Origin of the sequence: Paenibacillus sp. GM1FR (assembly GCF_002803315.1) — a bacterium.
In the GTDB taxonomy this organism is placed as follows: Bacteria; Bacillota; Bacilli; order Paenibacillales; family Paenibacillaceae; genus Paenibacillus; species Paenibacillus amylolyticus.
Genome location: NZ_MKZL01000006.1, coordinates 57,672 through 115,342 on the forward strand (window position 1 = coordinate 57,672; position 57,671 = coordinate 115,342).

General features: G+C 45.9%; 53 protein-coding genes and 1 pseudogene (2 of these 54 cut by a window edge). 38 read left to right on the forward strand and 16 right to left on the reverse strand.

The annotated features are described in order from the left end of the window. Window positions 1-823, reverse strand: the 5' portion of a protein-coding gene (locus PAEAM_RS03790) for a bifunctional transcriptional activator/DNA repair enzyme AdaA (RefSeq protein WP_100526718.1). Its footprint begins 230 nt before the window's first position; only the first 823 of its 1,053 coding nucleotides appear in the window; the start codon lies at window positions 821-823; its stop codon lies beyond the left edge, outside the window. A gap of 304 nt (window positions 824-1,127) precedes the next feature. Here PAEAM_RS03790 and PAEAM_RS03795 point away from each other — a divergent pair, with 304 nt between their 5' ends. Continuing rightward, window positions 1,128-1,505, forward strand: a complete 378-nt coding sequence (locus tag PAEAM_RS03795) for a LysM peptidoglycan-binding domain-containing protein (RefSeq protein WP_076252012.1) — start codon at window positions 1,128-1,130, stop codon at window positions 1,503-1,505. 367 nt (window positions 1,506-1,872) lie between these two features. Then, window positions 1,873-2,445, forward strand: a complete 573-nt coding sequence (locus tag PAEAM_RS03800; protein WP_243391262.1) for a hypothetical protein — start codon at window positions 1,873-1,875, stop codon at window positions 2,443-2,445. Between the two features lie 107 nt (window positions 2,446-2,552). Here the strand turns inward: PAEAM_RS03800 and PAEAM_RS03805 are convergent, their stop codons facing one another. After that, the gene (locus PAEAM_RS03805; protein ID WP_076213755.1) at window positions 2,553-3,470 is read right to left on the reverse strand and encodes a phosphatidate cytidylyltransferase; all 918 of its coding nucleotides are present in this window, start codon (window positions 3,468-3,470) and stop codon (window positions 2,553-2,555) included. 96 nt (window positions 3,471-3,566) lie between these two features. On the opposite strand from PAEAM_RS03805, the gene PAEAM_RS03810 reads away from it, so the two are divergent. Further along, the gene (locus PAEAM_RS03810) at window positions 3,567-4,121 is read left to right on the forward strand and encodes a hypothetical protein (protein WP_076252008.1); all 555 of its coding nucleotides are present in this window, start codon (window positions 3,567-3,569) and stop codon (window positions 4,119-4,121) included. A gap of 91 nt (window positions 4,122-4,212) precedes the next feature. Here the strand turns inward: PAEAM_RS03810 and PAEAM_RS03815 are convergent, their stop codons facing one another. Next, complete coding sequence (locus PAEAM_RS03815) at window positions 4,213-4,680, reverse strand: VOC family protein (RefSeq protein ID WP_100526719.1); 468 nt, start codon at window positions 4,678-4,680, stop codon at window positions 4,213-4,215. A gap of 161 nt (window positions 4,681-4,841) precedes the next feature. Here PAEAM_RS03815 and PAEAM_RS03820 point away from each other — a divergent pair, with 161 nt between their 5' ends. From PAEAM_RS03820 to PAEAM_RS03840, 5 genes and pseudogenes are all read left to right on the forward strand, one after another. Next, the gene (locus PAEAM_RS03820) at window positions 4,842-5,276 is read left to right on the forward strand and encodes an Lrp/AsnC family transcriptional regulator (protein ID WP_036611653.1); all 435 of its coding nucleotides are present in this window, start codon (window positions 4,842-4,844) and stop codon (window positions 5,274-5,276) included. A 3-nt stretch (window positions 5,277-5,279) separates the two neighbouring features. Beyond that, window positions 5,280-6,444 (forward strand): annotated as a pseudogene (locus PAEAM_RS03825) (glycerate kinase family protein). Window positions 6,445-6,556: 112 nt separating this feature from the next. Next, window positions 6,557-6,721, forward strand: coding sequence for a hypothetical protein (locus tag PAEAM_RS32675; RefSeq protein ID WP_430209980.1), 165 nt, complete (start codon window positions 6,557-6,559; stop codon window positions 6,719-6,721). A gap of 228 nt (window positions 6,722-6,949) precedes the next feature. Then, window positions 6,950-10,972 carry an S-layer homology domain-containing protein gene (locus tag PAEAM_RS03835; RefSeq protein ID WP_100526720.1) on the forward strand — a complete coding sequence of 1,341 codons (4,023 nt, stop codon included), beginning with the start codon at window positions 6,950-6,952 and terminating at the stop codon, window positions 10,970-10,972. A gap of 354 nt (window positions 10,973-11,326) precedes the next feature. Then, the gene (locus tag PAEAM_RS03840) at window positions 11,327-14,872 is read left to right on the forward strand and encodes a DUF4073 domain-containing protein (protein WP_100526721.1); all 3,546 of its coding nucleotides are present in this window, start codon (window positions 11,327-11,329) and stop codon (window positions 14,870-14,872) included. Between the two features lie 226 nt (window positions 14,873-15,098). Here PAEAM_RS03840 and PAEAM_RS03845 read toward each other — a convergent pair whose 3' ends face one another. Next, entirely contained in the window at window positions 15,099-15,671 is a 573-nt protein-coding gene (locus tag PAEAM_RS03845; RefSeq protein ID WP_076252000.1) for a GbsR/MarR family transcriptional regulator, read from the reverse strand. A 198-nt stretch (window positions 15,672-15,869) separates the two neighbouring features. Here PAEAM_RS03845 and PAEAM_RS03850 point away from each other — a divergent pair, with 198 nt between their 5' ends. The 7 genes from PAEAM_RS03850 to PAEAM_RS03880 all read left to right on the forward strand — a co-directional run bounded on the left by PAEAM_RS03850 (window position 15,870) and on the right by PAEAM_RS03880 (window position 23,094). Continuing rightward, on the forward strand, window positions 15,870-16,745 hold the full coding sequence (locus PAEAM_RS03850; RefSeq protein WP_036612319.1) for a carbohydrate ABC transporter permease: 876 nt from the start codon (window positions 15,870-15,872) through the stop codon (window positions 16,743-16,745). Window positions 16,746-16,804: 59 nt separating this feature from the next. Further along, complete coding sequence (locus PAEAM_RS03855) at window positions 16,805-17,650, forward strand: carbohydrate ABC transporter permease (RefSeq protein WP_243391263.1); 846 nt, start codon at window positions 16,805-16,807, stop codon at window positions 17,648-17,650. Window positions 17,651-17,687: 37 nt separating this feature from the next. Beyond that, window positions 17,688-19,061, forward strand: coding sequence for an ABC transporter substrate-binding protein (locus tag PAEAM_RS03860; protein WP_074092779.1), 1,374 nt, complete (start codon window positions 17,688-17,690; stop codon window positions 19,059-19,061). Between the two features lie 95 nt (window positions 19,062-19,156). After that, a complete protein-coding gene (locus tag PAEAM_RS03865) occupies window positions 19,157-19,927 on the forward strand; it encodes an HAD family hydrolase (protein WP_243391264.1) in 771 nt (256 codons plus the stop codon). Next, complete coding sequence (locus tag PAEAM_RS03870) at window positions 19,924-20,262, forward strand: DMT family transporter (protein ID WP_051447260.1); 339 nt, start codon at window positions 19,924-19,926, stop codon at window positions 20,260-20,262. The genes PAEAM_RS03865 and PAEAM_RS03870 overlap by 4 nt, the downstream gene beginning before the upstream one ends. Then, on the forward strand, window positions 20,262-21,356 hold the full coding sequence (locus PAEAM_RS03875; protein ID WP_100526722.1) for a metallophosphoesterase family protein: 1,095 nt from the start codon (window positions 20,262-20,264) through the stop codon (window positions 21,354-21,356). Before PAEAM_RS03870 ends, PAEAM_RS03875 begins: the two co-directional genes overlap by 1 nt. Window positions 21,357-21,636: 280 nt before the next feature. Then, window positions 21,637-23,094 (forward strand): carboxylesterase/lipase family protein, encoded by a 1,458-nt coding sequence (locus PAEAM_RS03880; RefSeq protein WP_076320386.1) that lies wholly within the window; start codon window positions 21,637-21,639, stop codon window positions 23,092-23,094. Between the two features lie 160 nt (window positions 23,095-23,254). On the opposite strand, the gene PAEAM_RS03885 is transcribed toward PAEAM_RS03880, so the two are convergent. Continuing rightward, window positions 23,255-24,406 carry a VanZ family protein gene (locus PAEAM_RS03885; protein WP_100526723.1) on the reverse strand — a complete coding sequence of 384 codons (1,152 nt, stop codon included), beginning with the start codon at window positions 24,404-24,406 and terminating at the stop codon, window positions 23,255-23,257. 235 nt (window positions 24,407-24,641) lie between these two features. On the opposite strand from PAEAM_RS03885, the gene PAEAM_RS03890 reads away from it, so the two are divergent. From PAEAM_RS03890 to PAEAM_RS03910, 5 genes are all read left to right on the forward strand, one after another. Beyond that, window positions 24,642-24,983 carry a zinc ribbon domain-containing protein YjdM gene (locus PAEAM_RS03890; protein WP_017691576.1) on the forward strand — a complete coding sequence of 114 codons (342 nt, stop codon included), beginning with the start codon at window positions 24,642-24,644 and terminating at the stop codon, window positions 24,981-24,983. 149 nt (window positions 24,984-25,132) lie between these two features. Further along, on the forward strand, window positions 25,133-25,945 hold the full coding sequence (locus PAEAM_RS03895) for a class I SAM-dependent methyltransferase (protein ID WP_100526724.1): 813 nt from the start codon (window positions 25,133-25,135) through the stop codon (window positions 25,943-25,945). A 109-nt stretch (window positions 25,946-26,054) separates the two neighbouring features. Beyond that, entirely contained in the window at window positions 26,055-26,312 is a 258-nt protein-coding gene (locus tag PAEAM_RS03900) for a hypothetical protein (RefSeq protein WP_047840923.1), read from the forward strand. Beyond that, entirely contained in the window at window positions 26,309-26,695 is a 387-nt protein-coding gene (locus tag PAEAM_RS03905) for a retropepsin-like aspartic protease (protein ID WP_100526725.1), read from the forward strand. Before PAEAM_RS03900 ends, PAEAM_RS03905 begins: the two co-directional genes overlap by 4 nt. A 155-nt stretch (window positions 26,696-26,850) precedes the next feature. Beyond that, the gene (locus PAEAM_RS03910) at window positions 26,851-27,912 is read left to right on the forward strand and encodes an LLM class flavin-dependent oxidoreductase (RefSeq protein WP_100526726.1); all 1,062 of its coding nucleotides are present in this window, start codon (window positions 26,851-26,853) and stop codon (window positions 27,910-27,912) included. A gap of 132 nt (window positions 27,913-28,044) precedes the next feature. Here the strand turns inward: PAEAM_RS03910 and PAEAM_RS03915 are convergent, their stop codons facing one another. Continuing rightward, window positions 28,045-28,704, reverse strand: coding sequence for a TetR/AcrR family transcriptional regulator (locus tag PAEAM_RS03915; RefSeq protein WP_100526727.1), 660 nt, complete (start codon window positions 28,702-28,704; stop codon window positions 28,045-28,047). Between the two features lie 248 nt (window positions 28,705-28,952). On the opposite strand from PAEAM_RS03915, the gene PAEAM_RS03920 reads away from it, so the two are divergent. After that, a complete protein-coding gene (locus PAEAM_RS03920) occupies window positions 28,953-29,768 on the forward strand; it encodes an SDR family NAD(P)-dependent oxidoreductase (protein WP_100526728.1) in 816 nt (271 codons plus the stop codon). Between the two features lie 22 nt (window positions 29,769-29,790). Here PAEAM_RS03920 and PAEAM_RS03925 read toward each other — a convergent pair whose 3' ends face one another. Both PAEAM_RS03925 and PAEAM_RS03930 read right to left on the reverse strand, forming a co-directional pair. Continuing rightward, window positions 29,791-31,098 carry a VWA domain-containing protein gene (locus PAEAM_RS03925; RefSeq protein WP_100526729.1) on the reverse strand — a complete coding sequence of 436 codons (1,308 nt, stop codon included), beginning with the start codon at window positions 31,096-31,098 and terminating at the stop codon, window positions 29,791-29,793. Window positions 31,099-31,202: 104 nt separating this feature from the next. Further along, window positions 31,203-31,667 (reverse strand): DUF4385 domain-containing protein, encoded by a 465-nt coding sequence (locus tag PAEAM_RS03930; protein ID WP_100526730.1) that lies wholly within the window; start codon window positions 31,665-31,667, stop codon window positions 31,203-31,205. A 96-nt stretch (window positions 31,668-31,763) separates the two neighbouring features. Between PAEAM_RS03930 and PAEAM_RS03935 the strand changes: the two genes are divergently transcribed. The 5 genes from PAEAM_RS03935 to PAEAM_RS03950 all read left to right on the forward strand — a co-directional run bounded on the left by PAEAM_RS03935 (window position 31,764) and on the right by PAEAM_RS03950 (window position 36,850). Then, window positions 31,764-32,231: a DUF1877 family protein gene (locus PAEAM_RS03935; RefSeq protein WP_100526731.1), complete on the forward strand. Its 468-nt coding sequence runs from the start codon at window positions 31,764-31,766 to the stop codon at window positions 32,229-32,231. Between the two features lie 136 nt (window positions 32,232-32,367). Beyond that, complete coding sequence (locus PAEAM_RS32455) at window positions 32,368-32,496, forward strand: hypothetical protein (RefSeq protein WP_017691584.1); 129 nt, start codon at window positions 32,368-32,370, stop codon at window positions 32,494-32,496. A 208-nt stretch (window positions 32,497-32,704) separates the two neighbouring features. After that, window positions 32,705-34,213, forward strand: coding sequence for a copper amine oxidase N-terminal domain-containing protein (locus tag PAEAM_RS03940; RefSeq protein ID WP_100526732.1), 1,509 nt, complete (start codon window positions 32,705-32,707; stop codon window positions 34,211-34,213). Window positions 34,214-34,457: 244 nt separating this feature from the next. Continuing rightward, a complete protein-coding gene (locus PAEAM_RS03945) occupies window positions 34,458-35,921 on the forward strand; it encodes a GNAT family N-acetyltransferase (protein ID WP_100526733.1) in 1,464 nt (487 codons plus the stop codon). Window positions 35,922-36,064: 143 nt separating this feature from the next. Beyond that, window positions 36,065-36,850 carry a glucose 1-dehydrogenase gene (locus tag PAEAM_RS03950; RefSeq protein ID WP_100526734.1) on the forward strand — a complete coding sequence of 262 codons (786 nt, stop codon included), beginning with the start codon at window positions 36,065-36,067 and terminating at the stop codon, window positions 36,848-36,850. A 133-nt stretch (window positions 36,851-36,983) separates the two neighbouring features. On the opposite strand, the gene PAEAM_RS03955 is transcribed toward PAEAM_RS03950, so the two are convergent. The 3 genes from PAEAM_RS03955 to pdxR are packed head-to-tail and all read right to left on the reverse strand — an operon-like array spanning window position 36,984 to window position 39,823. Then, window positions 36,984-37,442: a GNAT family N-acetyltransferase gene (locus PAEAM_RS03955; protein ID WP_243391265.1), complete on the reverse strand. Its 459-nt coding sequence runs from the start codon at window positions 37,440-37,442 to the stop codon at window positions 36,984-36,986. Beyond that, window positions 37,439-38,359, reverse strand: coding sequence for a D-alanine--D-alanine ligase (locus tag PAEAM_RS03960; protein WP_100526735.1), 921 nt, complete (start codon window positions 38,357-38,359; stop codon window positions 37,439-37,441). Before PAEAM_RS03960 ends, PAEAM_RS03955 begins: the two co-directional genes overlap by 4 nt. A gap of 12 nt (window positions 38,360-38,371) precedes the next feature. Further along, window positions 38,372-39,823 carry a MocR-like pyridoxine biosynthesis transcription factor PdxR gene (gene pdxR, locus PAEAM_RS03965; protein ID WP_100526736.1) on the reverse strand — a complete coding sequence of 484 codons (1,452 nt, stop codon included), beginning with the start codon at window positions 39,821-39,823 and terminating at the stop codon, window positions 38,372-38,374. A 673-nt stretch (window positions 39,824-40,496) separates the two neighbouring features. On the opposite strand from pdxR, the gene PAEAM_RS03970 reads away from it, so the two are divergent. Both PAEAM_RS03970 and PAEAM_RS03975 read left to right on the forward strand, forming a co-directional pair. Next, a complete protein-coding gene (locus PAEAM_RS03970; protein WP_036612270.1) occupies window positions 40,497-40,853 on the forward strand; it encodes a nucleotide excision repair endonuclease in 357 nt (118 codons plus the stop codon). Window positions 40,854-41,060: 207 nt separating this feature from the next. Beyond that, window positions 41,061-41,807 (forward strand): Bax inhibitor-1/YccA family protein, encoded by a 747-nt coding sequence (locus tag PAEAM_RS03975; protein WP_100526758.1) that lies wholly within the window; start codon window positions 41,061-41,063, stop codon window positions 41,805-41,807. A gap of 168 nt (window positions 41,808-41,975) precedes the next feature. Here PAEAM_RS03975 and PAEAM_RS03980 read toward each other — a convergent pair whose 3' ends face one another. Continuing rightward, window positions 41,976-42,662 carry a 4'-phosphopantetheinyl transferase family protein gene (locus PAEAM_RS03980; protein ID WP_100526737.1) on the reverse strand — a complete coding sequence of 229 codons (687 nt, stop codon included), beginning with the start codon at window positions 42,660-42,662 and terminating at the stop codon, window positions 41,976-41,978. Window positions 42,663-42,722: 60 nt separating this feature from the next. Beyond that, the gene (locus PAEAM_RS03985) at window positions 42,723-43,595 is read right to left on the reverse strand and encodes an arylamine N-acetyltransferase family protein (protein ID WP_100526738.1); all 873 of its coding nucleotides are present in this window, start codon (window positions 43,593-43,595) and stop codon (window positions 42,723-42,725) included. 288 nt (window positions 43,596-43,883) lie between these two features. Here PAEAM_RS03985 and greA point away from each other — a divergent pair, with 288 nt between their 5' ends. From greA to rlmN, 3 genes are all read left to right on the forward strand, one after another. After that, window positions 43,884-44,360 (forward strand): transcription elongation factor GreA, encoded by a 477-nt coding sequence (gene greA, locus PAEAM_RS03990; RefSeq protein ID WP_036612258.1) that lies wholly within the window; start codon window positions 43,884-43,886, stop codon window positions 44,358-44,360. Window positions 44,361-44,643: 283 nt separating this feature from the next. Beyond that, window positions 44,644-45,999, forward strand: coding sequence for a sodium-dependent transporter (locus tag PAEAM_RS03995; RefSeq protein ID WP_076329216.1), 1,356 nt, complete (start codon window positions 44,644-44,646; stop codon window positions 45,997-45,999). Window positions 46,000-46,178: 179 nt separating this feature from the next. Continuing rightward, window positions 46,179-47,273 (forward strand): dual-specificity RNA methyltransferase RlmN, encoded by a 1,095-nt coding sequence (gene rlmN, locus PAEAM_RS04000; RefSeq protein ID WP_100526739.1) that lies wholly within the window; start codon window positions 46,179-46,181, stop codon window positions 47,271-47,273. 167 nt (window positions 47,274-47,440) lie between these two features. Here rlmN and PAEAM_RS04005 read toward each other — a convergent pair whose 3' ends face one another. Next, a complete protein-coding gene (locus tag PAEAM_RS04005; protein ID WP_100526740.1) occupies window positions 47,441-47,881 on the reverse strand; it encodes a GNAT family N-acetyltransferase in 441 nt (146 codons plus the stop codon). 118 nt (window positions 47,882-47,999) lie between these two features. Here PAEAM_RS04005 and PAEAM_RS04010 point away from each other — a divergent pair, with 118 nt between their 5' ends. The 5 genes from PAEAM_RS04010 (at window position 48,000) to PAEAM_RS04030 (ending at window position 53,249) form a co-directional block, all read left to right on the forward strand. Further along, window positions 48,000-48,506 (forward strand): MarR family winged helix-turn-helix transcriptional regulator, encoded by a 507-nt coding sequence (locus PAEAM_RS04010; protein WP_076252229.1) that lies wholly within the window; start codon window positions 48,000-48,002, stop codon window positions 48,504-48,506. A 101-nt stretch (window positions 48,507-48,607) separates the two neighbouring features. After that, a complete protein-coding gene (locus PAEAM_RS04015) occupies window positions 48,608-49,717 on the forward strand; it encodes a glycosyl hydrolase family 8 (protein WP_100526741.1) in 1,110 nt (369 codons plus the stop codon). Window positions 49,718-49,845: 128 nt separating this feature from the next. Then, window positions 49,846-50,721: a diguanylate cyclase domain-containing protein gene (locus PAEAM_RS04020; protein ID WP_047840908.1), complete on the forward strand. Its 876-nt coding sequence runs from the start codon at window positions 49,846-49,848 to the stop codon at window positions 50,719-50,721. Between the two features lie 350 nt (window positions 50,722-51,071). Continuing rightward, window positions 51,072-52,367, forward strand: a complete 1,296-nt coding sequence (locus tag PAEAM_RS04025) for a glycosyltransferase family 2 protein (protein ID WP_100526742.1) — start codon at window positions 51,072-51,074, stop codon at window positions 52,365-52,367. 153 nt (window positions 52,368-52,520) lie between these two features. Beyond that, on the forward strand, window positions 52,521-53,249 hold the full coding sequence (locus PAEAM_RS04030) for a class I SAM-dependent DNA methyltransferase (RefSeq protein ID WP_100526743.1): 729 nt from the start codon (window positions 52,521-52,523) through the stop codon (window positions 53,247-53,249). Between the two features lie 200 nt (window positions 53,250-53,449). Here the strand turns inward: PAEAM_RS04030 and PAEAM_RS04035 are convergent, their stop codons facing one another. Together PAEAM_RS04035 and PAEAM_RS04040 are read right to left on the reverse strand one after the other, a co-directional pair. Next, window positions 53,450-54,232, reverse strand: a complete 783-nt coding sequence (locus tag PAEAM_RS04035) for an ABC transporter ATP-binding protein (RefSeq protein WP_100526744.1) — start codon at window positions 54,230-54,232, stop codon at window positions 53,450-53,452. A gap of 78 nt (window positions 54,233-54,310) precedes the next feature. After that, complete coding sequence (locus PAEAM_RS04040; protein ID WP_100526745.1) at window positions 54,311-55,534, reverse strand: MFS transporter; 1,224 nt, start codon at window positions 55,532-55,534, stop codon at window positions 54,311-54,313. A 144-nt stretch (window positions 55,535-55,678) separates the two neighbouring features. Here PAEAM_RS04040 and PAEAM_RS04045 point away from each other — a divergent pair, with 144 nt between their 5' ends. Further along, on the forward strand, window positions 55,679-56,455 hold the full coding sequence (locus PAEAM_RS04045; protein ID WP_165789825.1) for an AraC family transcriptional regulator: 777 nt from the start codon (window positions 55,679-55,681) through the stop codon (window positions 56,453-56,455). A gap of 368 nt (window positions 56,456-56,823) precedes the next feature. Next, a protein-coding gene (locus PAEAM_RS04050) for an ABC transporter permease (protein WP_047841090.1) crosses the window boundary here: on the forward strand, window positions 56,824-57,671 show its 5' portion. Its footprint extends 58 nt past the window's final position; the window shows 848 of its 906 coding nt (coding positions 1-848); the start codon lies at window positions 56,824-56,826; the stop codon falls past the right edge of the window.

The following is a 57,671-nucleotide window of genomic DNA, read 5'->3' on the forward strand; positions in this document are numbered from 1 at the left end:
ACTCGTCCCACACACGCTTTTGGAATAGTGTTCCTAAACAGAACAACGGTGTGTCGAATGCTGTCCGAATACCTTGAAAGTACTCGTTTAGTTCACGCTCAATGGACTGGATGGGAGCTGTAGTGCCGGGTACAATCGCTGATTTGGTTCGTTTGCGCAGACGCTCAACTTCGCGTTCCAGACCTCTGCGGTCCACAAATTCCAGTAAATATAGCGACTCCTCATCTGCAATGGCCATCATCGGGCCGAGGCGGGTGTCAATCCAGGACGCTTTCAGGATATGTCCTTCATCGACTTGTGTAGGGGCAGCACCCATGATCCGTGAAAAGGCATCGCGGAAGCCGCTGCTTGATTCATATCCGGTAGATAATTGGCTATCAATCACGGTGCGGCCGGAGCGAATGTTTTTCAGGGCAAGTCCCATGCGACGAGCGCGAGCATATTCAACAAAGGTCATGCCGAACCGCTTCTTGAACTGACGGCGCGCCGTGGATTCGTCGATGGAGAGGGCCTTGAAATCCTGTTCTTTCCAGCGTTTCTCCGGATTTTTCTCCACAGCTTCCACTAATATGCGAACGACATCGGATACTTGGTTGGGGTGAGAGAGCGGGCGACAGCGCTGGCAAGGGCGATAAGAGGCCAGAAGTGCCTGCTGAGCCGTCTCATAGAATTCGCAGTTTTCAAATTTTGGCTTTCGCGCAGGACATGTGGGACGACAGAACACACCCGTGGTTCGGACTCCAACATAGAATAAACCCTCGTATTCCGAATCCTTGGCCACAAGCGCCTCGTAATATTGTTCCTTCAGATCAGCAGAAATCATGGGGGCACGTCCTTACTCATTAGAATCTTTGTCTATACCTATTATAGAAAAACGTTGCAGCAAGCATCGCCGAAAATCAGGCATGAATATTGGATAGATTAAATCGGATATAACATTGAAATTCGGTTGTTCAGAATTTGTTTAGAGTGAACTGGTAGTATAGACCTATCAGGGTAGGGTGACTTAGGAAAAGATACCTATATAGTGAAAAAGTGAGTTATTGATCGTTCATTGTTATAGGAAAAATATATAGGTAAACATGAAATTAAAGATTAGCGGAATGAAAGTCTGGAGGTCGACTAGAATGAGATATTCTACGTACAAAAGTATTTATGAATCCGTTTATACCAAAACGTCCGAGTCCCGCACCATGTATGTCAAAGATCAATTCATGCAGCGTGTGAAGACGCCAACCTGGCTAATGAAGATCGTCACTATAACTCTAATTATAATCATAGGGTGTAGTGCTGTATTCACTGCATTTGCCGGAGATGAGCAATTGTTGTCGGGGGACCAGATCGTTGTATCTCAGGGAGATACACTGTGGGGCATTTCATTGGCACATAAACCTCAGCAGATGGACACTCGTGTGTATGTAGAAGCAATCAAGAAAGTGAACAAAATTGAGCATAACGCCATTCAGATTGGACAAGTGTTGGTCTTACCTGGGTTCGATCGATAAATTAAACAGTGCATGACGTCATGAACAGAGTTCTTTTTTTACTCATCGAGGTGCAGTTACATACTGAATTTATTAATCATTTACATATAATGGAGCTTCATGTGGGACGATATGGTGTAGTGATTAATAAGTGGCGTGCTATATAAGTTGAACTAAAGAATATTTACACTGACACTACAATGACAGAATAACCTTCCAATCGCTGTTATCCCCAGATTTTTTGATTCCCTTTTCTTAAAGGGAAAATCCGGGGATAAAGGCGAACGCTTCGCTTTTTCAGGTTTTTTCTGTCCTCTCCGTTATCGTGTAAATGATTAGTTCAACTGATATAGATATATGTGCTGTAGATGGATGAAGGGAGAAGTAGATGATGAAAATAAATATAAAGAAATCTGCACTTTGCATGTCTGTGTTCTGTATTTCGCTATTCGTCAGTGCCTGTGGCACTAGTGGTGAATCGGTTCAGGAACATGCCTATCCGGAATCGAAGCAACCTGTAGAGGAAGCTGGAGAAAACTCTGTACCGAATGCGGATGCGAAGAATAACAATAGCCAAGGCAGTGCCAGTGGTGAAGAGGGCAAGCCTACGGCTCAATCGGAATCCACTGAACCGTCTGAGCAGATTGATATCGTCATTGACCAGACGGAGAAACCGAGCGAGGGTAACAGCTTTGATTTTGGAATTAAACAGGTTCCGAAGGGCTATACACTAACGGAGATGCGATGGACGTCTAACACGGTGACGATTGTGAATTCACTACAGGAAGCCATTGAACATGGTGGAAATGGTGAAGAGGGGTTTTACTTTAGCGGCAATGGACAATTCTCCGGCTTTATCTATTCGGACGAGATGAAGGGTGAGCGGGGCAAAGCCACATTTGTCTTCACAAATGATGAGGGGAACGAAATCATGTCCGAAAAAGAAATTACGTTGAAGTAACATACGCATCATTAACGCTCCGTCTGGAGCCTATTGAACAGGAAAAGCAGCCACGTGGGCTGCTTTTTTTGACATCCATGATTACAAGATCGCCGATCTATCTGTCGCTACATAAAGTCAAAGAAATAACGGACCACGTGGAACATAACCGGCGAGGTATAGGTCAGGCTATCGACCCGGCTTAGGTAACTTTTTTTGAGCGAATCGAACTTATTGTCATCTCCAATTAACAGATCGCGCTTCAGTACAGACACCGTCAGACTGCCGAAGAATCCAGCCAGACTGATCAACACCCCGATGAATAGCGAGAATTTCCAATCAAATGGCGTCAGGTAGGGATGGATAAAATAAGACGTTGCTGTCGTTACAATGAACGCACACGCGAACCCTTCCCAGGTGACAAATGGATTGGCGGTAGGCACCACTTTTCGTTTGCCCAGATAGAGAGAGACCAGATAGTGCACCACATCATTAAGCTGTGTTAACACGACCAGGAACAACACCAGCTTGGACCCGTACTCCGGTGTGGCAAATGGAAAATAGGCCAGGTGGCTCAGCCCGAATACCATCAGCATCAGCCCCCATTGTGTGGAGCTGACACTGCGCAGGAAACCGACCGTACCTTTGTTAATCAGGCGTGGCAAGGGCAGCACCAGGAACACATATAGTGGAATAAACACGATAAACATGCCATACCATCCAATGTAGATCCAGTAGAACTGAACCGGAATCGCCAGATACGCCCACAGGAACAGCCTGCGGTCGGCTTTGCGTGTACTGCGAATCATGGAGAAGTATTCTTTGAGTGAGAAGAATGCAAGCACCATGAGGGAGATGAGGGACACGATGGGGTTAAAAAGGGTGGCGAGGCAGAAGATCACAAACATCCCCCACCAGGTTTTGATTTTTTGGCCGATGCCTGAATAGTCTTTGCTTGGCTGAAGCTTTGCAATAATTTTGTACACGATATGTATCACAAGTAAAGCTGTGAAGATTAACGTTAGTGTAAAGAGTGAACTGCTCACGTACCGATCACCTGCTTATTCAAAGTAAGATTCCATTATAGGGTACCTATGTTATTATGAAGGAATAGTGCCAACTTGATAAGGGGAAATTTTGCTATGACAGATGAACGCTCCATCTATATCCTGCTTACGAATACAGGAACGTTGTTTACCAAGGTTATTCAGAGCTATACCCGAGCGCCATATAATCACGCATCGATCTCATTTGACCGGGAGTTAACCGAACTGTACAGCTTCGGCCGCAAGCATCCGAGTAATCCGCTGAACGGTGGGTTTGTGAAGGAAAATATTCAGACAGGTACATACAGCAAATATCCCAATACCACATGTGTCATATACAAGCTTCAGGTGACGGATCGGGAAGTGGAAAAGATGAAACGTGTGCTGCACATCTTCATCCGCAGCCGCCAGAAATATATGTACAATCTGCTCGGCGTGATTGGCATTACACTCAAGGAACCGGTGGAGTTCAGCAACTCCTACTTCTGCTCCCAATTTGTAGCTGAGATTCTACAGCGTTCGGGAATCAAACTGTGGAACAAGTTGCCTGCACTGGTGACACCGGATGATTTTCGCCAGAGTGAACGATTGCAACTGGTTTATGAAGGGAAGTTAAGCGAGTATACGCTGGGGAATGCAGAGCAAGAGTAGGGTAGGTGCGTGTGCTGATGCTTGCCAAGGAAATCGAACCATGCAACAGCCTGCTGCCACGAATGACGAGGCAACAGGCTGTTTGTGTACTTCATATGGATGATGGTGAGGATGAGGATCGGTCAAAATCAACCTCTTCAAGGAATTCGATCACTTCACCATTCGGACTGTGGACGAGCGCATTTCTAACCCGAAGTGCAGGTTCGCCAAGAGATATCCAATCCGGTTCAACGTAGGCCTTGGCTCCATGGGCGAGCGCTCGCTGATAGATAACTTCTACATCATGCACGTAAAAGGCGAAATGTAACAGTGCGCCGTGCCGGACCGCTTCAGGAGAGGTGGCAGGTTCACCCTCGGCGGGAATGACGGCTTTTGGATCAAATACCTCAATACAGGTGCGCTGATCCGGAGAGATCAGCATACATGCCTCGGTAATGTGGAAGGAAGGCAAACTCCAAGAGTGACCGACCTTGAATCCCAATACTTTTGTATAAAACGCCAGAGTATCTTCGTAATTACGAGCCTGAATGGCTACATGTGCAAGTCCAATAACACTCACATTACATCGCTCCTTCTTCAGATTGTATTCTAAAGTATAGGGTTAATATCGCATTGGAACCATACAATATCAAAGGATATAATGAGATAGAATCTAACTATTTTTAGCTAATTTATTAGAAAAACCTTATTAAATAAGCCGACGACGCGGAGGTTCTACAAATGGAACACATAATAGATGAAATCGATCAGCAGATTATGCGCTTGTTGCAACATCATGCACGTATCCCCGTTGCACAGATAAGCAAAGAAATTAACATGTCCCAACCTTCGGTTAAGGAAAGAATTCTGAAACTGGAGGAGAGAGGTGTAATAACGGGATATTCGACCATCTATAATCTGGCCCGGTTAAACCGTGGAACCACGACATTTATTTTGCTCAAAACAGAGCATTGCGACGAGTTGGTCCAGTTCTGTGAACAGGCTATCGAAGTCACGGATGTCTATCGGATTAGCGGTGAGTATAACTACCTGATCAAGGTACAGACGGCGTCCATTGAAGAACTTGCCGAATTTCAGGATTCACTGGTGAAGCTGGGACCCTCCAAATCCCATATCAGCATGAAAAATATTATGGAAAACCGTGTTCTTCTTTAAGATATGAGAGAGACTAGAGAGAAGACATTTGTTCTGGCACCGGATTTGTTCAAAGAAAGCATGACAGCGAAAGAAGTATGTATCGCGATGGAAAAAGGGTTGCGTAAAATATATCCGACGGCAGACTATATTCATGTACCTATGGCAGATGGTGGGGAAGGTACGGTGCAGTCCCTTGTGGACGCTTCCGGCGGTGTCCTTCACCAGCACGAAGCACGAGGTGAGCGGACCATTGGGTCAGACAGTCACTGCGCAGTATGGCATTCTGGGTGGGGGAACAACGGCGGCCATCGAGATGGCATCGGCCAGCGGCATCCACTTGGTTACCAAGGAGACCCGGGACCCGCTCCGGACGACAACCTATGGAACAGGCGAGTTGATTCGCGCATGTCTGGACCTTGGCATACGCAAGATCATCATTGGTATTGGTGGTAGCGCGACCAACGATGGTGGGGCTGGCATGGCTGAAGCGCTTGGTGCGAAGTTTCTGGATGCAGAGGGTCGTCCGCTTGCGCGTGGTGGCGGGGTTCTGGATCAACTGGCTCAGATTGATCTATCTGGTCTGGATGAGCGTTTGCAAGAAGTGGAGTTCATTGTGGCCTGTGATGTGACCAATCCCCTATGTGGGGAGCATGGCGCATCAAGGGTGTTTGGACCACAAAAAGGGGCTACTCCAGAGATGGTTGAACAGCTGGATGCGAATCTGTCCCATTATGCAGATGTGGTGAAACAGCAGCTTCATAAAGATATCCGAGATGTACAAGGAACCGGAGCAGCTGGGGGATTGGGCGCGGGACTCTTAATTTTTACACAGGCTGTGTTACGTAAAGGGATTGAAATTGTCATTGAATATACTGAGCTAAGTGAAAAGTTGATTGCTGCGGATGTGGTATTTACGGGTGAAGGCGGTATCGACTTCCAAACGAAATTTGGCAAGACCCCCTATGGTGTTGCTCGAGCAGCCAAGGAAGCGGGTAAACCCGTGATTGCTCTTGCAGGCTATGTGGGCGAAGGGATCGACACCCTCTACGCAGAAGGTATTGATGCCATATTTGGTATTGTGCCTGGGGCAGCAGATCTGGATCGACTATTGCGAGAAGGCCCGGAGAATGTGGAACGTACCGCCGAGAATATTGCAAGAGTACTGAAGCTGGGGTTACTTTCTTAGGTCAGAGACCATCGGGATCGTATAAGGTCGGGTCGGATTGGAATGTGATGTGACAAAGACGGGATACGGATATGCCTGATATCAGGTGATCTGTCTCTCGTTTTTTTTTGCTGTGAAGTTCCATTGTATAGTTGTCGTTCAGGTCGCTTCGTTCGCGTTAAATTTTACCCTTTGTGGCTACAATGAAGAAATTGCACATACAGTTACGTATCTGATGGCCAATACGTTCACGACGGGCAGCACATTGTATGTGGATGGCGGGTACACCTTGATCTAAGAGTCCGAGTTATATAGGTCCCAAAGGATACTTTTTTAAAAATAAAATGATGAAATATGGCGAAAAAAGTTGAGATCTATCCTGTTTTTATACTACAGGGTGGATCTTTTTCCTTTTATTTGCTCTTTTTGTTTAGATTCTGTTTATCGCAGTGCACTACAATAGGCCTTACGTATCAGATGGATTGAATTTATATGTAAAAAACATGAGATAGGGAGGATCAAGTACATGAATTACAAAAAGCTGATAAGCTGCCTTTTAATTGCGGTTTTGTTGTTACAGGTGGTTAGTGTGGGTGGGGTTGCAAGTGCTGACCCGTTTACTCCGTTGGATCAACTTAATATGGAGAGAGACATGTATGTTGAGTCGGATGAGGGTACGACGATGACCAATGTTCAAAATTTACTTGAACAACAAGATTTAATCACACTACCTGAAGATTATGAAGCATTGAACGATAATCAAAAATATGAAATTGCCAGAGGCATGGTCTTGCTGCTTCCACTGGAGTTCTCATATGAGAACAACAATCAGGCCAATTACGTATTTGATTTGGTGCACCATCTTATCACACTTCCTAAGCAGACTGAGTCGAGCGCATTGCAGTACAACATCACTCTGGTTTATAGCCTGCTGGCAGAATGGTCCACTTATTTCCCGAATGTTGGTAAACCTGATTGGACACAAGCTGGTAATCATTATATGAATTTGACGGGTGCAGACTTGCCAATGTTTGTGAGCTATCTTATGTTCTATAATATTATATTCATGAATTCTAGCGATCCTACGCAATTTAATAGTCAGTTGGAATTTATGGTTTCTAAGATATCAGAATATAAAGAACTGAATGGAGCACTTGACCTTTCCAGCATGGAAGCATCATTGGATAATCTTTATGGTAAGTATGACTTCATTCAAATGCATGTCATTTTTAATCCAAATCCTAACATCCAGCCTTTTGTTTTTGATATGGGGAAGATGTCGACCATCCAGAATGATGCAGCCACTAAATCCGAACTTGCACAATGGATGATTGATCATAAGCCGCAGAACGGTTATGAAACGGTATCTGAAGTTCAAACTACGTTTGATGCGTTCTTTAATAAGGATACACCGCTGACCAAGTATAACGAACTGAAGAAAGAAGCAGATCGGGGTAACAGCAATGATTTTATCCAAGATATGATTGCATTACTGCGCGATGAACAATTCATCACTGAGCCTGATTTCAAGATGCTTTCTGTCAAAGATCAGGAGGATATCGCAATATACTTACTGGATATAGATCCACCAACGAATGCTGGATATGAGAATAATAAACAGGTCCAATTCATGGTGCAAGTAGCCTTGAAGGCACTTGAAGTCATTCGCGAAATTGATGGACCAAACGCAATAACTGCACTTGATGAGTTTTATAAAAAGCAAGCAAAACGAGTAGATTATTTCAAGGAGCCCGATGCAGAAGGAGAATACTACCGACTTATTGATACTTACCTCACATCCTCCGAAATGGACAAATGGATGACTAAGTATCGATATGCAATTAGGCTAAAAGGGAAAGAGTCCATCTCCCGAGTAGTCAAATTCACGGACACTGCTGTTGAAAGAACACCTTATCTTAACCAGGCCTTAACGGAAGCAGAAGTGTTGGAGTCTTTGGAGCAACTCCGATCTATTCAGAAAGATGTTGAGAAATATAACTCCGATTACCCAGAAAGTCCGTTGGATGCTTTCCCTCTGAACTTTGCCGAAATCGATACCTTAACAGATGAGTATAAGCAACAATTAGCGGACCTTATACTTGAACTCCGACCAATCGGAGGGTATGTAAGCTATAATGCAATTCAGACTGCATTTAATAAATTTTTCCCGGATGATAACGAAAGCAATCCATTGAGTGTCTTAAATACTGCAAAGAGCAACAGTAATATAGCGGCTATGCGAATGGCTATGGAAGATCCGGATCTGGGTATTACTTTACCCAATGGATACGGTGCCTTGTCTTTGCAGGTTAGAGATTTCATTGCGGGATTCCTGATTGAATATGTAAATAAAGATTACAAAAACAAAGAACAGGTCCAATATATGATTGAACTTGGTGTATTGGCACAATCTGTTTGGGAGCAGAGGGAACTCAGTGTTCTTAGGAATAAACTGGATCTGCTCGCTCAGCAATTAGTAAATGGACCTAATCACTTTAATGACCAACAGACATATGTGTTACGCAGCCTTGGACAACAACATTTGGAACGTAGCAAAGTAGATAAAGGTGTACTGGCATTCAATTACTTGCATCTAGTTGCATTCGAAAGGTTGGAAGGAGTGTCTAAAGGGGATATTGTTGATCCTGATATTGTCCTGAATCTCCTCTCTATGCCTATCGATTCATTTGAGCAAGCTACCTCTATACCGCGAATGGATCAATGGCTTGATAAGGCAATGAAAGATCAGATTAAAGGTGAAGCGTTCTTCAGCAAGTACAAATTTAATCTTAGAGGCGCTCTTGATTTATCCAAAAGAGCAGAACTTAGTCCTGAAGGCCAGAAGGAATTGGCTGAATGGGTCCTAAATGAACAAGACAGTTACGAGGATGTTGGGAATCTACAAAATGTATTTAATCGATTCTTTACGGCTCCTAATGTGAAGGGGAATGACATCAATAACACCCTAACGGGCTTGGACAGCACGATGGAGATTTCTTTTGACAATAAGCTGCACTGGATTGATGTTGCCTTCATTCAAAAAATGGACCTTAGCGGCAACAAAACGGTATGGGTTCGTTACAAAGCAATCAGCGATGAACTGCCAGGCCGCGCCGTGAAGTTTGTCTTTACACAGAATGGTGATAGCAGCACAGATAATGGCAATACTCCAACGCCTAACCCGGGTGGTAGCACAGGTGGAGGTTCGTCCACAACTACACCAGTAACCTCTACACCTGCACCAACAACGAAACAAGAGCAGATCGTGGTTGACGTTAATGGAACAAACGGTACCAACCTGACCAAAACGCCAATTACCCGTACAACCGAAACCAACGGCACGATCAAAGACCTGGTGAAAATGACCGAAGCGATTGCCAAGGAATCTGTTGAAAAAGCGAAGCAATTGAACATGAACACCGCACGCATTGTCATCCCAGACACCAAAGATTCCGTGTCCGAGACACGTATTGAACTGCCTAAGGCAGCGGTGAAAGAACTGAATGATGGTTCACTGAAACTTGAAATCTCCACTGAAAATGTAGTGATCTCCGTTCCGACGAATTCCATCGCCGGATTCGATCAAGACTTGTACTTCCGTGTGGTTCCCCTGAAAAAGGAATCGGAGCGCAAAGAAGTCGAAGAACGTGCGAAGAAAGAGCAATTGATTCAACAAGTTGCTCCGAATACGAATGTTCGTGTATTGGCTCGTCCTGTAGAGATCGACACGAATATGCAGAGCCGCGCAGTGACACTCACGTTGCCACTGCGTGACAGTCTGCCAACCGATCCGGCTGCTCGTCAGCAAGCATTGGACAACCTGGTGATCTATATCGAACACAGTGACGGCACAAAAGAATTGATTCAAGGAAAATTGGTGAAACTCGCGGATAACAGCGAAGGCATCGAATTTACCGTAACAAAATTCAGTACGTTCACCCTCGTTGTTGTGGATGGACTGAAAGCTTCACAAGGTACACATATACCTTACATCCAAGGATTTGGTACAGATTTCCGCCCAGATGCATTCGTAACGCGTGCACAAATGGCAGCGATGCTGGCTCGTAATCTTCCAACTGAAGCAGCAAGTTCCGCGAATAGCGTGAGCTACAAGGATGTATCTGCGACACACTGGGCAACAAGTGAGATTCAAAAAGCGCAATCCGCTGGCATCATGAACGGCATGAGTAACACCCAATTTGCACCGGAAGGTTCGATCACCCGTGCACAGATGGCAACGATTGCGTATCGCTGGATGCAGGAACAAGCGAGTAATACAACCGTGAATGGTACAGCGGTGTCCTTCACAGACGTATCCGCAGACCTGTGGGCAGCAGAGGCGATTGCATACGTGCAATCCGCTGGTCTAATGGTGGGATACAACGATGGTACATTCAAACCGGACAGTAAGCTGACCCGTGCTGAAGCGGTGAAAGTGCTGAATGTATTGTTCAACCGCACACCACTAACTGGCGAAGTTACGCCAACGTTCAGTGATGTGCCAGATACACACTGGGCATATGCAGATATTGAAGCTGCAGCGCAGTAATAATATCTTTGCAAGATTAAGAGGCTTACAGCAGGCAGTTTAGTTATGAGCAAGCTAATAAAGTAGAACAAAGAAGGCCACCCCAAATAGGGTGGTCTTCTTTGTTCTACTGAAATTCAGGGAAGTATATTCTAAGATTTGATTAAACTCGCGGTATATATTTTTATAGGTCTTAGATAATATATCTCGAAATAAAAATGTTGAATAATGACGAAAAAAATGAGTATTTTTACTAATTATATCTAAATAAATGGTTTTAAACCCTTTTATTTGCTCTGTTGTTCAGAATCCGTTCAGAGTTGTGTACTACAATAGGCCTATCTTAGAGAAGCGAGATTAGGGAGGAAAGAAAAGATGCAATACAGAAAAATAATGAGCATGTTGCTCATTTTGGTGTTGGTAGCTCCATGGCTGGCACCAGCAGGAAAGGTAAGTGCAGGAGGATATACCAATCCAGGGAACAATGGCCTAATTACAGTGAAAGGTGTAGATGACAACTCGGTTGAAATTAGTTGGACATACGCCTATTCCGATTCTACTTCCCCGCCTGATTTATATTATCGGGTTTTCTTATCTGACGAACCGAATCTAATAGACGCTGCTACAATTAACGGTCACACAACCGATTATTCCTATAACCGTTGGATTCAGGGTTCGGAATCTACAGATGGTACTTTTCACCAACAAATTACGGGTTTAAGCGATGGTGAGACCTATTATTTCAATGTAATTGTTCAGGATAGATACAGTATGGAAACTGCTTATCAGATGCAATCCATTAAATTTACTACACCGCTGAATGGATTCAATAACTCTATTGGTCAAAACTTTGATGCAGCTAAAATAACTGAACTGTTCGAAAATGAAAATTTTATCACTACGACGCCGGATTTTGAATCTCTTCCCCTGGAAGAACAGAATGCACTGGTAACATTAGCGGGACATATGAATGAGCCTGTTAATGGGTATCAGAGTAACAGTGAGGTTCAATTTTTGGTAGATTATATTCAACAAGGCATTTCAGTATCGAAAGTAAATGAATTGTCCGATGTCCAAGAAAGACTGACTGCTTATTACGACAAATCTCTTATTTTTGCAGCGGCGGTTAGTCCTGAATATCTGAATATGATGAAACCGATGCTAGATCGATATCTTCTAGCTTCTGATCTGGAACAGAATGTATTGGCATTCAAAATTAAACTACAACGAATTGCTAATAATTCATCCCTTGAAGAATCAGTTATGAATCTTTCTATGGCATCGAGCCAAATTATCAATTTCACGAATGCCTCAACACAAAGTGAAATGATTAATGCGCTAATGGATTTATATCAGCTACAAGAACAAGCAGAGGCGTTTAAAGGCACAGATAAAGAGACCCTCGTTGGTACATTCCCGCTTGATTTTAGTAAAATGAAAAGCATTTCCTCCAACATGACTGAAATGGAAAAGCTTACTGACTGGATGCTGTTGAAAAAGCCGGGTAATGGCTATTTAACATATAAATCCGCGCAAGAAGCATTTGATGAGTTCTTTGGCACTCCTGAGAAGCAATCGCTGAAGCAGCTGAACGCAGCGATAGTTCTCAAGGATAAAGTTACAGTGTTATCCATATTAAAAAATACAGATCTGCTCAATCATCCTGGAGCGTTTAGTGAGCTAACAGATCAAGAACAAAAGACAGTTGCTGCTACGTTAGTGCAGTTGACTCCGAGATCGGGATCTTACAATGGAGATCAGGTTCAATTTATTGTAGATATAAGTATCAATATCCTTTTGGGGTATCGGTTAGATTACCGAGATATGGCTTCTGCATTAAATAACATTTACGATCAGGTCATTGCAAAGGGTGCTAATCTGTTTTCTGAAGAAGAGTTTGAACAGTTCAAGAGAGCAGCAGATTTTTATCTGAAAGCTAACCAGGCGGATCAGCAGTTAATTGCTTATATTGCGAAGTTCACTTCTGTTGCAATGGACACTGAATCGTCTGTAGGTCTAATGTTTACGCTATCTGAAGAGTTCCCTTCAATTAACCAAGCAGAGACAGCGAGTGAGATATTAAATAACTTGAATTTGTACCAAATGCTTCAAATGCAGTACCAAATACTTTTAGCCAACAATCCAGAATTAAGTCTTCAGGAATCCCCTCTGAAGTTTGACCAGATAGTAACATTATCAACGAATGCGGAACAGCAACAACTCGCAGAGTGGATGCTTAGTGAACGACCTGATGGAGGATATGAAAAAATTAAAGATATTCAAAGAGCATTTGACTTGTTCTTTGCTCCCCCAGCGCCTAAAGTGACTGCTGATGATACAGCCAATGTGGTTATCGGTGCAGATGAAACGATGGAATATTCCAAAGATAATGGGGAGACTTGGAATAAATTTACCAATACAGATCGATTTGAGGGCAACCAAATAATTGTGGTTCGTGTAAGAGCCAAAGGCAACACACCGGCATGGAAATGGACAACACTTACGTTTACATCCAATACTCCAACACCTAATCCTGGCGGAAACACTGGTGGTGGCGGCGGATCTACGGCGCCTGTAACAACTTCACCAGTAACGTCTACACCTGCACCAACAACGAAACAAGAGCAGATCGTGGTTGATGTTAATGGAACGAACGGAACCAACTTGACCAAAACGCCGATCACACGTACAACCGAAACCAACGGCACGATCAAAGATCTGGTGAAAATGACCGAAGCGATTGCCAAGGAATCGGTGGGAAAAGCGAAGCAATTGAACATGAACACCGCACGCATTGTTATTCCAGATAGCAAAGATTCCGTGTCCGAGACACGCATTGAACTGCCTAAAGCAGCGGTAAAAGAACTGAATGATGGTTCACTCAAGCTGGAGATTTCCACTGAAAATGTAGTGATTTCCGTTCCGACAAATTCCATCGCCGGATTCGATCAAGACTTGTACTTCCGTGTTGTACCTTTGAAAAAGGAATCGGAGCGCAAAGAAGTTGAAGAGCGTGCGAAGAAAGAACAGTTGATTCAACAAGTTGCTCCGAATACGAATGTGCGTGTACTGGCTCGTCCGGTAGAGATCGACACGAATATGCAGAGCCGCGAAGTGACACTCACATTGCCACTGCGTGACAGTCTGCCAACCGATCCGGCTGCTCGTCAGCAAGCATTGGACAACCTGGCGATCTATATCGAACACAGTGACGGCACAAAAGAATTGATTCAAGGCAAACTGGTGCAACTCGCGGATAATAGCGAAGGCATCGAATTTACCGTAACAAAATTCAGTACGTTCACCCTCGTTGTTGTGGATGGACTGAAAGCTTCACAAAGTACACATCAACCGTACATCCAAGGATTTGGTGCGGATTTCCGCCCGGATGCATTCGTAACACGTGCACAGATGGCAGCCATGCTAGCTCGCAATCTTCCAACTGAAGCGGCAGCAGGTTCCGTGAATAGCGTGAGCTACAAGGATGTATCTGCAACACATTGGGCAAAAAGTGAGATTCAAAAAGCGCAATCCGCTGGCATCATGAACGGCATGAGCAACACCCAATTTGCACCGGAAGGCTCGATCACCCGTGCACAGATGGCAACGATTGCGTATCGCTGGACGCAGCAACAAGCGAGTGCAACAACCGTGAATGGTCCAGCAGTTTCCTTCACAGACGTATCCGCAGACCTGTGGGCAGCAGATGCGATTGCATACGTGCAATCCGCCGGTCTAATGGTGGGATACAACGATGGTACATTCAAACCGGATAGCAAGCTGACACGTGCGGAAGCCGTGAAAGTGTTGAATGTATTGTTCAACCGCACACCACTAACTGGCGAAGTTACGCCAACGTTCAGTGATGTACCTTCATCCCACTGGGCATATGCAGATATCGAAGCTGCAGCGCAAAAGTAATATTTTAAAAAGAAAAAAGGGGTCATTAATGCAGTAGTATATGGAAAAGAGAACCCCTAAAAACGGATAGGATATGACAATACAATAGATAGAATAAAAAAAGAGCTGTTCCAAAAGCCATACATTGGCTAGGAACAGCTCCTTTTTGCGCTTTAGTGTGACTTAACATTGGTCTAGGTTGGTTAGCGCTTGATCACCCATTAGTTATTCTGTTTACGCAGTTGTACTACTCTTTATCGGGCGTGTGTGCAACATTCTCGTAAAACTTACCATCCCGCAACTGATCCACGAATCCTTGTAACCAGACGTAGTATTGCTCCGCATGTTGGAGTTTGTGTAGATCACGCAGTGCATCATCTCGATCTTCAGAAGAGGTATGTTCCGAAAGGATCATTGCCGACAGGTCAGGAATGACCTCACGAATGCCTTCTAACATGACATCTACTTCCCGTTGGAGCTTGGCCCCGAAGAAATTCTGGAACGTACGATAGAAGTCGGTCTCAGCCAGATATTGATCCTGGCGCTCCTTCTTTTCCTCCAGTTTATAGATCATCTGTGATTCTGTAAGCGAACGAACCGCATAGCTCATGTTGCTCTTGCTCATATTCATCGAGTTTTTCATCTCTTCAAGTGTCATCGGTCGATCCTCAAAATACATGATGCCGTATAATTTGCCAAACGTATGATTAACCCCATATAGATCCATCGTATTGGCGATGGCCTCAATAACTCTCTCCCTCAGCGCATGCCGATCAGGTAACGAAGAATGATTCGGGTTCCCGGCGGTTTCTTTTCCCACAATGTCACCTCTGGTTTATGATAGCGTTCCCACTAGCTGCCTCATATTTTACATGACTTGCTCCAATTTTAACATAAGCCGGAATTAGAATTTTCAATACGAGTGTACAATCAATTTTGTACAGAATAAATATAAAGCTGATTATACTCAAAAATTCCCAATCATTAAAGAAAAATTGGACAGTAAGGAGTGGGGGATTTGCGTTTAAAACTATGGAGGGAGTCTGAGGCGGTACTATTCACGCTGCCAGCTCTAATCCCATTGCTGATCTTCTGGCTGGGACCTCTGGGATATATCGTTTATCTCAGTTTCACCGATTGGGACTTTATGAGCCCGAATAAGCTGTTTGTTGGTTTGGACAATTACAGTTATCTGCTGACAAACTCTGAATTCTATCGGTCATTGAAAGTCACCTTGTTATTCGGACTGGGGAGTGTAATCCCAACTATTGTGGGCGGATTGGCGCTTGCGATGCTCATGAATAGCAAAATCAAATCATCCGGCATCTTCCGGACATTACTCTTCTCACCTTGGGTCACCCCGACAGTTGCGGTGTCCATTGCGTGGTCCTGGATCTTCGAGCCCGAAGTGGGACTCGCTAATCTGATGCTGGGCTGGGTTGGCGTATCACCCATTGGCTGGTTGCGTGACGCGGACTGGGCATTGGTTGCTGTTCTGATCGTCACGCTATGGAAGTCGATTGGGTGGGCGATGGTATTTTATCTCGTTGCGCTACGAAATCTACCTTCCGATCTGCTCGAAGCAGCTTCAATCGATGGTGCAAACGGTTGGGATAAGTTCAGAAGTATCACATTGCCGCTGATCTCACCAACGACGTTTTTTCTCTCAATTATTCTTACCATCCAGTCCTTGCAAGCCTATGACCAGATCAATGTCATGACACAGGGTGGACCGGCGGGATCTACGAGAACGTTGCTGTACATGTATTACCAGTCTGCATTCGAATCCTTTAATGTAGGTGAAGCTTCGTCCATCGCCGTTGTGATTATCCTGATCTGCGTGTTGCTCTCGGGAGTATCCTTCCTGCTTGGCAGACGTCTGGTGCACTACTAATGACAATGACATTGCCCAACAAAAAGTCTAAACGGATGAAGCGCAAGGAGTTGCAGAACGTGTCACAACCGAATTTTAAAATAAGTAAATTAATCCGCTACCTTCTGTTAGCCATTATCGCGCTGGGTACAGCCTTTCCCTTCTATTGGATGGTCATTAGCGGGTTCAAAACCAATGATGAGATCTGGCAGTTCCCGCCGACCTTCTGGCCGGAGACGTTCCTATGGAGCAACTATGTGGATGCCTGGAACGCGGCACCATTTGCCCGTTACATCCTGAACAGTACCGGGGTAGCCTTAGCCATCTGTTTATTTCAGATCGTCAACTCCAGTATGATGGCGTACGCCCTGACACATATGAAATTCCGTCTCAAAGGTGCACTGACATCCCTGATTCTGGTGGGTTATATGATACCGAGTACGGCCGTGTATCTGCCTAGTTACCTGGTACTTAGCGAACTTAACCTGCTGGATTCCTACACAGGCTTGATTGTATCCAACTGTGTCAGCGTGTTCTCGATCTTCCTGATCCGGCAGGCGTTCATGCAGGTATCTCATGAATTGGTGGAAGCCGGACAACTGGACGGTGCATCCCACTTCCGGATTCTCTGGACGATTATTACGCCGCTTGTTCGCTCAAGCTTCGCCGTGATGGTGCTGATTACGTTTATTGAACAGTACAACAACTATTTCTGGCCTATGCTCATCACCAAAGACCCTGATTTACAGCTGGTATCGGCGGGTCTGCGTAGCTTCTTTGTAGAAGGCGGGGCATATGGACTTGCTTGGCCACAGATTATGGCTGCGAGTGCCTTCACCATCGCACCTCTACTTATTCTCTTCCTGTTCACCCAGAAGACGATCATGCAGAGCGTGAATATTACGGCTGGTGTGAACAAGAACTGATATGCACTACCATTCATCTAAAACGGGAGGAACAACAATGAATTGGAGTCAGGCAAGCATGACATGGAAAAAGAGATTGAGGTTGAACTGGAAGGGTGGCATGTCGCTGGTACTTGCGACCAGCTTTGCACTGCTGACCGCTTGTGGAACACAAGCACCCGCAGAATCAGGCACGACGGCTGCTGCCAGTGGAACCGAAGCTCAGGCGAAAGATCCGGTGGAGATTGAGTTCTGGTATGGTCTGGGTGGTAATCTGGGCGATAACATGAAAAAGACGATTGATGCGTTCAACGCCTCCCAGAACGAAGTCGTTGTAAAAGGGATTGTACAAGCAGATTACACGGAAACGGAACAGAAGCTGCAAGCAGCAATTGCTTCCAAGAAGGTTCCAGCCGCTGTACTCAGCTCCAATATAGACTGGGCACGCAAAGGATATTATGCACCCATGGATGAGATGATTGCAGCTGATCCGAATTTTAAGAAAGATGATTTCATTCAGACATTCCTGAACCAGGGACAGGTGGATGGAAAGCAATACTTTTTGCCAATGTATGGTACAACTCAGATCATGTATTACCGTATGGATACGTTCAAGGAGAACGGAATCGACCCAGCAACTCTGACGACATGGGAGAAGCTGGCTGAGGCGGCTGCGAAGATGAGCAAACAAGAAAATGGTAAGACCACCTTCTACGGTTGGGAACCGATGTGGGGTAGAGACAATATGATTGATGCCGTACTGGGTAAGGGTGGACAGATTCTTAGCGACGATGGCAAAACCGTTATGATCGACTCTCCGGAATGGATCGAGACATGGGACTTGTTCCGTAAATGGATTAACGAAGACAAGATTATGGGCATTCATTATGGAGGTCAGGGCTGGGAGTACTGGTACAAAACGATTGATGATGTGATGAAAAATAAAGCAGCAGGTTATACCGGATCTAGTGGTGACCAAGGCGACTTGGACTTTAGCGTAGTCGCTGCGATGCAACAACCAGGCTGGGAAGGTATTGGTGAAGGAAAACCGGTAGCAAGTGCCATTTCGGCAGGTATTCCGTCAGCTGCAACGCCTGAACAACAACAGGCAGCATACAAATGGCTTACGTATTTCTCTGAAACTTCGAACACAGCTTCATGGTCCATGAACACCGGATATATCGCAGTACGTCAATCGGCCCAACAAGATCCAGAGTTCATGAAATTCAGTGAGGAAAATCCACAGATCACCGTACCACTGCAACAGGCAGCTCACGCTTCGGCTCCATTCCAGGATCCAACGGGTGGCAAGATCAATGATGCATTGAAAGATGCAGCTGATCAGGTACAGATCAATAATATGCCAGCGGAACAAGCGCTGAAGGAAGCGAAAGAGAAAGCACAGAAGGAACTGGATAGGGTAACGAAATAAGAAACGTATACGGGCAATTGACTCACGCGATAAGGGCGGTACATGCTGTACCGTCCTTTCCGTTCATACAAGATCGCAGACAAGGAGTTTAACCAATGCAAGATGAGATGTATGTGGACGGATTACCAAATCCGGTTGAAGCCGTTTTGTTTGACAAGGACGGGACATTACTTGATTTTACGGGCATGTGGGGGTTCTGGACCGATTGTGTGTTGAACGACTTCAGAGACCAGTTGGCGACCAGGGGACTCCGTATCGACACAGATGAATTCCCACAGATCTGGGGTACATTCCACGATGATCAAGGCCGAATGAATGGGTATGATGTGCGGGGCCCGCTTGCGATGGGCACGATGGATGAAGTGTATGCCGTGCTGACGTGGCATGGATATCGTGCGGGTCTCAGCTGGGCGGAATCCAAGATTATGGTCCGGGAGTGTTTGGCGCGAGCGGAGGAAGAGATGGAGCAGCATCGTCCGGCACGTCCGTTACCGGGAGTTCAAGAATTCCTTGAACAGTGCCGTAGCGAAGGTGTCGCTATGGGTGTCGTGACGGCAGATGATACACCCAGTGCAATTAAACATTTACAGTGGATGGGACTGGATTCCTTTTTTGACGTGGTGATTGGTACAGATCTGGTGGAGCGGGGCAAACCTTTTCCCGATATGCTACTGCTTGCCTGTGAACGGTTGGGTGTATCCGTGCAGTATACCGTGGTCATTGGAGATACGGACGGAGACATGGAGATGGCACGAACCGCTGGTGCGGGGTACAGGATGGGCATTGGAGAACCGGGAAAAATCCGCTTGGCGGATAGAACGATTCAATCCTTCCATGAATTGCTGAATGGTGGGCTGAATCGATGACAAACAGTCACGCCTACTTGGGCTGGGTACTGTTGGCACTGGCCATCGGGCTGGAGCTGAGCGCTACCATTTTGCTGAAAGTATCGGATGGATTCTCGCGGTTATGGCCTTCGGTGTTGATGTTTGTCTGTTATGGCGCAAGCTTTACATTTCTTAATTTTGCAGTGAAGTATATGCCGCTGGCTGTGGCCTATGCGATCTGGTCTGGCGTGGGCATTACGCTTATTGGCGTCGTAGGGCATTACTATTTTGGTGAACGTCTGCGGCTCACGTCGATGGTCTGGATCGGTTTTATTCTGATTGGCATTATTGGACTGAAATGGAGTGATTCTTGATGAGAAATGAACATACACCGGAGCAACCTATTGCCAGCTTCCAGGTCATTACAGACACACATGTGCGAGATGAGGCAGACCATATTCATAACCGGCATCTGGACCAAGCATTAGCCGACATAGCTACATTTAGTCAGGGGAGCAGCGGGATTATGCATGTGGGCGATGTGACAGATCGGGGGCTGCCGAGCGAATATCGTGAGTTGCAACGCATATGGAAGCAACATGCGGAGAGTTTGCCGGATATTCGTTACACGGTAGGTAACCATGATATTGGAGCCGTGGTATGGCAAGATCCGCCGATCGTTTTGCTTGAGATGAAAGAGGATGAAGTAGCCGAGTTGTTGGAGCAGGAAGCAGATATGGAACTGGTCACAAAACAAACCGCTGCTGAATCAGCTGCACTGATTGAGCAACTATCCGGCGGGACCTATACGTTGTCTGCTGTAACTTCTGAGCAGGAGGGCCAAGACGGGGGACCGACCTCTTCAGGAGTAGACCCAATTACAGTTGCAGGGTTATGGCAGCGTCGATTAAGTGATTTTGAAGGGACAACAGGCATGAAGGGCGCGTACCACGATCATTGGATTGATGGGTATCATTATATATTCCTGGGCACCGAGCAACCTCATCCGAAGGATTGTGATATGTCGGCTGAACAATTGGAGTGGCTGGATGCCAAATTGTCTGAGCGTGCAACGCCAGAACATCCCATCTTCATTTTCTTACACCAGCCGCTTATGGATACGGTGGCAGGATCGATGAAGGAACAAGGCTGGTATGGTGTGAATCAGGATGCAGAACTGAAGGCCGTTCTGGCCAAATATCCGCAAGCGATCCTCTTCTCGGGTCACACCCATTGGCAACTGGAGGCACAGCATACGATGTACGATGGTGCAGGCCACATGCCAACGATGTTCAATGCGTCGTCTGTAGGTTATCTATGGACGGATCAGGATGAACATCTGGAGGGCAGTGAAGGACTTCATGTGGAGGTTTATAAGGATCGAGTGGTTGTGAAGGGACGGGACTTTGTCGCGGGTGAATGGATTGAAGGTGTTGAGTTTACGGTGCGTTATCCTGTAAAAGGGTAGTTATTTGGATGGTAAAAAGGAAAGGGTTACTCTAAGGGTCAATGCCATTAAGACAAGTTAAACTTGATGACATTGCTTAATGGGCGGCCTTTTTGGTGTTCATCTTAAAGATATGTATCAGATCATCCACCCCATAAAGTTCCACGTGAAACGTAGCAGGGGAGGCTAGAGTTGGGTAAAGTTGTAAATGGGTATGACTACAAACTATACTCAATTAAGTACACATGATATGCGCGTACTCGTTAATTTAACCTATTTACGGAGAGGAAGTAGAAGCGGCATGAGAGAACTTCAGGTTCAAACGACATATGGTACCGTTCAAGGCGAACTTTTGCACGATGCAAGTGTATGGAAAGGCATTCCTTATGCGAAACCTCCAGTAGGTGAGCTGCGTTTTAAGGCTCCGGTACAGCCCGAGTCATGGGATGGAATCAGACAGGCCAATCAATTTGGACCTGAGAATATACAACCACGAAATCATCAACCAGAAGGCCAGACAGAAATTCCGAATGAGTCAGAAGATAGTTTATATCTGAACATCTGGGCACCTAAGGGAAAAAGAGCAACACCACTGCCGGTCATGGTATGGATTCACGGTGGATCCTTTGTAACAGGTTCAGGTAGCCAGCCGATGTATGATGGTACACAGTTAGCGGTTCGGGGGGACGTCATCGTTGTGACGATCAACTACCGATTAGGACCTTTGGGATTCCTGCATATGGCTCCATTAGGTGATTCATATGTATCCAATGCAGGTCTGCTGGATCAGGTTGCGGCATTACAGTGGGTGAAGGATAATATCTCTGCTTTTGGTGGTAACCCGGATCAAGTTACGGTGTTCGGCGAATCAGCAGGTAGCATGAGTATTGCAGCACTGATGGCGATGCCAGCGGCCAAAGGACTGTTCCAACGTGCCATTATGGAGAGCGGTGCATCCCAGTTCATGCCGGCAGAGCAAGCTTCAGCGTTGCGGGAAGGGATGTTAAAGATTCTTGGGGTGGACCGGGACAACCTGCAGAAGTTAAATACAATTCCTGTAGAGCAGATTATTGCAGCGGGTGAAACGGTCAAACAGCAGAGCGGTGCAGGCATGGCAATGTTGTTCCAACCTGTGTTGGATGGGAATACACTACCACAGATGCCACTTCAGGCAGTGAGTGAAGGCTCAGCGCAGGATATTCCGGTGCTGATTGGTACGACATTACACGAGGGTGCACTGTTTATCCAGCCACATGTGCCTTTTTCAAAAGAAATCGATATGGTTCAGGGCGTAGACTTTATGACGCCAGATCTGGAGAACCGGGTAGCCATCGCGGATAGTTATCCAAAAACGGCAGATGGACAAGCCCAAGTCATGACCGATATGTTCTTCTGGCGGTCAGCGCTGCAATATGCTGCGGCACAGCAGAAGTATGCCCCGGTGTGGATGTATCGATTTGATTGGGTGATGCCGGAACATCCCTTGTTAAAAAGAGCGATTCACAGCATCGAAATGTTCTTTGTGTTTAATACACTGCATGTCCTCAAATTCATGAATGCGGAGCCGGATGAAGCCGCGGCGGCACTTGCCCTCAAGGTACAGGATGCCTGGATTTCCTTTGCCAAGAATGGCCAACCTGAAGTTGCAGGTGTGAACTGGCCTGAATATGAGCAGGATCGTGCGACACTAATCTTCAACCATGAGATTGAGGTCGTACATGATCCGGATGCAGCCAAGCGAGAGCTGTTAGGATTATAACCCAGGCTGATTATTTGAATGGATACTCTGAATAACTGCTATGCGCCCGATCAAAAGAGGACGTTCATCTCATAATGAACGTCCTCTTTTTGTAATCCGGCTGAATAATAAGCAGAACGTAAGCACTGAAGAGGTACATTGTGCCGTTATACTCCAAACATTATTTACGAGAGGCACGTGTGCGGGACACCTCATCGAAGTAGAAGGAACGTTTTCCACGGGAGAAGAGCACGATCAAGACATGAACAAAGAGCACGGCGTAGACTAACATATAGATGCCGAATGTCCCCAGTGAGATCCACATTTGATAAGGCTGAAGCATAACATCCTGATGACCTGAAAAAGCATAAACGTTGACCAAGCGAATGATCGTAACGAGCAGCCATGGAACATAGAGTGCGGCAAATCTTTTGAATAACGATTCACTGGTGGGTGTGCCGGTCTGACGATTCACATAGCGGAATCGCAAGATGGCCGAGCCTGGAGTTACCCCATTTCGCACCCAAGGTATGAAGAACAGTACAATGACCATAGCAATGGATGTACTTAGCGCATCACTGATCACATCAGATGCTGTGAAGATTGATATCAGATTCGAAAGGAAGACAACAACGACTCCATCAATAATTAACGCGAGCAATTGAGGCATAGTATACACTCGGTTTTGCTCCACGATCTGTTCACTCTTCGCCTGAATGCTTGCACGTGATGGGAATAAAGCAAGCAGGATGGGCGCTGTGAAGAATCCAATGACTGCTCCCGAAGTATTCAATAACAGATCATCTACATCGAAGAGGCGGTAAGGACAATTATAATACCCGTAGAATCCGGTGATTTGAGTGATCTCGAAGAATAAGGAAAGCCCTAATCCACCAAGCAGGGCGTACTTCCAGAATGATCTCTTTTGAAAAAAATAACGGATATATACACCCATCGGCATGAGAAGCAGGACGTTAAACAATACTTGCAGAAAGGCTCTGCCTTGAATCATGCTGAGATAGCTGGAAGGCTGGGTCCATACAATGGGTGTTTCCTTCATGATGTCTTTGACAAAAGTGAATGGAACCAGATTGTAGTAGATCGTGTCAGCGGCTTGCTGCGCACAGGTATCTCGCGTAGTCGGAAACGGCAGAATGACGAGGCAATAGGCGGCCAGAATATAAAAGATAAACGAAAAGCTGATGCCAAACCGTGACCAGCTGAAGAAACCGTCTTTACGATAACCATAGATCAACCACGGCACCAGCAAGAACATGGCCGCAACAACAAAGATCAAAAAAGCTGTTTGCACAGGGAAAACATATGAGGACATGAGTAGGAACTCCTTTGGTATTAAATATAATAACATTCATAGAGACATTAAAATTCATGTATGTGTAGTGCGTATCTATTAGTTACATCATAAGTAGTTACCCTTAAAGTGAGGGATGCATGAACCTTAAATTTGGTTTAAATCCATCCATGCAGTGACCAAGCGTATGGAATATACCGTCGAAATCCCGTATACTTGCGGGAATGCCAATCGTAGAATGGAGAGTTTAATACATATGTCTAATTTGCCTAACTGCCCCAAATGTAATTCAGAGTACACGTACGAGGATGGTAACCTGTTGGTTTGCCCGGAGTGTGCGCATGAATGGTCTTTGGAAGCAGACAATGATAACGCAGAGGATGCAAAAGTAATCCGCGATGCCAACGGAAATGTGCTAAGTGATGGCGATACCGTTACCGTCATTAAAGATCTGAAGGTAAAAGGTAGCTCGCTTGTAGTTAAACAGGGCACGAAGGTGAAGAATATCCGCCTGATTGATGGGGATCATGATATTGATTGCAAGATCGACAGCTTGGGTGCAATGAAGTTGAAGTCTGAGTTTGTGAAAAAGATATAAGATCGAGAAACGTTCAGTTCCGCATTCAATGGGAATTGAACGTTTTTTTGTTTGACAGGAAATATTTAGTAGATATATACTGGTTGGAATTTAATTTTTTTGAACATGGATGAGTAGTCTACATATAAGAAAAGGCAGGTGTCAGAGCGATGAAGAGAGATCACATTATTGAATATTATTCCGGGTTTGATGAGTGGGGGAGACTGGAGCGGGAACCGATTGAGTTCATCATTAACATGCATTACATCAGGGAGCATCTCCCCTCTACTGGTTGTATTCTGGATAATGGCGCAGGACCAGGGAAGTATGCCATGGAGCTTGCGAAGCTGGGGTACCAGGTCACTTTATCGGATCTGACACCTTCCTCTGTGGATACTGCGAGGCAAAAGGCTCAGGAGTTTGGTTTAACACAGCAATTCGATGGGTTCCATGTTCTCGATGCCACTTCGCTCTCCGGTATGGCTGACGAGACGTACGATGCGTCCCTCATGCTGGGGCCGTTATATCATCTGCAGACAGACGAAGAGCGCACGGCTGCTGTACGGGAGCTGTACCGTGTGACCAAGCGAGGGGGCGTGGTGTTTGTAGCCATGCAAAGCCGAATGCGCATGAGTATCAATTCGCTGCAATCCCCGCAGCATTGGAAGCCGAATGATAACATGGCAGCCATCCGTTCTTTTGTGGAAAAGGGCATATTCGATCATCAGGATCAAGGACGATTTACGGGAGCATACTATTTTAATATTCAGGACGTTACACCCTTCATGGAGCAACATGGATTTGAAACCGTTGATTTGATTGGTTCATCCAGCCTTAGAGCGATGCTTACGGACGAGCAGCAGCAATACTGGAAAGAGCGTGGCGAGTATGATGAACTTATGCACTATATGATTGAAGCCGCCAAAGACCCTTCCATATTGGGAATCTCGTCTCATTTGCTGTACATCGGGAGGAAGAAATAATAGACTTACAGGCAATGCTCTAAAAATCTATGTATTTTAGAATTTCAGCCCGTGGAATACTGTTTCCACATGATATAATATCTCTATCTGATGGTCTGGAGGTGTCACTATGCAATGGAAGGAAGTTCAGGAGCGATTCCCTAATGAGTGGGTCGTTTTTGAGGCAACCAAGGCGCATTCTAGAGAAGGCCAGCGTTATATTGAAGAGATGGCAGTGATTGATTCATTTGATGATTCTACAAAGGCACTAAAACGTTATGGTGAATTGCATCAGGAAGATCCCAGACGGGAATACTGCTTTTTTCACACTTCACGTCCAGAAGTTGTGGCAAGAGAACGATATGTTGGCATGAGAGGTCCTCGATGAAAATTTCAGAGGTTTATGGTCTACCCTTCATAAGCATAAAACTTGAATTTAGAGGAGAAGTACTACAATTAGAAAAAGTCCTTTTGGATACCGGATCAGCTAGTACATTGTTGAATGCAGATGTAGTTCGGGAAGTAGGAATGGTTCCTGAAGAGAATGATCTCGTTGAGATTATAAGAGGTGTAGGCGGTATAGAGTATGTTTATACTAAGTCACTCGATTCTATAACTGTAGATGGAACAACGATTAATGATTTTCAAGTTGAAATAGGAAATATGGATTATGGTTTGGAGATTGACGGAATTCTGGGATTTAATTTTATGAAACAGACCGGTGTTGTAATTAATGCCAACCTGATGGAACTAAGTATAGATAAGCTGTAATCTATAGAAAATAAACATAAATGTGCCCTCTGGAAACAGGGGGTACTTGTGTTTTTCATCAAAATAGTTCAATATTAAGATACATAACAAAAGGTGATCTACTTACAATAGGTAAGATGAACAACGGATCGCTTCATACCAGGGAGGAACAGACAATGGAAATCGGAATTAGTACATTTGTGGAGACGAATCCGGATGTAAAAACAGGAGAACTTATCAGTCATGCGCAGCGCATTCGCGATGTTGTTGAAGAGATTGTTTTGGCAGATCAGGTGGGTTTGGATGTATACGGCGTGGGAGAACATCATCGTGCCGACTACGCCGCTTCATCACCAGCTGTCATTCTGGCGGCCGCAGCTTCACAGACCAAGAATATTCGCTTGACGAGTGCAGTAACTGTGCTGTCATCGCATGATCCGGTACGGGTATATCAGGATTTTGCGACACTGGACGGCATTTCGAACGGACGTGCAGAGATTATGGCAGGACGGGGATCATTTATCGAATCGTTCCCACTGTTTGGCTATGATCTGAACGACTACGATGAGTTATTCGACGAGAAACTGGATTTGCTGCTCAAACTGCGTGATTCGGAAAAAGTAACTTGGGAAGGCAAACACCGCCCTTCCTTTAACAATCTAGGCATCTATCCACGCCCGGTACAGGAGAAACTTCCGGTATGGATTGGCAGTGGTGGTAATCAGGAATCCGTAGTTCGTGCAGGATTGCTCGGTTTGCCATTGGTGCTTGCCATTATCGGTGGCCGTCCGGTGCAATTCGCACCACTGGTGGAGCTGTACAAGAAAGCAGCTGCACATGCAGGACATGATGCTTCCAAGCTGACCGTTGCTTCTCACTCTCACGGCTTCATTGCCGATACAACAGACGAAGCCGTGGAGAAGTTCTTCCCGCCAGCGCAAGCGGTCATGAACATACTGGGTCGTGAACGTGGATGGGGACACTACAGCCGTGCGACATTTGATGCGGCGCGCAGCCTGGAAGGTGCATTGTATGTAGGTGATGTGGATACCGTAGCTCAGAAAATTATTTACCTACGCAAAGAAGTTGGGATTACACGCTTCATGTTACACACTCCCCTCGGCACCATGCCGCACAACGAGGTCATGAGAGCGATCGAACTGCTTGGTAAAGAAGTCGCTCCAATCGTGCGTAAAGAAATTGCACGTTGGGAAGCTGAGAACGAAGAGGCACATTAATCGACTGAAACCGTTACGGAACTAGATAAAGTCAACCAAATAAAGGAGCATGCCCTAGGCGTATTACGCCAATGGGGCTGCTCCTTTTTCGTTTATCTTCTGAAAGTATCTAAAACAGCACAGATGTAATGCTTATCCATTCGCAGATGTACTCACAAGGGAGTGTATAACCATCGACAACGTATGATCATAGAGGGTTTTGGCAGCTTCTTCGCTCTCAATATGGCCTCCCAAATACAGATGAATAACACCGTGTAAGGGAGCCCAGATCATCCGAACCGCAAGCAGGGGATCTTGCACCTGAAGCATTCCCTGTTCAATCGCTACCTCAACCAAGGCAGACACTTGTTTCAGTGCAGTTGCTGTTCCCTGTAAGGTCTCTCCATCTGGTTTGAATTCGGAAAAAGATCCTCCAAACATCAGCTGATAGAAGCTGGATTGAGAAATGCCGAAGTCCCAGTAGACGTAGGCCAGATCACGGAAATATTGTTCGAACGATGCCTGCTGGGGCATAGCTTCAAAACGCTGGGCCATGAGGGAGCATCCCTCTAGATACAGATGTTTGGCTAACCCTTCTTTTTTGCCGAAGAGATTATATATGATTTTGGTGGAGCACTCCATGCGTTCAGCTACACGGCGTACTGTGACAGCTTCCGGTCCATGCTCTTGCAGTAAAGCAGCAGCAGCATGCACAATATTTTGTCTCAAATTATCCGAGTGCTGCAGTCTGGCTTCCTGAAAGGTTGTTACCGTATGTGCAGATTCCGTGGAACCCGAATTAAGATCCTTCATTGATTTCATCCTCGTAACCGTATTGTTGTTGAACAGAAACTACGTTTCCTTTTCTTAAGGTCATTCTACTGTTTTACGCCGGATGACGTCAATTTAATCCGAATTTAGTAAGTAAGAACCACGTTCTAGATTCAAATTTAACAAATGTATTTGACAGCGTCATGGATTTTGGTTACGATGATTCTATACAGAAACAGTGTTTCCTAAAGAAAACACTGTTTAAATTATGCACAGAGGATGGATGAGAGATGATAAAGGAACAGCATCAATGGGTACTTATTACAGGTGCTTCTTCAGGTATTGGGGAAATTTTTGCCCTCGAAATGGCTTCCAAGGGTAAAAATATTGTGCTGGTGGCCAGAACAGAATCCAAACTGAATCAATTGGCAGAACGTATAGAACGTACATATCAAGTAAGGGCTGAGGTAATCGTATCGGATCTTTCCGAAGTAGAGGCACCTCAGAACGTATATGAGGAATGTCAGAATCGGGGAATACACATCGATATGCTGATTAACAATGCGGGATTTGCTACCCATGGATGTTTTGAACAGGTGGATGGTTCCCGGCAGCAGGAGGAAATTATGTTGAACGTGCTCGCCTTGACAAACATGACGCATCTTTTCTTGCCAGGCATGTTACAGAAGAAAAATGGTGCTGTCATTAATGTCTCTTCGACGGCTGCCTTTCAACCTGATCCGTATATGGCTGTGTATGGAGCGACGAAGGCATTTGTACTTTCTTTTACAGAGGCATTATACGAAGAAAACAGGAAGCGTGGCGTTCAGTTTTTGGCACTATGCCCAGGCTCAACCGAGACCTCGTTCTTTGATGTAGTGGGTGCTGATGAAGCCTCGGTGGGCAAACGTGATACACCTGAGCATGTCGTGGCCGTAGCCATGAGGGCACTGGAGTCAGGCAAACCTTATGCTGTGCCAGGGGCCAGGAATTATTGGACAGCACAGTTCACCCGCCTCATACCACGCAAGTCCATGTTGCGAATCGTAGGAAGTATGCTCCGTCCACGTTCCGAGGGTGTTAAACCAGAAAAAGTACAAGCCTGATTAGGGGTATAGGGTAAAAGCTTTAGGCCAAAATGCCTTTGGCCCGAGCTTCCTTTATCCAGCCTGGAAATTCAGTGAGGAGACGATCGTACAATTCTTCATCGCTGATCTTGGAAATGTCGTCCAATGCAAAAAAATCAGCATTATCGATGAAACGTCCAGTCATGTCATCGAGTTTCTCGAGAATACCGTAATTGGCTTGGCCTAGGCCAACAAATTGCCAGAACAGGTTTTTGGTTGAGCTTTCGGTAATAAGCCGCATGATTTTCCCTTTTTGACTGACTCCACCATCGCTAAAAAAGATAATATACGTTGGCATCTTCACATCGGGTTCCTCGATCGTGTATTTGCGAATGACATCCTGCATCACAGGAGGTTCGTTATTGGTACCGCCTTTACTTCCCAGCGTATATGTGCGCTCAATATAATTCTCGAAATCCCTGGCGGTGACGCTAGGTGCACGCAAGAAGTCTTTGGCGAAGAACCAGACGTCCAGCTCTCCGTTATCATCAAAAGTGGATGCAATCGCCAGGATACGCTCAAAGGCTTCTTGCACGATGCCTTTACGATACAGATGGTACATGGAGCCTGATGCATCAAATACAACGGCCACACGTGCCTGTATAGATTCGATCTTTTTCTTTTGCAGAGACAGGGTTACTTTACGCTTGAGGAGATCGATCTTGGTCAGGTTAAGCGGCGGATGAATCGTGTTTGGTGCAGCAACAGGTGCCAAGACTTCTGGAGAGGCCGCTGCTACTTCAGCTTGTGCCGTGAGAAGAACTTGTTCGGCTTCCGAGGTGTCGTTACTCTCAATTTCAACACCGAAGGACTCTGCCAACGGCTGCAATCCACCAAAGAAACCTCGCCCAATCGCCCGAACTTTGAACCCGTCACGATACTTATAGATTTCAATGAGAATAAGTGCTGTTTCCGCAGTGACCTGTGTGATCTCATAGGTGATCTGCTGGGAACCCGCTTGTACAATCGCCTGACATGCCTGAACATCGGCGAAAGTCCCTCCCGCATCCAGAGTAGCCGTAAACACACATTTTTCCACAGGGGCCTGCCGTAATTGATTCGTATCCAGTACAAAAGAGGATTTCAGTTCCTCTGTCTGTTGAAGAAGTACACTTTGATGGGGATCAGCCGTCTGATTATAAAATACAAAATAGTCGTCAGATGGGACCTTTCCCTCTTCGTTCACCATAAAGCAGCTAACATCCAAGGGAGAAGGAGATGATGTACATTGAATGGTTACCTGAAGTTGGGTGGATTCGTTGATACTGATATTCTGGCCTGTGTTTAAGTGGATGAACGAATCTGTCATAATCGGATGCGCCTCTCTTCTCCAATATAATGGTTGAAAATGTACAGTAACAAGATCGATTCTGAGACAAATGTTTCCATAAGTCAATCTTTTCACCGTTGTTCCTACGCCTCATCAGACTCGTACTTTTCCCGATGCTCCTTCTTCATCTTCACATAGTCTGGATCCGTCTTCGCAATCTCCCATTGTGCTTTGAATATAGCCGCGGCTTCTGCCTTCACCTTATCATTCTGATAGGGCAGGATTGTGCCATCCTCCTTCGAGTATTTGCGTCCTCCTTTGTGATTCGTATACCGTCTGGCCCGTGTATAGCCCATCTGGAGAAATTTACGAGCCATATCCATACCCACGAAATCACCCTTTTTCTTATACTCCAAAAATAGCTCATAGATTTTCTCCGATGACTCCGTCGCAATCTCGGGTGTTTTGAACCGCCAGTGTGGCAGAATCTCGCCTTTGTACGGCTCTACCATCAGAACACCCTGCTCTCCTCGGCCCACGGTGTACAGCTCAGGATGTTTGCGTAAATCCAACTCATCATAATTGAGACTGTAATCAAATTTTTTCATGTATACACCCTCCTTGATAGGGATTACCCCGATTCTGAACCAACAAGCATGGTTAATGGGGAACAATAGAAGGAATTACACAGGAGGGGTAGCGGTATGGGAATGTCCGGCAGATATCTTGTGGTAACAAAGGAGCTAGTTGAATCCATTAAGTCAGGTGAGGTTAGTGTGCATGATTGTGCAGTTGATCTGGATATCGATAAAACATGGCAGATGCTGCAGTTCACGCTGAACGGTAACTTGGTAGAAGGGGAGCCGCCCCTGGGATATGTGGTGCCTCTCGCAGGTGAGCAATACGTGGGAAACTATTCGGATATGGATCTGTTTTTGCTTAGTAACGAGCAGGTGCTGGGAGCATACATGGCATTGGAGCAGCTCACACCGGAAGAATTAAAGGAGCGGTATAGTCTGGACCAAATGATCGCTGAAGGCGTCTATCCTGTCATGGAAGATTGGGATGCGGAAGAGACATTTCAGGAGATCGTTCAGACTGTGGATGATGTCCAAGCCTTATTTCAGGCCACGGCTGCAAGTGGGAACGGGATCATCTTTTATGTTTTCTAAGTGAGCATTGAAATTATGATGGAAAATGGTTGGCCGACACTGAGGCAGGTTTGAACTACGCCTATTCGGGTTATTGATAGACACAAGGCTCAGGCCTTGATGACATGACAATCCGGTAGAAGAGAGGGAATGCGATATGACACAGGATCAGAACGAAGAGAACAAAGCGATTCAAGAGGACGAGCCGGATCAATTCGAGACTCCCGCAACTGCGGAAGATGAAGAAACGGATGAGAAACTCGCAGAAGATCAGGAGCAAGAATAACTCCCAGCATTGCACAATGAAGCAGGATGTTTTATCGAAACATACGATATGCTGAAATATAGATAGACCAGAGGTCGGACATGTTCCGGCCTTTTGGTTTATTTTTTTGCGTATCCGTTTACAAGAATTACCTATACCTTCATAATGGAAATGAACCATATTTTTCTAAGGAGGAGTTCATATTACGAATCGGAAGTTAGTCCAATGGATGGCAGTGCCACTAGTACTTTTAATGGTTGTTCTTACAGGATGTCAGGCTGTGGGTGGAGTAGACGTTGGCAAAGCAATGGCCAATGGCGCGAGTATCAAGTCCGGTGAATCCAGACAATCCATGAATATAAACATAGAACCGGCTAAGGAATTTGCTACAGAGAAAGACCTTGAAATGATCGAACTTATTAACTCCATATCCCTGGATATTGATCAAGCCAAAATGAAAGATGCGAAGACAGCATCGATCAAAGGTACACTGAGCATGGAGGGAACGAAGTTACCTTTCCACGTGTCCATGAATGAGTCCCAATTGATCATTGATCTGGACGGAGCCCAGAAACCGCTGTACATGTCTCTGGATACGTTCCAGGATGCACAGGCGCTTCCGATGGTAGATACGAAGGCTCTGGAGAAACAACTCGAGGAAATTTCCCCGAAACTGTTCTCTTTTGTCCTGAAGCATCTGTCCAATCCGAAGAACATCTCCGTAACACCGGTACAGGAATCCGTGAATGGCGAAGCACTTAGCCTCTCCAAGCTGCATCTGGAAGTTAGTGGTGAAGAGATGCTTGCCATGGTTAAACCGTTCCTGACGAGTATTTCGAAGGATGAGCAAGGACTGAAAGATTTGATTGGCGATCTGTACGATGTGTTCTACCCTGTACTGGAAGCAGTGAATGAGGTAGAAGGTGGGGGAGATGACACGCTGAATTCGATCGTTCCTGAATCGAAAGATGAAGCCGTTGCGTCACTATATGCCATCATCAAAGTAGGACTGGACAGTATGCTGGTCAATTATGATCAGGAGCTGAACAACCTGTTGAATGAGACCCCTGAATTCAAAACGGTCTTTGGCACAGAAACCAAACTGAAATTGGACTTCTATCTCGACAGCAAACTGGATATTCGCAAGCAAAACTTTGAACTGAAAGTAGCGCTGTCTGCTTCTGAGGATCTGCCGGTAAAATCTGTAACCGTAAGTGGAGACAGTGAACAGTGGAATATCGGTGGCACAGTTGCAGTTGATGAAGTGGATGTATCGGGTGGCGTTATGGATCTGATGAAGGATGATATTACGCCTGGACAGATGCTGCGCAATTTTGATTCCAATTCACTCGCATACCAATTGCTGAAAGATGAGGCTGGGATCACGAGTAAAAGTGTAGTGCTCTTCCCGGATGATGAATACGCTGGGGCGATCACTGTGAAGAACACAACATTTGTACCGCTTCGCTACGTGTCTGAAGAATTGGATGCTGAAGTGAAATGGACCAAAGGCTCGAACCAAATCGTTGTCATTGACGACATCACTGGTGATGAGATTGTCCTGACCGTAGGTTCCAAGAAGGCAACCGTTGCTGGTAAAGAAGTAACCATGGTGGAATCCGCTTATGTAGGCAAAGACGGCAAGACGTATGTGCCGCTGCGCTTTATGGCTGAATCCCTTGGAGCTACTGTAGATAAGGAACAAGAAACAGGCTGGATTTACATTGACCGTCCTTAAGTGAGACGTTATAAGTAATCCTTAGTATGAGAGGGGATTTCAGAGTATGCCAGATTTCTCGTAATGATCGTGAAAAGAACACCGCAAAAATTCCGTTAGACCATGAACGGGATACGTGTGTCCTTTTGACCCATTACGAGGAGCTTCGGCGTTTCTGAAATGATGAAACGGATCGGGGAGTGCCTCTATTGGAGGTGCTCCTCTTTGTCGTTTCATCCTAAATAAATCCCCAGAGGTGTTGTATATGAAAAGTCAATTATTCATCCATTCAAACTCCGTTACGTTGCGTCCATTTACGCTTGAAGATCAGGCTGCCGTGTATGCATTAACCCAACAACCTGAAATCACAGATGTCCTGCCAGATTGGAAGATGACCGAGGAGCAGTTGCGCGAATTCTTACAATTTGTCGTTGGCAGTTACGAACAGTTCAACCCGGAAGATGTGCGCATCCTGCTTGCTGTTGTACACAATAAAGATCAGCGTATCATTGGTTGGTGTGGCGTATTTCCAAATGAACTGCTGGATCGTGATGACCGTGAAGTGGCCTACGCCATCTCCCGGGATTACCGGAATAAAGGATATATCTCAGAGGCGGTGCATGCCCTAACAGCATATTTATTTGAGCATACCTTGCTGGATCGAATTGTGGGCATTGTGAAGCCCTTCAATCAGCCGTCACGCAAAGTTCTGGAGCATGCGGGTTTTCGTTATATCTCTCGCAGAATGCTTATGGAAAAGGAGTGCTACGATTATTTTGAACTGCTCAAAGTAAAGACCGAACCAGTGCAACCGAAGCAGATAAATTCTGAAATTCGCTTACGACGAGCACAGCAGGAAGATGCTGTTGTACTTACAGAGATTTGCACTCGTGCTTTTGATCATGTCATAAAAGTCTGGGCGGATAATGAGAAGGATATCGATAGCAATCTATGCCCGCCTGATTATTCGTCAGTTCGCATGCATCGTTACGTGATCCGTGAATGGGATTATTATGTTGTAGAATCAGATGGATGCGCTATTGGCGGAGTGAGTGTTAACGTGCTTGGACGAAAATATGCCAGGATCGATAAGATCTATATTGACCCGGTATGCCAGGGCCGTGGCGTTGGAACTCAAGTCATGAGGCTTATTGAGGCTGAATTTCCGCAGATTGAAACCTGGAAGCTGGAGACCTCAGGTCGGCAACTGGATAATCATCATTTTTACGAAAAAATGGGATATGTTTGTATCTATGCATCTGAGGATGAGTTTGTATATGAGAAGAACATGTCCGTTGATTCTTTTGATCCAATATGTGATGAGACATTAGCCAAGGACTCGGGTGAGTCGGTGGTTGAATATGTTCAAGCTAATCTGGACTCAGTCCGTTACAGCACCAGTAATCTGACCAATAGTCGGATTACCGACTGCAACCTGAGTGGAAGCAAATTTACCAATTTAAATATGACCAATATAATGCTAGCTGATTTACGCCTAACTGATAGCAAGATTGAATTTTGTGCTTTGGATGGCGTTCAATTCCAGGACACACATCTTGGATCTGACCGTGTACCCATGCAGTGGGCGCATTGTGATCTTGGGGGAAGTCGTTTTATCGATTGCGATTTATCTGGAGTACAGTTGGAACAGTGTCAAGTGAACGGGATGAAGATCAACGGAGTAGAAGTAAGGGAATTACTTGCAGCCTATGAGGCTATGAAGTCCTGAGGACGAATGGCAGGGCCAGTACGGAAGCATACTAATCCGGTTGAGATGATGGCTGTAACTGTTCCCCGTTAGATTAGAGCAAATGAAGAAATGGGTATTTACGTATGGAGGATGTCAAAACAGCAAAGGGAGGTCTATGGATTATGACTGAACGATTTGCGGGTAAAGTGGTACTGATTACAGGCGGTGGCTCCGGTCTTGGACGATCAGTTGCTGTGGAAGTTGCACGTGAAGGGGCCAAACTTGCCCTGGTGGATGTGAACATGAAGGCGCTGGAAGAGACCAAGCGTGTGATCTCGGAAGAGGTACAGCATGCCGAGTTTCTGTTAATCGAAGGTGACGTATCGGATGAAGAAGCTGTGAAAAAGTATGTTAGTGATACGGTCAATGAATTTGGGCGTATCGATGCATTTTTCAACAATGCAGGCATTGAAGGCAAACAAAACCTGATCGAGAACTACGAGACGGAGATGTTCAATAAAGTTATCGATATCAATCTGAAGGGTGTATTTTTCGGGTTGAAGCACGTTCTACCTGTGATGAAAAAACAGGGCGAAGGCTACATCGTGAACGCGTCCTCTGTTGGAGGGATTCGCGCCGTGCCAAACCTGGTTGCCTACGGAGCGAGCAAACATGCCGTAGCCGGCATGACCAAAGATGCAGCGATTGAATACGCCGAGCATGGGATCAGCGTTAATGCAATTGCACCCGGAGCCATTCTGACAGATATGGTTATCGGTTCGTTTAAACAGATCAATCCGAATGACTGGGAGTCAGCATCCAAAGAGTTCGTGAAGGACAACCCGGCGAAGCGCTTGGGTGAACCGAAGGAAGTAGGGCGTCTCGTTGCCTTCCTGCTGTCTGGCGAAGCACCGTTTATCAATGGAGCCATTATTCCGATTGATGGTGCGCAGTCAGCCAAATATTGATCCCATAATCATCAAAAAGTATATCAATGTGGCATAGATATATACTGAAGAACGCCCTTTTTCGCCAATGTGTGGATTGGGGCGTTCTTTTTTTGATTTGATATTTAAGGGGGCGTATCCCGTATCCGGCAGGTTAAGTATGCTGTAGAATCTGCGGCTTTTTGCTAAACCCGGTACTCCCGGCTATAAAGCCCATCTGGCGATAGAATTCATGTGCAGCTTCACGTTCTGGGCGATTGCCACTGTTCAGAGACAAGGAATCCACGTTATGCGTGGCTGCCCATTGCTCAGCTTCAAGAATGAGCTGACGGCCGATGCCTGAGCCCCTGAACTGGTCGTGTACAACCAATGCCAAGATACGGCAGTGTCTTCCGTTTTTTTCATACATATAAGAAGTCTGTAATCCGATCAGTCCAACTACGCGGCCTCGTGCTTCAGCAACGAGTGTAGTAAAGTTTGCGTCCGCAGAGATATGGGTATAGCGCTCTTCCATCTCGGCGTACGTGGTGGGATAACCAAGTTGGTCCATCAGAATGACCATATCTTGCAGATCGGTAGTGGAGCTATGTCTAATCGTCACATCCAGGCTCATAATGTTGTATCCTCCTTGGGTCTTTCCTTCAATGAAAGTTCAATAATGGTATCCAGCAGCTCTGCAAAAGAAATGCCTGCAGCAACTGCACTTTTGGGCAGCAGACTGTTACGGGTAAGACCCGGCAGCGTGTTCACTTCAAGCACATACGGCATGCCCTCCCGAATCATCATATCCACGCGAGCGTAGACGCTACATTTGAGCACCTGATAACAGGCCAAGGCCGCAGCTTCGACGCGATGGTGAAGGTCCATAGGTAATTGCACAACCTGCTCATCGGCCCCGTGGTCATCATATTTGGAGGCATAATCGAAAAACTCCGCGTTCGAACGAATGGAGATCACCGGCAGCATCTTACCATCCAGAATGGCACAGGTAATCTCTTCACCTTCGATATACTGTTCAATCATGACCGTATCATCCCAGGCGAGGGCAGCCTCTACAGCAGTTGGCAGGGCGGAAGCTTCCTTCACCACTTGGGTACCAATGCTGGAACCGCCTGAATTGGGTTTGACCACCACGGGGTACGTTAATTGTTGAACAGCAATAGAGGACAGTTCCTCCATATGGCTCACTCGCAGCCATTCTCCAGTAAGTACACCTGCATGCTGCATGAGCTGTTTGGACATGTCTTTATCCATACATACACTACTTGCCAGCACACCACAGCCTGTGTAGGGAATACCCAGAGATTCTAATGTGCCTTGGACCGTACCGTCTTCGCCGTATTTGCCATGCAGGGCAAGCAGTGCCACATCGATCCCCGCTGACTTGTCGATTAGATCGCGCTTGGTATTCAGCTCGATGGGTACAACCTCGTATTTGTCTTTATTCAGGTTTGCAATCATTTCCTGTCCGGTGAGCAGGGAAATATCCCGCTCTGAAGATGTACCGCCCATAATCACGCCAACTTTCATGTGAAATCCTCCTTATCTCATTTGAGCTGCTGTCTCGCCAATGATGCGAATGCCTTTACGTATATTCTCATCGCTGACTCTGGAGAAACCCAGACGCATCGTGTTTACACCCTGACCGGGTCCCAGATAAAAGGTATCCCCTGGTGTGAACGTTACACCTTTCACTTTACAGGCTTCCAGCAGTTCACGGGTTCTGTATTCGGACGGGAACTGCACGAACAGATGCAGACCACCCGCACCGGAAATTCGGCACATTGGCAGATACTGTTTCAGGCAACGAACAACCAATTCATATTTTCGCTTATATTCGGTGCGTGCTCGCTTCAAATATTTCTCGAAATTACCGTTGCTCAGATATTGATACAATAATGATTGGTCCAGCGTGGAGGTATGGATGCTGCGTGCCCGCTTCATACTCTCCAGATAATCAATCAGCGCCGCATCCGCAATAATCCAACCCACCCGCAGACCTGGGAACAGGACTTTGGAGAAGCTGCCCAGATACACCAGTCCATTGCCTTTGCCCATGCTGGCGATCAGGGGAGATACGTGGGAACCGGAATAGCGCAATTCTTCGTTAAACCCGTCTTCAATAATCGGTACCTGATACTTGTTCATCAACCGGATGATCTCTACCCGTTTCGCAGGAGACGTCACAATCCCGGTTGGATTGTGATAGGAGGGCACGAGATACGCCAGATCATATGGACTTGCCTCAAGTTCATGTTCCAGTTGCTTCAAGTCCAGGCCATCCGGCTCCATGTTCACACCGGTCAGTTGAAACTGGTGCAATTTTAGATTTTTAATCGCCGTGTGGTGCGTTGGATTCTCGCATAGCGCTTTTCCGCTTTTTTTGCGCAACGCTCCAAGCACCAGGTCGAAACCTTCCGTGAATCCGTTGGTGATCAGAATGTCCTTGCCACGGAGGTCAACACCTTTGTTCTCCATATAACGTAGTAAATAGTTCATCAGCGGTCTGTATCCTTGCGCATATCCGTAATTCAGCAGTACTTCGCCCTCAAGTGACATGCGATCCAGAAAAGCCCGTTTCACGTTGTGCAGATCAAACAGCTTTTCATCCGGTGCTATGCTGGTAAACGATATCTCACCGCGCTCTGCTCCGGAGCCATGCTTCATCAGATCGTACTGCTCTGCCTGAATTGCATACTCGCTTACCTCTGTCGTCCAGTCCAGTTCCCAGCTCGCCGCTGCCTCAGGTGTTTCGATGGAGGCACTGACGTAATTGCCCTTGCCTTTGACTGCATAGATCAGACCTTCATCTTCAAGCTCGGCATAAGCGAGCAGGACCGTGCTGCGACTAACCTTCATGAGTGTACTGAGTTCACGGGTCGAGGGCAGCTTTTGTTTGGCTTGCAGGCCGCCTTTGAGCATCAATCGCTTCATATAATCTTTGACTTGTATATATACAGGGCGGTCCTCCGTCAGTTGCAGATCGGAATACATCCCATCACTCCCTCTACTGGTATCTTGCCATATTATAAACCCCGCAGAAAGAACCACGATACCTCTGTTTCCCTGAGCGTGTGGTTGGTTGTTCGCACAAACGCAAAAAAGCCCTGGCAGTATGCCGGGGCCTGGTGGTGAAACTTGATCCATTTTCTATAGTACTGCTGCTATAATTTCTACAGTTGTATTGCATGACTAGTCTCTCTAGGATCGATAGCTATCTGACCTTCTACGTGTGTCTATTAACTTCAGTACGACTATAATTGCAGGCTTTCTAGGTGATACTTAAAATCTACAGTGAATCATGAATCTAGGTCTTTCTAGGTTTGCTTGCTGCAAGGGTCGATTAGATGATGAATCCACAATCTATAAGCTAGGGTTCTTGCTAACTGTACTCTTGTCGTGATCACGTAACAGAATTCAGCATGAAAAAGATATTCAATCATAGGGTACAATAGACGGAGGTAGATATAAAGACGTATGTCTCAGTGCCCAATTTCTTCCTCATACCCCTATAGTACCACTTTGAATCAGGGAAGTTAACCTTTTTTTTGAAATATTTGTCGTAATAGCGAAAATTGCGTGAATTGTACTTCATATAGATTGAAATGGTGTCCCTTTATAATATGTGATAGGATGAAAACCTATAGATAATGAGGAAGTGAGCCTATTGATTAATATTACCGTGCCAACACCGGATGTAACCATCACAAAGCAGGCTGATCCACAGCTTAGCCACATTTATGGATTTACTGATTTTCACCTGATTACCCGGGAACTAGGCGGGATTTTCATGTTTTACAATGCCGCTGGAGAGTTGTTATTTGTCGGGAAAGCACGAAAATTAAGACCACGTATCAAAAAGCATTTTGAAGACACAGTATCACCAATTAAGAATCACCGCGAAGAAGTAACGAAGATTGAAGTATGCCTGGTTGAAGATCCGGTAGATCGTGAAATTTACGAGACGTATATCATCAACACGATGCGTGCGAAATACAATGTAGATAAAGTCTTGTACAAATAAGACGTTTAAAAAGCACATGAACATGCAACGTCTGGGACATATGTCCTAAGTGGTGCGTCATTGGGTAAGGATGTAATCGAAGGATTGCATCCGATTCCTTCTGGTGCCATCCCGATCTTTTCGAGGGAGTAGCTTGTAGAATTGAACCGTAGTACGCCCAAGCTTAGCATCACAGATACATCAAATACATATGAAGAGGTGATTGTGTTGATCGGTCGTAGCGGTAACCCTACACTTAAAGACAGCACGTTTGAAAACAAAGGATATGGAGAAGATCGGTATCATAATTACATGACGATCAACGGCACGGTGAACAAAGCATTTATTACGCTTGTGATCCTGCTGGGCAGTGCGTTTGCAACATGGATGATGTTCTTTAACGGACAACAAGTGATGCCGCTCGCTTATGGCGGATTAATCGTTGGTTTCATTCTGGCACTTGTCATTTCGTTCAAACCCGTAGCGGCACCGTATCTAGTACCTATCTATGCCGTGGCAGAAGGACTGTTCCTGGGAGCACTCTCTGCAACCTATGAGTCCCTGTATAACGGAATTACCTTGCAGGCGGCTCTGTTGACCATGGCTGTATTCATCGCTCTGCTGGTGGCATACAAAACCAGATTGATCAAAGCTACGGAGAACTTCAAGTTGGGCGTTGTTGCTGCAACTGGCGGTATCATGATCATGTATCTGTTGAGCTTTGTACTGGGTTTCTTCGGCATTTCGATTCCTTATCTGCATGATAATAGCTTGATTGGCATCGGTATTTCGGTCGTTATCGTGATTGTGGCTGCCCTCAATCTGGTCCTTGATTTCGACTTCATCGAGGGTGGTGCTGAACGTGGTGCGCCCAAGTATATGGAGTGGTACGGTGCATTTGGATTGATGGTGACATTGGTATGGTTGTACATTGAGATCATCCGTCTGCTGGGCAAATTGCGTAGCCGGGACTAGTCCTATTCGATACGTCAGAGACGTAAACGGAGTGTGAATATAAAGCCAAAAAAGCTAACGCGTGATACTCACGTCGTTAGCTTTTTTTGAGTAACATTAGCAGAATTTCCTTAATGGCGCCTCTTATAAAACTCAACTGATTCCAACTCGTTGAGGCCCGGCACCACTTTATACTAACTCTGTATACAGATCATCCAAGGTGATGATCTCGGGCTTGCTCGGCAGCTCTGCCCCAGCCGAACAGGCTGCCAGCATATGTCCATCATCCAGTCGCTGACTGAGAAAGAGATATGTCCCGGCCTGTTTGCAATGCCAATCTTCCCGCTCATTGGGAAGGATGGCGAAGGAGTCCAGTGGCATGGACAACCCCATACCCACTGCCTTGATATAACTTTCCTTCAGCGTCCATAGACGGTAGAAGGTTTCCAGCCGACGATCGTCAGGCTCGGCGGCCAAGAACTGGCTTTCCTTAGGAGAGAAGAAACGCTCTGCAATCTGCATGTCAATTGGAGCTATTTTTTCCACATCCACGCCCAGTTCATCTGTACTGCCAGAGATCAGAGCAATCCAATCACCAGAATGGGAGACGTTGAATTGTACATCCGAATGGTGACTGAGCGAAGGTTTGCCGTAGGAATTACGGGTAAAGGAAAGCTCCGCAGGTCTCAGTCCGGTTAACTTGCTCAAAGTCACACGAGTCAATATCTCTCCCAGCACGGAGCGATACGCGTCAGCCTGACGCACAAAACGCGAAGCCTGAGCACGTCGCTCCGCAGAAACTTGCGATAGCAATTGGTTCCAGTTCGCCTCGGGCAATACTTCTGGAACTTGGAGTACACGAATAGTTATCATCATTAATCACCTGAGGACATATTCGGCGTGGATCAGTAACTTTCCTTTATATGGAATGGACTCTCATGCTTCTTGTACTCGTTTCCATTCTGTATGTGCAGACTGCACTCGCCCCCACATATCTTGGCATTCCAGTTCGCTGTAATTCACCAAGGGTTCATGGAATATTTCAGTTAATACGTCACGCCACTCGGTATAATTCCGGATCTCCGTTTTCCGGATTCCTTCGATATCATTTGTTTGGAGCATACATCCACGTAATTCATGACTGCGATTCTCATCCCGCTGACGAAGCAAAAATACGTTATGCCAAGGTGATTCGACTGCCCGACTGTAGAATTCATGTTTGGGAATGAACTCTTCCAGGCTGGTAATTGCTTCAGGAGCATAGTCCACACCTTCACTTGGCCCATGCGGCTCGTACTCAAGCCGCCATCCCCCAGCCACAACAGATGATGGCATCAATTGGTACGTGAACGGAGCTGAACCATAGGTTCCATAACGAAGTGGCAGAGGTTCAAAGGGCATTCCGCCGAGACCTACATCTACAATCCAGCGTTCAACTGTCGGGTCAGTATCTGGCAGAAGCACAGATAGACCGAGATGGAATGAGTTCACACGGGGTTGTTCCCCATGAGGCTGTACTCCCCCACGATGCCAATCAACCGTATAACCCAGCGAGCGGAGAAGAACACTAAATGCACCATTTAGATGAAAGCAGTAGCCGCTACGTCCCTGTAATATAAGCTGAATTGAATCTTGAAGACTGATTTCCGCAGGACGACCTGCAAAAATATCGACCGTTTGCCAGGATAAATATTGTACATGTGCTCGCTGGAGTTCAAATAAGAATTCCAGTGTAGGTTCCTTTATATCATCTATGCCGATCCGTTTCAGATAGGCCTGTATTTCAGCTGTATTCAATTGTTCAATCATTCTTATCACCTCACGTCATATAGTGGGTTGCATGTGGTAGTTATAAACTTCTGCTGCCCTGAGTTCATTGTAAAAGTGAACGGATGAAAACAACATCATCAGTTGAGCAGATTGTAACGGTACAATTATTGAACAAAGCCTTGAAATTCGTCTCAAGGGATGGGCATGGTTCTGATTTCATTGAAATACAATATATGGATGAGCTATTTCTTTTTCCGGGGTATGCTAACCCTTTGGAGTGGATATAGGTTAGAATATAGATAGATAGCAGGATTAGGAGATGGAAAAATGGCTAATGATGAAGTGATTTTGACACAGGAAGGCTTGGAAAAGCTGGAGGACGAACTGAAGGATTTGAAGACGGTGAAGCGTAAGGAATTGGCAGCTCGTCTGAAACTCGCGATCAGTTACGGTGACCTGAAGGAAAATAGTGAGTATCATTCAGCCAAAGATGATCAGGCCTTTATGGAGACCCGAATTTTGATCTTGGAGAAGATGCTGACAAAAGCAAGAGTCATTTCTTCAGACAATATAGACTCCAACAAAGTGAGCATTGGATCGACGGTGTTGCTTAATGACATTGAGTTCGCCGAGAAGATTGAATATAAAGTGGTTGGTCCTGCCGAGGCCGATGTTGCGGATAATAAAATTTCGTACGAGAGCCCGCTGGGCAAGGAGATAATGGGCAAAGAAGTGGGCAGCGTCATTCATGTCAATGCTCCGATGGGCGTTATCAAGTACGAGTTACTTCAAATTAAAGTGTAATTTAAAAAGAGAGGTGCTCCACAGTCATCCAAGTGGCTGAGGGGACACCTCTTTTTGATTCTATTGGGCTTTGAACGGTTGGGAATACGGATTTGTTGAAATTTCATACGGTTGGACTAACGGACTTTATCACATACTGTGTTTAAGGAACTTATGAGATGAAGATTTCCGTGTGTTTTACATGTAAAAAAATAACATTTCGACAAATTTCGAATTTCGAATGACCTGACAAGGTGAGTAGTATATAATTACGGGAAAACTTTAAAGTGATGGAGTAGATACGATGAATTTTAGTAAGCCTAATCTAGATCAAGACAACGCTGGCAAAGGAGAACGGTTCTCCCAAGCTGGATTTATCCTGGCGGCCATTGGTAGTTCGGTCGGTCTGGGCAACATGTGGAAATTCCCGTACATTACGGGTGAAAACGGAGGGGCTGCGTTTTTCCTGCTCTTCATCGTCTGTTTGCTGTTGATTGGTTTGCCAGTTCTTCTCGCTGAACTTGCGATTGGTCGCAGTGGCAGAGGTAGTGCAGCTACGGCTTTTATCAAAGCAGGTGGACATAAAGGTTGGCTCGCAGCCGGTTTGCTGCAAGTACTGACTCCTTTTATCATCCTCTCTTTTTATGTCATTATTGCAGGGTGGACCTTGCAATATGCAATTACGTCATTCAGTGGAACATTGTTTAACAATCCGGATTATGCCGGACAGTTCGACTCCTTCATAGGTGGCTATATGCCGATTGTATGGCAACTGGTCGCGGTCCTAATTACAGGCTGGATTGTAGCCAAAGGGGTATCTAACGGAATCGAGAAGTTTAACAAGGTACTGATTCCGGCGATGTTGGTACTGCTCATTATCCTGATGATTCGTGCAGTTACATTGCCGGGTGCGGGAGCTGGGGTATCCTTCTTCCTGAATCCGGACTTCTCACAGCTTACAACGGAATCCGCACTGGTAGCGCTTGGACATGCCTTCTTCTCCCTGTCACTGGGGATGGGTATTCTTGTAACCTACGGTTCGTATGTGGATAAAAATCAATCTCTCGGTGCGGCAACCGTCGCCGTTGGTGCAGGTGACCTGATCTATGCATTCATTGCGGGTCTAATCATCTTCCCAACAACATTCTCGTTTGGTATTGCACCGGACCAAGGACCGTCACTGATCTTTGTGGCACTTCCGGCGGCCTTCTCGGCGATGCCACTTGGTTTCTTGTTTGGTGGCCTGTTCTTCATCCTGTTGGCTATTGCGGCATTAACGTCAGCAGTATCCTTGCTGGAAGTTCCGGTGAAATATTTCATGGAACGTTTGTCCTGGAGCCGCAGTCGTGCGGTATGGGTTATATCACTCGCGGTCTTCATCGTAGGACTTCCTTCGGTATTGTCGCTCGGCTTGCTGCCTGAATGGACGATTGGATCGAAGAGTGTGTTCGACTGGATGGACTTTGTAGCATCCAACATCCTGTTGCCTGTCGGTGGACTGCTTGTAACGATTTTTGCCGGATACTTCTGGAAAACGGCTGCGGAAGCTTCAGGCCTGCGTTCCGGATGGTTCCGGGTGTGGCTGTTCATGCTGCGTTACGTAGCTCCGATCCTGGTTCTGCTGGTTCTACTGCACACATCCGGCATCATTCACTTCTAATGATGAAGACCCGATAGGGTGAAATATGGTCTGTTGTGCAGATTTACCATGGATAAAACCTCTTGGAAGAAATGCAAAAGCCCTTGTTTTCCCTCGTCAATTTTGGGACAATACGGAGTAGAGGTTTTTTGGGTAGGACCGATAAGCCATATGCTTTTTTGCGAAAAGAGGATTATACAATGAACAAATCATCCATATATGGATTAACATTAGAGCAATTACGTTCCTGGCTGCCGGAGCATGGGCAGAAAAAATCCCGTGCATCCCGGATCTGGGAATGGTTATATCAAGAGCGTGTTCACGATTTCCCTGCGATGACCGATGTCCGTCAGGAATGTCTGGACGTTCTCTCCGAGCATTTCACCATGAACTCGCTGAGCGAACATGTGAAGCAGGAATCGGCAGATGGTACCGTGAAGTTTCTGCTTCGGATGCAGGACGGCAACCTGATTGAGACGGTATTGATGCGGCAAAAATACGGACTTACCGTCTGTGTGACCACACAAGTGGGCTGTAATATCGGCTGTAGCTTCTGTGCAAGCGGTCTGATCAAGAAGAGCCGAGACCTGACCGCTGGAGAGATTGTGGAACAGATTATGCATGTGCAGCGACATCTGGATGCAGCGGGTCAAAACGAACGGGTAACCAACGTAGTTGTGATGGGGATTGGCGAACCATTCGACAACTTCCAGCACATGAGTGATTTCATCGAAGTTATCAAGGATCGCAAAGGATTGGCACTTGCCGCCAAACGGATAACTGTATCCACGAGCGGCCTTCCGGACAAAATCAAGGAATTTGCAGATAGCAGTCTGCAGGTTAACCTGGCGATCTCTCTGCATGCACCTAATAATGAACTGCGTACACACATCATGAAGATCAACCGGGCTTTCCCGATTGAGCAATTGATGGATGCGGTGGATTATTATCTGGCTAAAACCAACAAACGCATCATGTTTGAGTACATCCTGTTACGTGATGTTAATGATCAACGTGAGCATGCCGCGGAGCTCGCTGAACTGTTATCCAGTCGCAGAAGTATGGTCAGTGTGAACCTGATCCCATACAACCCGGTGGATGAGCACAGTCAGTATCAACGGAGTACAGAAGAGTCGATTCTCGGCTTCTATGATACGCTCAAAAAGAACAACATCAACTCCACTGTACGTATGGAACATGGTACGGATATCGATGCTGCTTGCGGACAGTTGCGCAGTAAACAAATGAAGAACAATGCTGCCGAATCCGAGCCAGACCGTCTGGCACTGGGATAAGATACAACGCGTCTGGCAAGTAAGTTAGGATACTTGGTTGTTATAATCAGTGCCTGCAATTTGTACGTGCCACCTACCGTTGTTGAGTTCGCAAATGCGTTGCCTGAATGCAAAACGCCTCTGTATATCACTGAGAAGTGATAACGGAGGCGTTTTTTGGAGTTTCATTATTTCAGTTTTTTGGTCATCAGCAGATGGGGAATGCCGTCTTCCATAAATACTTCCGATGCGGGTGCGTATCCGAGACGTTCGTAGAACCCGGAAGCTTGTACCTGTGCGTGCAGCTTGGCTTTCTCAAGACCATCAGCAACAGCCATCTGCTCCAGCTTGTCGATCAGCACACGGCCCAGGCCGTGTTTACGGTAATCGAGCATGACACAGATCCGTTCCAATTTGGCGACCTGTTCCACAATGCGCAGTCTGGAGGAAGCAGCAGGTACACCGTCTACGTAGAGCAGAATGTGGCGCACCTCCGCGTCTAATGTATCATAAGCATCGAATTCATCCGCTGCGGATACGCCTTGTTCTTCGACGAAAATAGCCGTACGAATGGCGAAGCAGGCATCGAGCAATTCCTGATTAGTAACTTCAACAATCGTTGTATTCATGAATGTTTCTCCTTTGGGTGATCGTAATGTTATCCTGACGTGATAAACTGGTACATACAGGAATGTGGAACGAAACTCGTTCTTTTCAACAGTAGTTATACCATCAATTATGTTGCGAATGCAACAATTTTATAGGGGCGTGAGTGTGTTGACTGAGAAAAAAGAAGTGCTGCGTGAAATTGGTATGATTGCCCGCTGTCTGGATTCAATCAGTAATGTCGAGTTTCAGCATCTGAACCTGTCCCGTGGACAATATCTATATCTGTATCGAATCTGTGAGAATCCGGGCATAATTCCGAATCAGCTTGCTGAATTGATCAAAGTGGATCGCACGACGGCGGCCAGAGCTATTAGCAAACTCGAATCCGATGGGTTCATTATTAAACAGCCAGCAATGGGTAATAAGAAGAATAAGGTGTTGTATCCCACCAAAGCTGGGCTTGAAGCATGGGAATTCATTCGTAAAGAGGGCGTGCATTCGGATCAGGTGACTCTGGATGGTCTGACGGAGGAAGAGATCGAGACCGCAGTCATGCTTCTACGTCGAATGCGACATAATATCGAGGTGGACTGGAAATTTGTCAAAAAGGGTGGACGGCGACCCTACATGGATATTTCGGAATGAACAGAGGAACGATTCTTGACCCCTGCATCCCAGACTCTAGCCGGAATTATCCAAAGGAGAAGAATCATTATGCCAGGGAAGCATCAGTACAGGAGGGAGTCATGAAACGGGTAAACCGAAAAAGGCTAACGTGGTGGATCATATTGGCAGTCAGTATCACGGCAGCGTTAATTATTTTTGTGAAGGAGCGGTTTGTGATGAATGAATCATCTCCTACGGTATCCTTTGTTCAAGATCATATGACTAATCCTAATGGTACAATTGCGACCTATTTGCAAGATGCTACCTCAGAGAGAGCAGACATCGTAGCAGGCAGAGAGGCTTTATCTGAATCACTTGGTCTTTGGATGCAATATGCTGTAGCCAAGAATGATCAGGCGTTATTCGAGGAAAGCTATGAACTGTTGACCACCTATTTCCTCATGCCGCAAAAATATATTGCCTGGAAGCTGGATGCCAAAGGTGAATCTCAAGTGACAACCAACGCGCTTGGCGATGATTTTCGAATTGTTGGTGCGTTATTAAAGGCAGCAGATCAATGGAAACAAGAAAGAGAAGCCAAACTGGAAACAGCTTCGGAAATATCCCGTACACTTTCGCAATCGGTTCAGAATAAAGGATATTATGTTGATTTTCACGATTTTGCGAGTGGTCACTCCACAGATACATTAAGTCTGGTCTATGTTGATCTCCCGTCTCTACAATTGATGGAAAAACATCAGTTGGTGGAACCGGGAACCTATGCCAAGTACGAAGCTTTGCTGAAGAAGATGCCTGACGATGGATTGTTCTATCCGAAGACCTTCGATGTAGTCCGTAAAAAATTTACGTATGATGATACGGTGAATCTGATCGACCAGTTGATCGTGGCGAATCATCTAACCGTGACCGACCGCAAACCGGACAAGCTCATTTCTTTTTTGAAAAAAGAGTTCAACACCCGGCATCAGCTGCCCGGACAGTATAAGCGAGAATCACGCACACCTGCCGTCTCTTATGAATCTTCCTCGGTATATGGCCTTGCCATTTTACTCGCTGTTCGTTCAGGTGATCCAAAATGGGCCAAACAGTTGTATAACCATATGACTACGTTGCGTGGTCAGGACTCTCGTTATCCAGGTGGATATGTATTTGACGGTAACACACATCTGTTTGATAATCTTTTTCCTTTATTGGGAGAAGTTAATTTACAGAAAAATATGAAAAAGTAATGATTTTGTCATTTAATGAATTCTTCAATGTGTTAGCATAGTTTTGTCTAAACATGTCATAAATTGTTGCGATATAAAAGAAGTGAGGTTGAACAAGAGTTCTATAAATTCAACGGAGAGAAGGAACTATGAGGAATAAAGCACCTACCCGCCGTATTGCGTGGGGATATGCCCTTTTAATTGGACTAGCCCTCATGCAGCAACTGATGATTTATCTTAAAGTGTACATGGATCAGAGCTACACTACAGGGGATTTGATTTTTAGTATCGTGTCGCTGGGTGCCTTGGTTTTTGGTCTTTTTCTGCCTGTTGGTGTATCCGTCGTGACGGGGTTTGTATATCTGGTTTCTTATTTTGTGTGGCTTGTTACTTATGCTGATGCAAATGTGCTTGTGTTCTCCTGGTGGTTGCTCATCCCTGCCAACGTTGCCGTGGCTGCGTTCATCAAGGCAAGTCTGCTGCGCAGTGCGCGTGTAGTGGAACGTCTCCAGGATATGCAGGACCGTAACCCGGAAATCGATCTGGATACCACGCTTGGTAATAAGGGAGCGCTGGCAGATACGTTAATCAAACATAGTAACCTTGCTCGTCGGTACTCCGAAAAGTATGGATTCAGCATTGCCATGTTCAAGATTGAATTTTTGCCACTGGTGATGGAATCCCTCGGTTCTGTCCGGTATGCACAGTTCCTGCTTGAAATCTCGGGTACGATTCAGAAGCAGATTCGGTATGAGGACTATAAATTTTTCGTGGATCGTGGGCGATTTGTCATCATATGTCCGATGGTGAATGTGGAATATCTTCCACTTCTTACACAGCGGATCAAAAAAGCCATAATGGATCTTCATATTATTGATAAAAAGGGAAATGAGCTGCAAACGGTGATACGCTCTGGTGCTCTGGTATTCCAAAAGGAGCAATTCAGCAAGTACGAGGACATTGACGCGGTTATTGCCGCCCTTGAACGAAACACAGAGACCGATCTCATCGGTGAGTATATATAAGTTATATAGTTCAACTAATCATTTACACGATAACGGAGGGGACAGAAATAATCTGAAGAAGCGTAGCGTTCGCCTTTATCCCTGGATTTTCCCTTATGAAGAAGGGAATCAAAAAAATCTGGGGATAACAGCGATCGGAAGGTTGTTCTGTCCTCGGAGTGTCAGTGTAAATAATCTTTAGTTGAACTTATATAACGGGAAGGAGAGAGGCGCTGTGGACTATATGTCCTGGTTCATCCCGATCTGTATCGCCGTCAGTTCTTTATTTGCGGTATTCACGATTTGGTTAACAATTGCAACCCTTCGCTTTCGGTCGAAAGTTATTCGCAAGTATGATCGGAGGAAAGTAAGTGGCTGATTTTATATTAATATTATCTATATTTAGTATCTGGATTGCCGTATTCGAGTCGATTGTTATTATGGCAGGTGCGATTCGTTTTATTAATAAACAGGACAAAAAAGGGATTCAGATCCCTGAAGATATGGATCATTATCCAACAGTCACGGTCATGGTACCTGCGCATAACGAGGGTCTGGTCATTGTTGCGACAGTAGAGCACATCCTGCGCCTGAATTATCCGGAGGATAAAGTTCAGGTCATCGTGATCGCGGATAACTGTACAGATGATACCGCAGAGAAGCTGAGATCATTCCTCAGTCAGACCAGTTATATGCATCGCAATGTAACAGTAATGGAGCGTAAAGGAACAGGTGGCAAGTCCGGGGCATTAAATGACGGACTGGACATAGCCACAGGTGATTGGATCTGTATCTTCGATGCAGATGCCGCACCTGAACGGAATGCATTAATGTTTTTGACCCAAAAATCGCTTGAGAATCCTGAACAATATGGCGTGGTTTTTGGCAGAAACAAAGCACGCAACAGAGGTCAGAATTTCCTCTCCAAATGCATCAATCTGGAGATCATTACTTCGCAACGTGTGTATCACACGGGTCTGTGGGAATTGTTCCAGCTTGGTTCCATCCCGGGGACGAATTACATTATCAAAACCGAGTTGATCCGGGAGATTGGCGGCTGGGATGTGACAGCTATTACAGAAGATACGGCGTTATCATTTGAGATTTTGAATCGCGGACAGTTTGTGGCACTTGCGCCGCAAGCGGAAGCTTATCAGCAGGAGCCGGAACAGCTTAGTGTGTACATGAAGCAGCGCGAACGCTGGGCCAAGGGGAACTACCAAGTGGTACTGGATAATATCCATAACCTGTTTAACCGTTCCAGTTGGCGTAATAAGTTGCTGGTCATCTATTATGCCGTCAGTTATTTCTGGTTTATGCTTGCGATCATTGTATCGGATATTATATTTCTCGTGAATCTGGTCTATCAGGTCATTGCCATATTTAAACCAGAGGTAAGTTCACCGTTCCAGTTTGCCGGCGATGCATATGTGTTTCTGGTCATTGGTTGGGCACTTATGTACTTTATTTACGTGTTACAGATCAATCTGGCACTTGCCGCAGATATTGGACAGAGCAATACTCGTAATTTCATCTATGCCTGCATATCCTATTTCACGTATGCACAGCTGTTCATCCTGATCTCGATCAAGGCTTTCTACTCCTTGATCATGGACAAGATTCGGAAACGCGAAAGCAAATGGTACAAAACAGAACGTTTTGGCTAAGCGGCGTAAATGTTATAAGTGTAAGGCAGAAAGGCTGTTTGCTGGAGAACTCCAGACAACAGCCTTTTTGTTATAGCCAGACACATCCATATTCTGTATACTCTTACAGGCTGTAAATAGGAAGTATGCTTATCCGAAATGGAGGGTCACGGAATGAAGGACAGAGGATCGGACTTTTACGATGATCAGGCGAACTTTGAGAAGTATATGGAACGTCGCAAGTGGCAGGAGAATGCCAATGATACATTGGAGAAGCCGGTGATGCTGGAGTTGATTGGAGATGTTGCCGGCAAGAACATACTGGACCTTGGTTGTGGAGATGCAAGGTTCGCCGCAGAATTGCTGAGTCGGGAGCGCGAAGGTGCGACGTATACGGGAATTGAAGGTTCTGTGAATATGATTCAGGCAGCTAACGAATCGGTAAAAGGATTGAATGCCCGGATTGAGCAAGCGTTCATGGAAGACTGGACCTACCCGGCCGTAGCGTACGATCTGGTTATATCAAGACTGGCTGTTCACTATATTGAAGATGTGGAGAGCCTGTTCCGCAACATATACAATACTTTGAAAGAGAACGGGACATTTGTATTTTCGGTAGAACATCCTGTGATCACGTCCACACTGCAACCTTCCGGGACGCGAACGGATTGGGTGGTTGATCAGTATTTTGTGGAAGGATTCCGTGAGCAGCAGTGGATGGGCGGTTCTGTGAAAAAGATGCATCGTTCCATTGAATCATATTTTATGGCATTGCAGCGGGCAGGGTTCCGTGTAGAACATTTGCGCGAGTCAGCACCACAACGTGCTTATTTTGTAAACGAGGAGACCTATCTGCGCAGGCAACGCATTCCGCTATTTCTGTTTTTAGGTGTGCGAAAATAGGATAGTGGTGAAACGTATAGATAAATAGATGAAACCGTAAAGTTATACTCATAAATTAGAAAGTTCTACACAGAAAACGGTGGATAACACTAGATATAGCAGTAAAAAGCCCAAAATCTATCCACATGTGGATAAGATATCGGGCTTTTTACTGTTAAGTTTCTTCACCTATGTTACGTTTGCTGTGTATAACCCCGCAATTATGAATCCGCCGCAGCTCTGACATAGACGCGATCCCCGTGCCGATCAACTTCCACAGGTGCCTCGAAGAAATCACTAAGCACTTCTGTATTCATCAGATCGCCAGTTAATCCACTACGGACGACTTCGCCCCGGCGCAGCAAAAGGCTGTGACTGAATACGGGCAATATTTCCTCGGTATGATGGGTGACATAGATGAGTGACGGGGTATCTGGACGCTGTGATAATTCACGGATGCTATTCAGCAGTCGCTCTCTTGAGAACAGATCCAGTCCATTGCAAGGCTCGTCCAGAATGAGTACACGCGGATTGGCCATCAGTGCTCGGGCAATGAGAAGTTTCTGTTTCTCGCCTTGAGAGCAGGTACGATATTCGCTATCCCACAGGTGCTGACAACCCAGCGTTTGCATCAATTCCTGTGCCTGATCCAGATCATCATCTGACAGCTTGTCATATAGGCCAATGGTGGCGTGTTTGCCGCTGATCACGACATACTGTGTGCGGTCTGTGCCATGCAATTTCTCTTGCAGAGATGAACTGACCCAGCCAATGGATTTGCGAAGCTGTCTCAGATCGACATCCCCATATTCATGGCCTAACACGGATATCTTGCCTTCGGTCGGCCAGAGATACCCGGTAATCATGTTCAGGAGTGTTGTTTTGCCGGAGCCATTCAGGCCAAGCAACGCCCAGTGTTCACCGTCATTAACCTGCCAGTTCACATCGTTCAGCAGGGTAAGGGGTCCCCTTTTCCAAGTAACATGCTGTACATCAATAATCATGCGTTATTCCTTCCTTCTGTTATCCTCAATTCTCCTATGTGTATTGTAGTCACAAAACGAAAGAGGTTTCAACGGTTATCATGCTGTTCTTGGTTGGTCCTTACGCAGAAATACAGCACACACACCAAGCAGTGGCAAAAACGAACATAACTTGATAACAAACGAAATGCTGGTCACGTCAATTAAGGAACCTAACACAACCGAGCCAAGTCCAGCCATGCCAAACGACAGGCCAAAAAACAATCCGGATACCGTTCCAATATGACGAGGGAGCAATTCCTGTGCATAAACAATGATGACGCTGAAGCCGGACATCAGGATGAGTCCAATCATTCCGCACAACACCATCGACATGACGGGGCCCGCATAAGGTAGCAGTAGGGAAAACGGTGCAGTGCCTGCAATGGAGAACCAGATCATCGGTTTACGTCCATAGCGATCAGCGAGTGGGCCACCGAGCAAGGTTCCGACCATGCCTGCAAATTGCAAAATAAACAGACAGATCTGTGCCTGGGAGAGAGGCAAACCATATGCATCCGCATAATAGAAGGCGTAGTACCCGGTCATGCCTGCAATATATACGAATTTGGAGAACAGCAGCAGGATGAGAATTCCCATTGTAAAAGCGATGAATCCCCTGCTCACAGGCCGAGCTGCTGGCCCTGCGCCGCTTGATTTTAGAGGGCGTTGCTGACGAATGTGGGTCTCGGCAAGCTTGTCTCTGTACCAACGACTGACCAAAGACTGAATGAATATGCCGATCAGGGCAAAGCCCATCAGCCATAGAAAACTACGCTGCCCATGTGGCAGCAGGATGAAGGCGACCAGTAATGGAGCAATAGCCTGTCCTGTGTTGCCTCCCACCTGGAAGATCGACTGCGCCATTCCGCGTCCTCGTCCGGCTGCCATATGGGCCACACGTGAGGATTCGGGATGGAGGATGGATGAGCCTATACCAATCAATGCTGCCGAAACAAGCAACATCCATAACTCGGAAGACAAGGCTAAGCCGAGAACACCGATCAGGGAGAATAACATGCCTCCGGGAAGCAGGATCGGCATTGGCTTGCGGTCTGACATATAACCGACCAGTGGCTGAAGGACGGATGCGGTAATATTCAGGGTGAAGGCAATCCAGCCCATCTGGGCGAAACTTAGCTGCATGGTCTGCTGGAATAACGGGAAAGCAGACGGAACCACTGTCTGCATCGCATCATTCAGCAGATGGGCGAAGCTGACTCCGGCAAGTGCCCAATTGGCGGAGGAGTTGATTTGCATTTTGCTTAAAGTGGCCTGAGCCATGGGAGATCACCTCGATTTATTTTTTTCTATGATAAAAGATGGGGGCAGATCATGTCTTTGTGAAAAGTGCTTGGAAAGTGAGCACGATTTGCTATAATGTCAGCAGGTGAGCAAACGATGGAATTAAACATGACGCTAAATGGGTTGGAATTATGGAAAGCTACCGGAGGCTTTGCGAATGAGCCGCATATACATGACGACTGGTATCAGCTAACGCTGCCGGTCAGAGGTCAATGTCATCTGGTACAGGAACGGCATGCATACCCGCTAAAAGCAGGGATAGGGATTATTGCTCATCCCCAGACTGAGCATTATTTTGAGATAGGGTTGGATTCGGCTGTCATTGTGATCAAGTTCCGTAAACCGCCATTAGGCAGTTTCGAAGGTGCGGAGTTAAGTGGGGGGCGAGCTGAGTTTCGACCTACCCAGACATTTGATCCTGCTGAGATCAGCAGTCTGTTTCGAGGCTGGAATTCCATTTTGTTAGATGATGTGCCCGAAATGCTGCAAGTGCAGGAAACAGAAATGGCGATCGAGACGTATCTAAGACGTATGTTGACGGGGCAGGAAAATGGAAAAAGGACTGTAAATCCCGGTACATTCATTGATCCTCATCTCCAACGAGTGCTGGATTACATTCACAGTGCCTATACAGGCCCAATGGATATTGATTCGATGGCGATGGTTGCACATCAGAGCCGATATCATTTTATGCGTTCTTTCAAGGCTCTTACGGGAACAACACCGTATCAATATCTGCTGAATTTGCGCGTAGAAGAAGCCTCCAGGAGGCTCCGCCTTACAACGGATTCAGTAACCACAATCAGTTATGAACTGGGATTTTCCAGCGTCAGTCAGTTTTACAGAGCCTTTCAGCGAGTGTATGTTATGACACCGATGGAATATCGGAATCATGTGTAGATTTTAACGGGCAGTCTCGCATATGCGAGACTGTAATTTAGTACGTTACAGCATGCCACTGATTTTTGTTGTTGCCAAACATTGAAGACTTTGCTAAGATGGGAAAAAGTTTATGTAAGCGTATACATTTAGATTAAAATTACAACGTTGTAATTATGGTTATGGCAAGTATTGAAAAGAAATAAATAAGGTGTAAGGAGGATTATTTCTAATTAATTATCTCATTAGTACGAAGAATGATATAGGTTGTTACAAAATGTGAATGAGATGAATAACAAATACGTCAGTGGAATGATAGTTTTTTTTATTCGAGAATTCAAACGTTGTAATTATGTAGCGAAGGGGAGTGTTTCACGTTGAAAAAACGCATGTCCACGCTGTTCAGCTTGATCAGACGGGATAAATATTTGCTACTGATGTTTTCGCCTATCTTTCTGTATTACCTCATCTTCATGTACCTTCCGATGCCTGGCGTGCTGTTGGCATTTCGTAATTTCTTGCCGGGGCAGGGCATGCTCAGCGGGGAGTGGGTGGGACTGCGCTGGTTCGAACAGTTTGTGAATTCCATTTACTTCTGGCGACTGCTGCGTAACACATTTCTGCTCGCCTTCCTGCCACTCCTGTTTGGCTTTTCCATTCCGATTTTATTCGCTGTCTGCATCGTGGAGATCAAGAACCGGACATTCAAGCGATTTGCCCAGACCGTTACGTACCTTCCTCACTTCATCTCCACTGTTGTTGTAGCCGGTATGATTATTAACTTCCTGTCACCAACAGACGGTATTGTGAACACCCTCATCGCGAGTCTTGGCATGGAAAAAGTGAACTTCATGATGGATGCGAGCTGGTTCCGTACCATCTTCACAAGTTCCGACATCTGGCAGAGCTTTGGCTTCAGCTCCATCATCTACATTGCAGCCATTATGGGGATCGACCCCGAGATGTATGATTCCGGCAAAATTGACGGCGTCAACAAATTCCAGGAGCTATGGCACCTGACCCTACCCAGTATCAAACCAACCATTGTCATTCTTCTGCTTCTGTCGCTTGGCGGCATTATGAGTGTAGGTTTCGAGAAAGTATATCTGCTCTACAACGGAGCCACCTACGAAACAGCTGATGTCCTGTCCACCTATGTATACCGGATGGGGATTGAGGGCCAGAATTACGGCTTCGCCACAGCGGTCGGCCTGTTCAACTCCATCATCACCTTTAT

Coding starts and splice junctions, on each gene's coding strand:
- PAEAM_RS04040 (WP_100526745.1), bottom strand. CDS start 55,534: ATGGCTCAGGCCACTTTAAGCAAAATGCAAATCAACTCCTCCGCCAAT.
- PAEAM_RS03870 (WP_051447260.1), top strand. CDS start 19,924: ATGACAAACAGTCACGCCTACTTGGGCTGGGTACTGTTGGCACTGGCC.
- PAEAM_RS03900 (WP_047840923.1), top strand. CDS start 26,055: ATGCAATGGAAGGAAGTTCAGGAGCGATTCCCTAATGAGTGGGTCGTT.
- pdxR (WP_100526736.1), bottom strand. CDS start 39,823: ATGTATTCCGATCTGCAACTGACGGAGGACCGCCCTGTATATATACAA.
- PAEAM_RS03930 (WP_100526730.1), bottom strand. CDS start 31,667: ATGAAAAAATTTGATTACAGTCTCAATTATGATGAGTTGGATTTACGC.
- PAEAM_RS03895 (WP_100526724.1), top strand. CDS start 25,133: ATGAAGAGAGATCACATTATTGAATATTATTCCGGGTTTGATGAGTGG.
- PAEAM_RS03860 (WP_074092779.1), top strand. CDS start 17,688: ATGAATTGGAGTCAGGCAAGCATGACATGGAAAAAGAGATTGAGGTTG.
- PAEAM_RS03890 (WP_017691576.1), top strand. CDS start 24,642: ATGTCTAATTTGCCTAACTGCCCCAAATGTAATTCAGAGTACACGTAC.
- PAEAM_RS03835 (WP_100526720.1), top strand. CDS start 6,950: ATGAATTACAAAAAGCTGATAAGCTGCCTTTTAATTGCGGTTTTGTTG.
- PAEAM_RS03995 (WP_076329216.1), top strand. CDS start 44,644: ATGAATTTTAGTAAGCCTAATCTAGATCAAGACAACGCTGGCAAAGGA.
- PAEAM_RS03960 (WP_100526735.1), bottom strand. CDS start 38,359: ATGAAAGTTGGCGTGATTATGGGCGGTACATCTTCAGAGCGGGATATT.
- PAEAM_RS04035 (WP_100526744.1), bottom strand. CDS start 54,232: ATGATTATTGATGTACAGCATGTTACTTGGAAAAGGGGACCCCTTACC.
- PAEAM_RS03920 (WP_100526728.1), top strand. CDS start 28,953: ATGATAAAGGAACAGCATCAATGGGTACTTATTACAGGTGCTTCTTCA.
- PAEAM_RS32455 (WP_017691584.1), top strand. CDS start 32,368: ATGACACAGGATCAGAACGAAGAGAACAAAGCGATTCAAGAGGACGAG.
- rlmN (WP_100526739.1), top strand. CDS start 46,179: ATGAACAAATCATCCATATATGGATTAACATTAGAGCAATTACGTTCC.
- PAEAM_RS04005 (WP_100526740.1), bottom strand. CDS start 47,881: ATGAATACAACGATTGTTGAAGTTACTAATCAGGAATTGCTCGATGCC.
- PAEAM_RS03935 (WP_100526731.1), top strand. CDS start 31,764: ATGGGAATGTCCGGCAGATATCTTGTGGTAACAAAGGAGCTAGTTGAA.
- PAEAM_RS03800 (WP_243391262.1), top strand. CDS start 1,873: ATGATGAAAATAAATATAAAGAAATCTGCACTTTGCATGTCTGTGTTC.
- PAEAM_RS03880 (WP_076320386.1), top strand. CDS start 21,637: ATGAGAGAACTTCAGGTTCAAACGACATATGGTACCGTTCAAGGCGAA.
- PAEAM_RS03945 (WP_100526733.1), top strand. CDS start 34,458: ATGAAAAGTCAATTATTCATCCATTCAAACTCCGTTACGTTGCGTCCA.
- PAEAM_RS03795 (WP_076252012.1), top strand. CDS start 1,128: ATGAGATATTCTACGTACAAAAGTATTTATGAATCCGTTTATACCAAA.
- PAEAM_RS03810 (WP_076252008.1), top strand. CDS start 3,567: ATGACAGATGAACGCTCCATCTATATCCTGCTTACGAATACAGGAACG.
- PAEAM_RS03915 (WP_100526727.1), bottom strand. CDS start 28,704: ATGAAGGATCTTAATTCGGGTTCCACGGAATCTGCACATACGGTAACA.
- PAEAM_RS03865 (WP_243391264.1), top strand. CDS start 19,157: ATGCAAGATGAGATGTATGTGGACGGATTACCAAATCCGGTTGAAGCC.
- PAEAM_RS03950 (WP_100526734.1), top strand. CDS start 36,065: ATGACTGAACGATTTGCGGGTAAAGTGGTACTGATTACAGGCGGTGGC.
- PAEAM_RS04015 (WP_100526741.1), top strand. CDS start 48,608: ATGAAACGGGTAAACCGAAAAAGGCTAACGTGGTGGATCATATTGGCA.
- PAEAM_RS03955 (WP_243391265.1), bottom strand. CDS start 37,442: ATGAGCCTGGATGTGACGATTAGACATAGCTCCACTACCGATCTGCAA.
- PAEAM_RS04020 (WP_047840908.1), top strand. CDS start 49,846: ATGAGGAATAAAGCACCTACCCGCCGTATTGCGTGGGGATATGCCCTT.
- greA (WP_036612258.1), top strand. CDS start 43,884: ATGGCTAATGATGAAGTGATTTTGACACAGGAAGGCTTGGAAAAGCTG.
- PAEAM_RS03875 (WP_100526722.1), top strand. CDS start 20,262: ATGAGAAATGAACATACACCGGAGCAACCTATTGCCAGCTTCCAGGTC.
- PAEAM_RS04030 (WP_100526743.1), top strand. CDS start 52,521: ATGAAGGACAGAGGATCGGACTTTTACGATGATCAGGCGAACTTTGAG.
- PAEAM_RS03840 (WP_100526721.1), top strand. CDS start 11,327: ATGCAATACAGAAAAATAATGAGCATGTTGCTCATTTTGGTGTTGGTA.
- PAEAM_RS03820 (WP_036611653.1), top strand. CDS start 4,842: ATGGAACACATAATAGATGAAATCGATCAGCAGATTATGCGCTTGTTG.
- PAEAM_RS03985 (WP_100526738.1), bottom strand. CDS start 43,595: ATGATTGAACAATTGAATACAGCTGAAATACAGGCCTATCTGAAACGG.
- PAEAM_RS03925 (WP_100526729.1), bottom strand. CDS start 31,098: ATGACAGATTCGTTCATCCACTTAAACACAGGCCAGAATATCAGTATC.
- PAEAM_RS03980 (WP_100526737.1), bottom strand. CDS start 42,662: ATGATGATAACTATTCGTGTACTCCAAGTTCCAGAAGTATTGCCCGAG.
- PAEAM_RS03940 (WP_100526732.1), top strand. CDS start 32,705: ATGGCAGTGCCACTAGTACTTTTAATGGTTGTTCTTACAGGATGTCAG.
- PAEAM_RS04010 (WP_076252229.1), top strand. CDS start 48,000: ATGCAACAATTTTATAGGGGCGTGAGTGTGTTGACTGAGAAAAAAGAA.
- PAEAM_RS03905 (WP_100526725.1), top strand. CDS start 26,309: ATGAAAATTTCAGAGGTTTATGGTCTACCCTTCATAAGCATAAAACTT.
- PAEAM_RS03910 (WP_100526726.1), top strand. CDS start 26,851: ATGGAAATCGGAATTAGTACATTTGTGGAGACGAATCCGGATGTAAAA.
- PAEAM_RS03885 (WP_100526723.1), bottom strand. CDS start 24,406: ATGTCCTCATATGTTTTCCCTGTGCAAACAGCTTTTTTGATCTTTGTT.